This window comes from Roseateles sp. (assembly GCF_039929605.1).
Lineage (GTDB): Bacteria > Pseudomonadota > Gammaproteobacteria > Burkholderiales > Burkholderiaceae_C > Pelomonas.
Window position 1 is genome coordinate 1 of the sequence record NZ_JBDSQX010000124.1, and the last position, 40,776, is coordinate 40,776.

General features: G+C 66.9%; 44 protein-coding genes, 3 pseudogenes and 1 riboswitch. Of the genes and pseudogenes, 28 read left to right on the plus strand and 19 right to left on the minus strand.

The features are described 5' to 3' along the window. Positions 1 to 115: pseudogene (locus ABIS05_RS17105) on the plus strand (IS5/IS1182 family transposase); the annotation flags it as partial. A gap of 151 nt (positions 116 to 266) precedes the next feature. On the opposite strand, the gene ABIS05_RS17110 reads toward ABIS05_RS17105, so the two are convergent. The 5 genes from ABIS05_RS17110 to ABIS05_RS17130 all read right to left on the minus strand — a co-directional run bounded on the left by ABIS05_RS17110 (position 267) and on the right by ABIS05_RS17130 (position 4,305). Beyond that, positions 267 to 1,967, minus strand: a complete 1,701-nt coding sequence (locus ABIS05_RS17110; RefSeq protein ID WP_348010939.1) for a DUF2235 domain-containing protein — start codon at positions 1,965 to 1,967, stop codon at positions 267 to 269. Between the two features lie 58 nt (positions 1,968 to 2,025). Beyond that, positions 2,026 to 2,238, minus strand: a complete 213-nt coding sequence (locus ABIS05_RS17115; protein WP_348010940.1) for a DUF4287 domain-containing protein — start codon at positions 2,236 to 2,238, stop codon at positions 2,026 to 2,028. A 62-nt stretch (positions 2,239 to 2,300) separates the two neighbouring features. Continuing rightward, positions 2,301 to 2,951 carry a CatA-like O-acetyltransferase gene (locus tag ABIS05_RS17120; protein WP_348010941.1) on the minus strand — a complete coding sequence of 217 codons (651 nt, stop codon included), beginning with the start codon at positions 2,949 to 2,951 and terminating at the stop codon, positions 2,301 to 2,303. Between the two features lie 107 nt (positions 2,952 to 3,058). Next, on the minus strand, positions 3,059 to 3,301 hold the full coding sequence (locus tag ABIS05_RS17125; RefSeq protein WP_348010942.1) for a hypothetical protein: 243 nt from the start codon (positions 3,299 to 3,301) through the stop codon (positions 3,059 to 3,061). A 290-nt stretch (positions 3,302 to 3,591) separates the two neighbouring features. Further along, positions 3,592 to 4,305, minus strand: coding sequence for a LuxR C-terminal-related transcriptional regulator (locus ABIS05_RS17130; protein ID WP_348063291.1), 714 nt, complete (start codon positions 4,303 to 4,305; stop codon positions 3,592 to 3,594). A gap of 101 nt (positions 4,306 to 4,406) precedes the next feature. Between ABIS05_RS17130 and ABIS05_RS17135 the strand changes: the two genes are divergently transcribed. Continuing rightward, on the plus strand, positions 4,407 to 4,823 hold the full coding sequence (locus tag ABIS05_RS17135; RefSeq protein ID WP_348010944.1) for a hypothetical protein: 417 nt from the start codon (positions 4,407 to 4,409) through the stop codon (positions 4,821 to 4,823). A gap of 67 nt (positions 4,824 to 4,890) precedes the next feature. Then, complete coding sequence (locus ABIS05_RS17140) at positions 4,891 to 5,445, plus strand: PaaI family thioesterase (protein WP_348010945.1); 555 nt, start codon at positions 4,891 to 4,893, stop codon at positions 5,443 to 5,445. Between the two features lie 126 nt (positions 5,446 to 5,571). Here the strand turns inward: ABIS05_RS17140 and eda are convergent, their stop codons facing one another. Both eda and edd read right to left on the minus strand, forming a co-directional pair. Further along, on the minus strand, positions 5,572 to 6,195 hold the full coding sequence (eda, locus tag ABIS05_RS17145) for a bifunctional 4-hydroxy-2-oxoglutarate aldolase/2-dehydro-3-deoxy-phosphogluconate aldolase (RefSeq protein ID WP_348010946.1): 624 nt from the start codon (positions 6,193 to 6,195) through the stop codon (positions 5,572 to 5,574). Between the two features lie 10 nt (positions 6,196 to 6,205). Further along, positions 6,206 to 8,044 (minus strand): phosphogluconate dehydratase, encoded by a 1,839-nt coding sequence (edd, locus tag ABIS05_RS17150; RefSeq protein WP_348010947.1) that lies wholly within the window; start codon positions 8,042 to 8,044, stop codon positions 6,206 to 6,208. 118 nt (positions 8,045 to 8,162) lie between these two features. On the opposite strand from edd, the gene ABIS05_RS17155 reads away from it, so the two are divergent. Next, positions 8,163 to 8,786, plus strand: a complete 624-nt coding sequence (locus tag ABIS05_RS17155; protein WP_348010948.1) for a gamma-glutamylcyclotransferase — start codon at positions 8,163 to 8,165, stop codon at positions 8,784 to 8,786. A 1-nt stretch (position 8,787) separates the two neighbouring features. On the opposite strand, the gene ABIS05_RS17160 is transcribed toward ABIS05_RS17155, so the two are convergent. Beyond that, a complete protein-coding gene (locus tag ABIS05_RS17160) occupies positions 8,788 to 9,396 on the minus strand; it encodes a nucleotidyltransferase family protein (protein ID WP_348010949.1) in 609 nt (202 codons plus the stop codon). A gap of 104 nt (positions 9,397 to 9,500) precedes the next feature. Between ABIS05_RS17160 and pdxH the strand changes: the two genes are divergently transcribed. Next, the gene (pdxH, locus tag ABIS05_RS17165; protein ID WP_348010950.1) at positions 9,501 to 10,136 is read left to right on the plus strand and encodes a pyridoxamine 5'-phosphate oxidase; all 636 of its coding nucleotides are present in this window, start codon (positions 9,501 to 9,503) and stop codon (positions 10,134 to 10,136) included. Here pdxH and ABIS05_RS17170 read toward each other — a convergent pair. From ABIS05_RS17170 to ABIS05_RS17190, 5 genes are read right to left on the minus strand one after another with little or no spacing between them, the layout of a single operon-like run. Beyond that, positions 10,133 to 10,642, minus strand: coding sequence for a DUF3299 domain-containing protein (locus ABIS05_RS17170; RefSeq protein ID WP_348063293.1), 510 nt, complete (start codon positions 10,640 to 10,642; stop codon positions 10,133 to 10,135). The genes pdxH and ABIS05_RS17170 overlap by 4 nt on opposite strands. Continuing rightward, positions 10,639 to 11,823: an ABC transporter permease gene (locus tag ABIS05_RS17175; RefSeq protein WP_348010952.1), complete on the minus strand. Its 1,185-nt coding sequence runs from the start codon at positions 11,821 to 11,823 to the stop codon at positions 10,639 to 10,641. Before ABIS05_RS17175 ends, ABIS05_RS17170 begins: the two co-directional genes overlap by 4 nt. After that, complete coding sequence (locus tag ABIS05_RS17180; protein WP_348010953.1) at positions 11,820 to 12,464, minus strand: ATP-binding cassette domain-containing protein; 645 nt, start codon at positions 12,462 to 12,464, stop codon at positions 11,820 to 11,822. Before ABIS05_RS17180 ends, ABIS05_RS17175 begins: the two co-directional genes overlap by 4 nt. Then, complete coding sequence (msrA, locus tag ABIS05_RS17185; protein ID WP_348010954.1) at positions 12,464 to 13,000, minus strand: peptide-methionine (S)-S-oxide reductase MsrA; 537 nt, start codon at positions 12,998 to 13,000, stop codon at positions 12,464 to 12,466. The genes ABIS05_RS17180 and msrA overlap by 1 nt, the downstream gene beginning before the upstream one ends. Before the next feature lie 10 nt (positions 13,001 to 13,010). After that, positions 13,011 to 16,514 carry a DUF748 domain-containing protein gene (locus ABIS05_RS17190; protein WP_348010955.1) on the minus strand — a complete coding sequence of 1,168 codons (3,504 nt, stop codon included), beginning with the start codon at positions 16,512 to 16,514 and terminating at the stop codon, positions 13,011 to 13,013. A gap of 36 nt (positions 16,515 to 16,550) precedes the next feature. On the opposite strand from ABIS05_RS17190, the gene ABIS05_RS17195 reads away from it, so the two are divergent. Beyond that, positions 16,551 to 17,342, plus strand: coding sequence for a YdcF family protein (locus tag ABIS05_RS17195; RefSeq protein ID WP_348010956.1), 792 nt, complete (start codon positions 16,551 to 16,553; stop codon positions 17,340 to 17,342). Positions 17,343 to 17,507: 165 nt separating this feature from the next. Here ABIS05_RS17195 and ubiD read toward each other — a convergent pair whose 3' ends face one another. Beyond that, the gene (ubiD, locus tag ABIS05_RS17200; RefSeq protein WP_348010957.1) at positions 17,508 to 19,046 is read right to left on the minus strand and encodes a 4-hydroxy-3-polyprenylbenzoate decarboxylase; all 1,539 of its coding nucleotides are present in this window, start codon (positions 19,044 to 19,046) and stop codon (positions 17,508 to 17,510) included. 220 nt (positions 19,047 to 19,266) lie between these two features. Between ubiD and ABIS05_RS17205 the strand changes: the two genes are divergently transcribed. From ABIS05_RS17205 to tolA, 18 genes and pseudogenes are all read left to right on the plus strand, one after another. Then, positions 19,267 to 20,124 (plus strand): lytic transglycosylase domain-containing protein, encoded by an 858-nt coding sequence (locus ABIS05_RS17205; protein WP_348010958.1) that lies wholly within the window; start codon positions 19,267 to 19,269, stop codon positions 20,122 to 20,124. A gap of 16 nt (positions 20,125 to 20,140) precedes the next feature. Continuing rightward, a riboswitch (ZMP/ZTP riboswitch) is annotated at positions 20,141 to 20,266 on the plus strand. Between the two features lie 59 nt (positions 20,267 to 20,325). After that, on the plus strand, positions 20,326 to 21,579 hold the full coding sequence (gene glyA, locus ABIS05_RS17210) for a serine hydroxymethyltransferase (RefSeq protein WP_348010959.1): 1,254 nt from the start codon (positions 20,326 to 20,328) through the stop codon (positions 21,577 to 21,579). A 12-nt stretch (positions 21,580 to 21,591) separates the two neighbouring features. Beyond that, entirely contained in the window at positions 21,592 to 22,035 is a 444-nt protein-coding gene (gene nrdR, locus ABIS05_RS17215; RefSeq protein WP_348010960.1) for a transcriptional regulator NrdR, read from the plus strand. Between the two features lie 145 nt (positions 22,036 to 22,180). Next, positions 22,181 to 22,732 carry a GspH/FimT family pseudopilin gene (locus ABIS05_RS17220; protein WP_348010961.1) on the plus strand — a complete coding sequence of 184 codons (552 nt, stop codon included), beginning with the start codon at positions 22,181 to 22,183 and terminating at the stop codon, positions 22,730 to 22,732. Then, on the plus strand, positions 22,723 to 23,289 hold the full coding sequence (locus tag ABIS05_RS17225) for a type IV pilin protein (protein WP_348010962.1): 567 nt from the start codon (positions 22,723 to 22,725) through the stop codon (positions 23,287 to 23,289). Before ABIS05_RS17220 ends, ABIS05_RS17225 begins: the two co-directional genes overlap by 10 nt. Positions 23,290 to 23,291: 2 nt before the next feature. Beyond that, positions 23,292 to 23,885 carry a prepilin-type N-terminal cleavage/methylation domain-containing protein gene (locus ABIS05_RS17230; RefSeq protein WP_348010963.1) on the plus strand — a complete coding sequence of 198 codons (594 nt, stop codon included), beginning with the start codon at positions 23,292 to 23,294 and terminating at the stop codon, positions 23,883 to 23,885. Continuing rightward, positions 23,879 to 24,655, plus strand: a complete 777-nt coding sequence (locus tag ABIS05_RS17235) for a prepilin-type N-terminal cleavage/methylation domain-containing protein (RefSeq protein ID WP_348010964.1) — start codon at positions 23,879 to 23,881, stop codon at positions 24,653 to 24,655. Before ABIS05_RS17230 ends, ABIS05_RS17235 begins: the two co-directional genes overlap by 7 nt. Then, positions 24,652 to 25,941 carry a PilX N-terminal domain-containing pilus assembly protein gene (locus tag ABIS05_RS17240; RefSeq protein WP_348010965.1) on the plus strand — a complete coding sequence of 430 codons (1,290 nt, stop codon included), beginning with the start codon at positions 24,652 to 24,654 and terminating at the stop codon, positions 25,939 to 25,941. Before ABIS05_RS17235 ends, ABIS05_RS17240 begins: the two co-directional genes overlap by 4 nt. Before the next feature lie 8 nt (positions 25,942 to 25,949). Further along, a complete protein-coding gene (locus ABIS05_RS17245; protein WP_348010966.1) occupies positions 25,950 to 27,269 on the plus strand; it encodes a prepilin-type N-terminal cleavage/methylation domain-containing protein in 1,320 nt (439 codons plus the stop codon). Positions 27,270 to 27,311: 42 nt separating this feature from the next. Further along, on the plus strand, positions 27,312 to 28,343 hold the full coding sequence (ribD, locus tag ABIS05_RS17250; protein WP_348010967.1) for a bifunctional diaminohydroxyphosphoribosylaminopyrimidine deaminase/5-amino-6-(5-phosphoribosylamino)uracil reductase RibD: 1,032 nt from the start codon (positions 27,312 to 27,314) through the stop codon (positions 28,341 to 28,343). A 24-nt stretch (positions 28,344 to 28,367) separates the two neighbouring features. Continuing rightward, on the plus strand, positions 28,368 to 29,465 hold the full coding sequence (gene ribBA / locus ABIS05_RS17255) for a bifunctional 3,4-dihydroxy-2-butanone-4-phosphate synthase/GTP cyclohydrolase II (RefSeq protein ID WP_348010968.1): 1,098 nt from the start codon (positions 28,368 to 28,370) through the stop codon (positions 29,463 to 29,465). Between the two features lie 22 nt (positions 29,466 to 29,487). Then, positions 29,488 to 29,961, plus strand: a complete 474-nt coding sequence (gene ribH / locus ABIS05_RS17260; RefSeq protein WP_348010969.1) for a 6,7-dimethyl-8-ribityllumazine synthase — start codon at positions 29,488 to 29,490, stop codon at positions 29,959 to 29,961. Next, entirely contained in the window at positions 29,958 to 30,464 is a 507-nt protein-coding gene (gene nusB, locus ABIS05_RS17265; protein ID WP_348010970.1) for a transcription antitermination factor NusB, read from the plus strand. Before ribH ends, nusB begins: the two co-directional genes overlap by 4 nt. After that, positions 30,461 to 31,640, plus strand: a pseudogene (locus ABIS05_RS17270) (pyridoxal phosphate-dependent aminotransferase). Before nusB ends, ABIS05_RS17270 begins: the two are co-directional and overlap by 4 nt. Continuing rightward, on the plus strand, positions 31,637 to 32,035 hold the full coding sequence (gene ybgC, locus ABIS05_RS17275) for a tol-pal system-associated acyl-CoA thioesterase (RefSeq protein ID WP_348010971.1): 399 nt from the start codon (positions 31,637 to 31,639) through the stop codon (positions 32,033 to 32,035). Before ABIS05_RS17270 ends, ybgC begins: the two are co-directional and overlap by 4 nt. Then, positions 32,032 to 32,706: a protein TolQ gene (tolQ, locus tag ABIS05_RS17280; RefSeq protein ID WP_348010972.1), complete on the plus strand. Its 675-nt coding sequence runs from the start codon at positions 32,032 to 32,034 to the stop codon at positions 32,704 to 32,706. The genes ybgC and tolQ overlap by 4 nt, the downstream gene beginning before the upstream one ends. Next, positions 32,706 to 33,143 carry a protein TolR gene (tolR, locus tag ABIS05_RS17285; protein ID WP_348010973.1) on the plus strand — a complete coding sequence of 146 codons (438 nt, stop codon included), beginning with the start codon at positions 32,706 to 32,708 and terminating at the stop codon, positions 33,141 to 33,143. Before tolQ ends, tolR begins: the two co-directional genes overlap by 1 nt. Beyond that, a complete protein-coding gene (tolA, locus tag ABIS05_RS17290; RefSeq protein ID WP_348010974.1) occupies positions 33,140 to 34,003 on the plus strand; it encodes a cell envelope integrity protein TolA in 864 nt (287 codons plus the stop codon). The genes tolR and tolA overlap by 4 nt, the downstream gene beginning before the upstream one ends. Here the strand turns inward: tolA and ABIS05_RS17295 are convergent. The 4 genes from ABIS05_RS17295 to ABIS05_RS17310 are packed head-to-tail and all read right to left on the minus strand — an operon-like array spanning position 33,987 to position 36,262. Then, positions 33,987 to 34,469: a DoxX family protein gene (locus tag ABIS05_RS17295; protein WP_348010975.1), complete on the minus strand. Its 483-nt coding sequence runs from the start codon at positions 34,467 to 34,469 to the stop codon at positions 33,987 to 33,989. The genes tolA and ABIS05_RS17295 overlap by 17 nt on opposite strands. Beyond that, positions 34,466 to 35,161, minus strand: coding sequence for a DNA-binding domain-containing protein (locus tag ABIS05_RS17300; protein WP_348010976.1), 696 nt, complete (start codon positions 35,159 to 35,161; stop codon positions 34,466 to 34,468). Before ABIS05_RS17300 ends, ABIS05_RS17295 begins: the two co-directional genes overlap by 4 nt. After that, positions 35,158 to 35,991: a DUF692 domain-containing protein gene (locus ABIS05_RS17305; RefSeq protein ID WP_348010977.1), complete on the minus strand. Its 834-nt coding sequence runs from the start codon at positions 35,989 to 35,991 to the stop codon at positions 35,158 to 35,160. Before ABIS05_RS17305 ends, ABIS05_RS17300 begins: the two co-directional genes overlap by 4 nt. A 7-nt stretch (positions 35,992 to 35,998) precedes the next feature. Continuing rightward, the gene (locus tag ABIS05_RS17310; protein ID WP_348010978.1) at positions 35,999 to 36,262 is read right to left on the minus strand and encodes a DUF2282 domain-containing protein; all 264 of its coding nucleotides are present in this window, start codon (positions 36,260 to 36,262) and stop codon (positions 35,999 to 36,001) included. A gap of 101 nt (positions 36,263 to 36,363) precedes the next feature. On the opposite strand from ABIS05_RS17310, the gene ABIS05_RS17315 reads away from it, so the two are divergent. Next, a complete protein-coding gene (locus tag ABIS05_RS17315) occupies positions 36,364 to 36,948 on the plus strand; it encodes a sigma-70 family RNA polymerase sigma factor (RefSeq protein ID WP_348010979.1) in 585 nt (194 codons plus the stop codon). Then, on the plus strand, positions 36,945 to 37,139 hold the full coding sequence (locus tag ABIS05_RS17320) for a zf-HC2 domain-containing protein (protein ID WP_348010980.1): 195 nt from the start codon (positions 36,945 to 36,947) through the stop codon (positions 37,137 to 37,139). Before ABIS05_RS17315 ends, ABIS05_RS17320 begins: the two co-directional genes overlap by 4 nt. 1 nt (position 37,140) lies before the next feature. Here ABIS05_RS17320 and pcp read toward each other — a convergent pair whose 3' ends face one another. Further along, the gene (gene pcp, locus ABIS05_RS17325) at positions 37,141 to 37,791 is read right to left on the minus strand and encodes a pyroglutamyl-peptidase I (protein WP_348010981.1); all 651 of its coding nucleotides are present in this window, start codon (positions 37,789 to 37,791) and stop codon (positions 37,141 to 37,143) included. A gap of 101 nt (positions 37,792 to 37,892) precedes the next feature. Between pcp and ABIS05_RS17330 the strand changes: the two genes are divergently transcribed. Both ABIS05_RS17330 and ABIS05_RS17335 read left to right on the plus strand, forming a co-directional pair. Continuing rightward, positions 37,893 to 40,415, plus strand: coding sequence for an ATPase, T2SS/T4P/T4SS family (locus ABIS05_RS17330; RefSeq protein WP_348010982.1), 2,523 nt, complete (start codon positions 37,893 to 37,895; stop codon positions 40,413 to 40,415). Positions 40,416 to 40,519: 104 nt separating this feature from the next. Further along, positions 40,520 to 40,776, plus strand: a pseudogene (locus ABIS05_RS17335) (MSHA biogenesis protein MshE); the annotation flags it as partial.

The window sequence follows — 40,776 nt, forward strand, 5'->3', positions numbered from 1 at the left end:
GCTGCTCGTGCGATACGAGAAACTCGATCGCAGCTTCCTCGCGCTCAACCACATCGCCGCAGCGATCATCGCGTTCCGCAAGGTGCCGCTGACAATAAACATTATTTACGGATAGGCTCTAAGTCCCCGCGATGTAGCGCGCCCTGGTTTGGGATGGCCTGCAAGGCGCAAACCGCAGTCATAGCTGGCTATGGCGAGGATTTGCAACGCTGCAGGCCGCCCAAAGCAGGGATGCGCTGCGCGCGAGGGACTTGTTCAGCGTTGCCTTAGGTCGTCGCCGTCGGTGAATGCCGGCGCATCAGCGACGTCACGACGAGCGCCGCCACACCCGCCAGTCCCACCCACTTGGCCAAACTGGCGCCGAGCAGGAGCAGCCGCAGCGGCCAGACCCAGACCGATTCTTCACCCACGGCCGCCAGCGCCAGCCCCGACAGCAGGTCTTCCAGCACATCGGCGCCCACGGCGAGCGGCAAAGCCCAGCCGGCGAGATTCAACCAGGCCGAGGGCTGCTGGCCAACATGGATGAGGCCGGCATGGCGAGCAAAGGCCCGGCAGACCCAGGGCGCCAGCAGTTGGGCCCAGGTGGCGATCAGCAAGATGTCCAACAGCAGCGCGTTGATGGGGCGCTCGAAGCTCTTCGCGGCAGTCGCCCAGTCGGCGCCGAAAGGCAGGCTCAGCTGCCAGGACTGGAAACGCAGGTTGGCGTCGAAGGCCGCTCCAACTTGCGCCAGCGGCGGTAGCCAACCCTGTGGCGCGAGCAGTGCCCATCCCATCATGGCCAGCAGCAGCGTGAGCAGCAGCAACGTCGCCGCCAGCTTGGCCCAGGACTTGGCGCCGCCGCGCTCGCGCCAGGCCGTGCCGTCAGGAAAGGCGTGCATCCATTGCATGACCGACGGGTGTGTGCCCATGCGCACAGGCACACCGGCCTGGTCGTCCACTGCGGCATGCGCCGTGTCGCGTACCTTCAGGCCTGTCAGTGCCCACAGCGGCGTCGTGTAGGTCTGGCTGTTGATGCGAGCTGCCTCCCGCGCGGACGGCTCGGGGTCGAGCTCGGGCATCACACGGTTCACGTCGGCTTCGGTGACAAGCACCGGATGCTGCGCATTGGCGGGCAGGCTCAAACCGCAGCCGATGGCTTGCGCGACCAGCCACGCGAATGGCGCGCGGGACAACTCGCTGTACGGGTAATGGTTGCCGCCGCCGATATCGCAATGAGAGCCTCGGAACCAGCATTGCTTGACGTCGCCCTGCTGCTCGTTGGCCATCGGGTAGTCGCCGTCGTCCTGTTGATAGGCGCGGGGTAGGAACTGGGCGCGTTGCTCGTCCAGCGCCAGCGCTTGGCGGACATGCCGGAAGCGCTTGAGCGCCAGCGTCGGCTTCGCGGTGATCTTCAGGCCGAAAGGTGGCAGGCCAACGCTGGCGACGGTGTCCCAGACGCCGACGAAATGCACCTCGGGCCACTGCGCCGGCGTGCCGCCCTGGCCGAAGAGGCGCGCGGCTTGTTCGGTGATGGCCTGGCGCGTCGGCGACGGGCTGGAGAAATAGGTGGCAACCAGGCTGGACACCAGCGTGTCCTGGTTGCTGTCGATGATGCCGAACGCATTCACCAGGCCGGCGATTGAGCGTGCCGTGAAGGCGCCACGCGAGAAGCCGAACACGAAGATCTGGTCGCCCGGCTGCCAGTTGGCCATCAGGAAGCGATAGCCCTCGGAGATGTTGTCGAACACGCCGCGGCCAAAGGCCAGGCCGTCGATGCGGTCCCGCACGCGGCGGAACTTGTCCGTCACCGTCGTGGCGGGCAGCTGGCCCGGGTTGCCGACACCGGGGTCGTAGTAGACGAGCCGGTTGGGGTCCGGAAAGAGCCGCAGCAGCTCCGCCATCAGCACCACATGGGTGTCCGAGTGACGACCGCTGAGGTTGTTGTTGGTGCCGTCGCACAGCAGCACCAGTTGGCGTGGCGAATTCATGGCTGGAGCCTGATTTCCGGGTGATTCTCCAGTTTCGCCTGCCGCAGGCGCTAAACGTCTACTTCAGCTTGGGGACGAACCAGGCTACCAACGCGTTTGCATGGCCGTGACCCACGCCGTGCTCGGCCTTGAGGTGGTTGACCAGCTCCATGTGCTTGAGCGCCCCCGCCTTGGCGATGACCTGCTCCCAGTGGGCAATGGGTTGACCGTAGGTCTTCTCGATGGACGGGAAGTACGAGGCCGGGCCTTTGACTTTCTCTTCGCTGGGCATGGCGGTTCAATCGCTGTCTGTCTCGTACGACGATTGCGTTGCGGTGGTTTCGACAACGGCCTTCAGATCGCGGCCAGGTTTGCCTGGAATCGTTCGAAGAAACGGCCCACATGCACGCCGTCGCACAGCGAGTGGTGCACGTCGACGGCCACCGGCATCAGCAGCCGGCCGCTCTCCTCCTTGAACCGCCCGAAGGCCACCTTGGGTCTGTCGTCGCCCACCCCGCGCGCGTGGGTGAAGGCGGTGAAAGCGAGCCAGGGCAGCGCGGTCATGTGCACCAGCATCTCCTCGCGCACGTCACCGGGCTGGTCGGCAGCAAAGAGATCGCCAGTGGCCCGGCGGACGCGCTCGATATTCGGCTTGGCGCGCGCAGCGAACTCCGCCAGCGAGGCCTCCTGCGGCAGCGTCACAAAGCCGAAGCTGCCGTCGTCGCGCAGCACCGTGCTGCTGGCGTGGATGGCGGCGAACTCACGCACGCCGCTGCCGTCGGCCAGCATGGTCTGGCGCATGCCGTCGACGGTGTTGGCCGCCTCCAGTGCGGCATGGTGGTAAGCCAGCCACGGCGTCGCGCCGTGGCTGAGGGCGCGCTCGCGTAGACCCGTCACGTCCACCGGCACGGTGACGCTGAAGGCTGGCTGAGCCATGGTGCGGAAGTGCTGGAGAGCGGCGCGGCGCGGCCAGGCGGCCAGGGGGATGTCACGGTCTTCTTGCATGGGCCTGCATGCTCGCATGCCGGGCAAGAAAAAGCCCAGGTCGCTGTTGCGCCTGGGCTTTGCAAGAAGGGACTTCGGCAAGAAGCAGTTCGGGCCGGGCCGGGCTCTTAACCGGCGGTGCTCGGCTGCCTCATGCCGAAGTCATGCAGCGCGCGTTGAAGTTCTTCAGCGCGATCTTCACCCAGGTCACCGACGAGTCGGTAGGTCGGCGTACTACGGATCTGCCCGATCTGGTTGTAGCCCAGCGTCTTGGCTCGGTCCAAGGTGCGCGAGGACAACGACAGGCAGTCGAGGGGCGCCTGGTCGGCGAGGCTCAACAGCCGGGCGTAGGTTTCGGGGGAGATGGACACGGCAACTTCACGGACGGCAGTTTTGGGGTCACTCAAAGACTGGCTATGCATGCACTTGCAAATACTAGGACGAGAGGGACGATCAACTGCTAACCGCTTATGACGCCATGGGAGCAGAGTCAGTGCAATCAACCGCCAAGCACGGGAAGACCAAGCAATTCGTAAATGATTTCGATGAGTTTCACGGCAGTGTCCTTGAAGAGCGTGGAGGAGTTCGCTGACCCGAACTGTCTCCTTAAGTCGCCATCTTGAAACCTAGCAGGTCTGCCAGGTTGCGTGCCGAGCATGGGTCAAAACAGCCCGGCGGCGACGCACTTCAGCACCGCTTGATACTTTGACGTGACTTGCAATTTTCGCATCACGTTGCCGAGGTGGAAGTTCGCCGTCTTTTCACTCATACCAAGAATGACGCTCACTTCCCACGCCGTTTTTCCCTGAGAAGTCCAACTCAATACATCCAACTCGCGTCGGGTTAGCTTCGGTATCTCGGTTTGGTCAACTTCGGGGCCGAGCAATCTGTCCGCAGCTGTAAGTGCGTGAGCCGCTAGCAGTTGGAGGCCGGCAACCATGTGCATCAGTTGTGCGCCGGGCGCGGGCAGTGCCTCGTCGCGATCCACGCCCAGTAAGAAGCTTTTGTTGCCAGGCAGATGGAGCTTTAGGGCGATGCCTGTCTTGAAGCCGTATTGAGCTTGTACTTCCCAGGCTTCGCCTAACCCCACAGTCGTGTACGTTTTTTGGTCGTAAACGGTGGGGACGGATTGGGTCATCAGAGCTGCCATGACCGGATCACGTCGCGCAACGTCTAGATCTTTTGCAACCTCCAAGTAGCCTTCAGGAGTGTTGCCAATTGACTTGATCCGCACCCGTGGGTCGTGTAGTGCTCCGCGCATCAGCACGCCAGAGATTATGGGAAAGCCCATTGCGTCAGCTGACGCGACCAGCCGGCGCTCGAAGCTCTCGAAGTCTTCGCTCATGCCGACGTCGATCAACTGCTGATAGTTCATTTCAGGAACGCCCATACCTGCCAAGTCTGCCAGCTTGTCCCACCCCCCGCTGTGACCGGAGACTGCTTCCCGTTCGAATTACACGACCGCGAGGTACTCAAATGTCCACTCTGATTCGCCTGCCGGAAGGCAGCGTTTGCTGGCCCGTGAGCGCGTTGTCCAGCGCCGCCCAAGATGTCCGCCACTCCAAGACCCGCGTCGTCCGATCGACCACGGGCGAACGCACCGTCGGCGGCATGACACGTTGGGAGCGTCGCTATGCCGACGTCAGCGCCTGGGTGGAGTGGGACTGGGTGGAAATGGACGAAGGCACCGTCGTGCAGGCCGACCCACTGAATGTGCGGTCCAACGTGCTGCTGCTGGACGAACGTGGCCGCCCGCTGCTGTCGTCGCGGCGGCGCGCGACGCTGGCGACGCTGGTCTATCTGCTGCCGTGGCAGGGGGCGGTCCTGGACGAGCTCCGCCGCACCGCACCGCATCGCCGAGCCGTTATGGAACCGATGCGACTCGCCGCCTGAACCGAGGCGACAGCGCCGTTCGGCGCGTTTGCGGAAAATCGGTGGCTCAACCTTTCGAGCTGCCGCCATGACGACCTCTGCGCCCCCCTCACCAACGCACGACGACATCCTCACCCAGTGGCGTGCCGGGGAGGCCACCGTGCTCGCGCGCCAGCAGCCCGATACCGGCCTGGCCTCGCGCGCCATGCTGGCCGGCAAGACCGGGCTGCAGCAGATGCAGGCCATGCTGGATGGCCTGGCGCCGCGGCCGCCGATCAGCGAGACGCTGGACTTCATGCTGATCTCGATTGCCGACGGCGAATGCGTCTTCCAGGGTCGACCGCAGTTCAAGCACTACAACCCGCTGGGCAGCGTGCATGGCGGCTGGTTCGCGACCTTGCTTGACTCGGCGCTGGGCTGCTCGGTGCACACGACGCTGCCCGTCGGTCGGGGCTACACGACGCTGGAGTTCAAGGTCAACCTCGTGCGGGCGCTGACCGATCAGGTGCCGCTCGTGCGTGCTCGTGGGCACGTCGTGCATCGCGGCCGCCAGGTGACGACGGCTGAGGCCGAACTCGTCGGCCATGACGGCAGGCTGTACGCGCATGCGAGTACGACCTGCCTGCTGTTCGACCAGAAATGACGCCCCTCGTCCAAGGAGCACCTTGGACGGTCCCCCGAGGGAACGGCGATGCATGCGGCATCGGGCCGCATGCACATCGCCAATGCGGGCCGGCTTGGGAGCGGCCCGGCGCTCGCCCCGCAGGCTTCACCCGCGAAGAGCAGCAGCCTCCTGCGCCAGCTTGGTGATGCGCGCCCAGTCCTTGGCGTCGACTGCATCCTGAGGCGTCAGCCACGAACCGCCGCAGACCTTGACGTTGGGCAGTTTGAGGAACTGTGGCGCCGTCTCCAGCGAGATGCCGCCGGTCGGGCAGAAGGCTACGTCCGGGAACGGGCCGCCGAGGGCCTTCAACAGATTGACGCCGCCAACCGCGACGGCGGGGAAGAGCTTCAGAAAGCCGAAGCCGGCGGCGTTGGCCTGCATCACTTCGGAGGCGGTGGACACACCGGGCAGCAGCGGCAGGCCCTCGGCCTTGCAGGCGGCGGCCAGCGCATCCGTGTAGCCGGGGCTGACGCCGAACTGGCAGCCGGCGTTCTTCGCGTTGGTTACGTCCTGCGGGCTGCGCAGCGTGCCGGCGCCGACGATGGCGCCGGGCACCTTGGCCATGAGCTCCATGGCTTGCAGTGCGACAGGGGTGCGCAGCGTCACTTCAAGCACGCGCACACCGCCGGCCACAAGGGCTTCGGCCAAGGGCACTGCGTCTTCCAGGCGCTGGATGACGATGACGGGAATGACGGGGCCGTAGCTGGCCAAGCTCAGGGTTTCAAGCATTTCGTAATTCTCATAGCCAAGTGATGGCGCCCTCTTCGGCGCTGAGGACATTGCGGCGCAAACCTGCGAAGAGTTCGCGGCCCAGACCGTGGGCATTGACGTCGGCTTCCGCCGGGTCGAGCTTGGCAACCTCGCGCGCGGCCCAGTCGGCCTCGCTGACAAGGGCCGACAGCGTGCCCGTCGTGGCGCACATGCGCACGACGTCGCCGTCACGCAGCCGCGCCAGCGGGCCGCCGGCCAGCGCCTCGGGGCTGACATGGATGGCTGCAGGCACCTTGCCCGAAGCGCCGCTCATGCGGCCGTCGGTGACGAGGGCGACCTTGAAGCCCTTGCCCTGCAGCACGGCCAGCGGTGGCGTCAGCTTGTGCAGCTCGGGCATGCCGTTGGCGTGTGGGCCCTGGAAGCGCACGACGACGACGACGTCACGCTCCAGTTCGCCATTCTTGAACGCAGCCAGCATGGCTTCCTGCGTCGTGAAGACGCGGCATGGCGCCTCGACGGTGTGGCGGTCTTCCGGCACGGCCGAGACCTTGATGACGGCGCGGCCGAGGTTGCCGTCCAGCAACTTGAGGCCTCCGCTCACGCTGAAGGGCGCAGCAGCGCCGCGCACGACGCTGTCGTCACTACTCACGGCCGGCAGGGCTTCGCGGACGACCTCGCCGCCCTGCCCCACCGACTGCGGCACGAAGGTGTAGGGGCGCAGGCTGTTGCCACCGACGCTGATGACGTCCTCGTGCATGAGACCGGCGTCCAGCAGCTCGCGGATGACGAAGCCAGGGCCGCCGGCGGCCTGGAACTGGTTCACGTCGGCGCTGCCGTTGGGGTAGACGCGGGACAGCAGCGGCACCACGGCGGAGAGGTCGGAGAAGTCCGTCCAGTTGATCAGGATGCCGGCCGAGCGCGCCACGGCGACCCAGTGGATGAGGTGGTTGGTGGAGCCACCGGTGGCCAGCAGCGCGGCCATCGCGTTGACGATGCAGCGCTCGTCCACCAGCTTGCCGATGGGCTTGGCTTCATGGCCGCCAGCCAACGGGCCGCGGCCGCTGATCTTCAGCGCCGTGCCGACGGCTTCGCGCGTCAGCGCCGTGCGCAGGTCGTCGTGCGGGTGCAAAAAGGCGCTGCCGGGCACGTGCAGGCCCATCGCCTCCAGCAGCATCTGGTTGCTGTTGGCCGTGCCGTAGAAGGTGCAAGTGCCGGCGCCGTGGTAGGCGGCGGACTCGCTTTTCAGCAGCTCGTCGCGGCCGACCTTGCCCTGGGCGTAGAGCTCGCGCACCTTCGCCTTGTCACTGTTGGAGATGCCCGAGCTCATCGGCCCGGCCGGCACGAAGACGCAGGGCAGATGGCCGAAGTGCAGCGCGCCGATCAGCAGGCCCGGCACGATCTTGTCGCAGATGCCCAGCAGCAGGGCCGCGTCGAAGACGTCGTGAGTCAGCGCAATGGCCGTGCCCATGGCGATGGTGTCGCGCGAAAACAGGCTCAGCTCCATGCCGGGCAGGCCCTGCGTGACGCCGTCGCACATGGCGGGCACGCCGCCCGCGACCTGCACGGTGGCACCCAGGCGATGCGCCTCGACGCGGATCTGCTCCGGATAGGTTTCGTAGGGTTGGTGGGCCGAGAGCATGTCGTTGTACGACGTGACGACAGCCAGATGCGGCGCCTTCTCGGCCACGATGCGTAGCTTGTCGTTGGCCGGCAGCGCCGCCACGGCGTGCGCCACGTTGGCGCAGCCCATGCGCTCGAAGCCGCGCTGGCGGTTGCCCAGCTGGGCGATGCGGGCAAGATAGTCACCGCGCAGCTTGGCGCTGCGTTCGCGGATGCGCTGGGTAACTTCGATCAGGGTGGAATTCATTGGGGTCTCCTGGCGCCTCGGTCTCGTAACCGGACCTTGAGAATTTAAGTAACCATATTACTTTGCTAGCGGGGCTCACGGGTTACGGCCTGGGTACCGGCATGAGAATATGAAGGCGATGGCGGCACAGGCAATCCACATTCCCCACGGCCCGGCGCGCAGTGCCCACCTGCTGCAGCGCACGGCGGCCGAATGGCGAGACAGCGGCGACGACCTGCTGCTGTTCGCCTACGGCTCGCTGATCTGGCGGCCGGAGTTCGAGTATGCCCAGGCCCTGCCGGCCAAGGTGCTTGGCTTTCACCGCGTGCTGCGCATGAGTTCGCGCGTGAACCGCGGCTCGCCGCAGGAGCCAGGCCTCGTGCTGGCGCTGATCTCGGGCGGCAGCTGCCGCGGCCTCATCTACCGCATCCCACGCGCTGAAGGCGAAGAGGTGCTGCCCAGGTTGTGGGCCCGCGAGATGCCCAACGGGGTCTACGAGCCGCGCTGGCTGAACTGCGACACCGATCTTGGCCGGCAGCGCGCTCTTGCCTTCACGCTGTCACGCCAGAGCCCCAACTGGACGGGCCCGCTGCATGAGCCCGAGTTGCTGCACATTTTTCAGCACGCGCGTGGCCGTTACGGCACCACGCTGGACTACCTGCTGCGCACCGTCCAGGGTTTGCGCGAGCATGGGATCCGCGACAGGGAATTGGAGCGTCAGGCCCATCTGGCGGCTCAGCACGGGCTGTGCGGGCCGCTTTGAGTCAGCTCAGGAGGCGTGCAAGGTCCTCGGCGGTGTCCACGTCGATGTGCACGCCGGGGTCGTCGACGGTGATCGGCTGGGCCGCATAACGGGCCACGATGCGCCGCGCGCCCTCGTCTCCCTGCAGGGACATCAGCTCGGTGTAAAGCTCCATGCCGAAGCCGACCGGGTGGCCTTGAATGCCACGGTATTGCGCGTAACAAACCGGGTAGCGCTCCAGCCCTGCGGCCACCGCCAAGATGGTGGCAGGCTGCACCAGCGGCATGTCGGCGGGCAGGATGAGCCAGCCGTCCGCATCCCCCGCCGCGCTGACGCCCGCAACGATGGAATGCCCCATGCCTATTGGGTGTGGGCGGCCTTCAAAGTCGTGATCGGACAGCGTCACGACATCGCGAGCCGCGATGAAACGGTGCACCGAGGGTGCCAGCGCCGAGGTCGTCACGACGACCACCGGCAACTGGGTCGCGATGGCATGACGCAGCGTGCGCGCAAGCAAGGTGTCGGCACCGTTCGTGCCGTCCAGTTTTTGTTCCAGCTTGTGTCCCGGGCCGTGGAAGCGAGTGCCGCGTCCTGCGGCAAGCACGACGACAGCGGGGCGTCGTTTGATCATCAGAAGGCCTGCTCAAATTTGCTGCAGTGCGCAAGCATGCCGTTCGGCTCTGCCATCGAGAAACTGGGGCGTTCACTTAAGGGAAGGTCTGCATACTTCGGGAAATGAGCAAGTTGAGTGATTTCCGCAAGAGCTACGAACTGGGCGAACTGGACGAAGCCGAGGCCGCCGATGGCCCGTTGGCGCTGTTCAACCGCTGGATGGAAGAGGCCATCGGCCACGACGTGTCCGAGCCGACCGCCATGACCGTGGCGACGGTGGGCGCCAATGGCCGGCCGTCGACGCGCGTGGTGCTGCTCAAGGGCTGCGACACGCGCGGTTTCGTCTGGTTCACGAACTACGAAAGCCGCAAGGGCGAGGAGTTGGCGGGCAACCCGTATGCCGCGCTGCAGTTCCACTGGGTGGAGATGGAGCGAGTCGTGCGCATCGAAGGCCGCGTCGAGAAGACCTCGGCCGAGGAGTCGGACGACTATTTCAAGAGCCGACCGCTGGATTCCCGCCTGGGCGCCTGGGCGTCGCCGCAGAGCCGCGCCATCAGCTCGCGTGCAGTGCTGGTGGCCAATGCGGCCAAGGCGGCGTTGCAGCACGGGCTCAACCCAGCGCGGCCGCCGCACTGGGGCGGTTACCGCCTGGTGCCGGAGCGTTTCGAGTTCTGGCAGGGCCGCCGCTCGCGGCTGCATGACCGGCTGGTGTTCAGCCGCGATGCCGACCGCTGGGTGCGCGAAAGGCTTGCGCCCTAGTTGACGGCGTTGCCGTCTTCCACGCGGTAATACAGGCCGTAGGGGTCGTCCATCAGCACGGCCAGCTGGCCTTCGACGACGACCGCCTCCAGCGTGTAGCGCACCGGCTTCTTCGTGCGCACCTCGATGAGGCCTTCGGGGCCTGCGGGCACGCAGAAGGAGCACGTCGTGGGCACCGAGGACAGCAGGAAGTGCTGCTGCTTGTCGCCCGCCTCCAGCGGCATCATGAAGCCCTGCACCTTGACCGTCTTGCGGTCCAGCGCCTGCACGGCGGCGGGGAAGGTCGGCACAAGCTTCTTCTTCTCGGCCTTGGCAGTGACCTGGGACAGCAGCTTCCACGACAGGATGTCAGCGCGCTCCTCCAGCGGTTTGAACGGGCTGCGCGGGTCGTGATAGCCGGCGCCCTGGCCGATGGCCGGGGGTGTTTGGGCGAAAGCGGCTGCGGCGGCGAAGCAGAGGAAGAGAACAGGCTTGAACTTCATGATGGCGGGATTGTCGAGGGTCAACGCGGAGCTTGCAGCAGCGTCGTGACATCCAGACGATAGGCCCGCCAGGCCGGCCACGCTGCGGCAAGCAGAGCCAGCCCTGCGGCCAGCAAGGGCACCAGCCATTCGGCTTCGCTGAAACCCAGGTGGCCTAGGCGCAGCGACTGGCGCTCGGCCAGCAGCCGCTCCAATCCGGCGACGAGGCCATGCCCGGCCGCAAGGCCGAGCATCGTCGCCAGGCCGGCCAGCAGCAAGGCCTCCAGCGCGATCAGCGCGGCCACGCGCCGAGCCGGCGCACCCAGCATGCGCAACATCGCCAGATCGCCCTGGCGGGCGCGCACCGCATGCAGCAACGCGACCCAGACGGACAGCCCGGCAGCGGCCAGCAGCACGATGCCGAAGCCACGCAGCACCTCGGTGCCGGTGCCCACCAGCCGCATCAGCCGCGCGGTCTCCAGCGCCGGCGCGGCGGACTGCAGGCCGTCCTGTGCATTGACCCAGCGCGGCAGCATCACTGCCGCGAGCGGGCTGCGGTAGCGCACGAGGGCCAGCGTGATCTCGCGGTGCTCATCGTCGTCGGCGTGGGCAGCATGGTCTTCATGCACCTCCCAGACGGAGGCGAGGTCGGTCAGCACGAGGCGGTCCAGCACGCTGCCCGATTCGGCCAGCACGCCGACGACCTCAAAGGTGTGCTCGCCATGCGCGCCGCCGCCTTCGGCCAATCCATGGCTGCCGGCAAAGCGATCGCCGATCTTGAGCCCGCTGCTGCGCGCCACCTCCGCGCCGAGCACTGCCTGCATCGGCTTGGCCCACAGCGCGCCATGCGCCATCTTGGCGTCGTAAAGATCGATGTAGTCAGGCGTCGTGCCGGCGATGCGGTAGCCGTGGAACGAGTCGCCCAGCGACAGCGGCACCGCCTGGGCGACGAGAGGTTGCTGCTTCAGCAGGTCCAGCGTGGCGAGCGGGATGTTGCCGGTCGGCGCGTCGAGGTGGAAGACGCCGGCCAGCATGATCTGCATCGGGCTGCCCTTGGCGCCGACGACGAGGTCGATGCCGGCGAGGTCGCGCTTTAGCCCGGCCTCGACTTGGGCGCTGGCACGCAGTACGAAGGTGACGGCGGCGAGGCCCAGCGTCAGCAGCAGCAGGTTCAGCGCCGTCGTCAGCGGGCTGGACCACAGGTAGCGCCAGGCCAGCCGAATCACAACACCACCTCGGCCACGTCATCCCGGGCGCTCAGCGCCTCGACGACGCGCGCATCGTGGCTGGCGATGACCAGCGTGCAGCCCTCGCGCTCGGCCGAGTCCAGCAGCAGCGCCAGCATGTGCAGCGTGTGCTCGTCGTCCAGACTGGCGCTGGGCTCGTCGGCCAGCAGCAGCTTGGGGCGGCGCATCAGTGCGCGGGCCAGGGCCACGCGCTGGGCCTGGCCGACGCTGAGCTGGTGCGGCCGGCGCGCGGCCAGCTCGGCAATGTCCAGCGCCGCCATCAGCTCGGCCGCGCGGGCCGGGTCGGCGCTCTGCCCTGCGGCCAGCGCGGGCAACGCGAGGTTCTCCGCCACCGTCAGCGCTTCGCTCAGATGCAGCCGTTGCGGCACGACGCCGAGCGTTGCGCCACGCCAGGCGTCCAGCGCGCGTGGGCTCAGACCTGGCAGCGCGGTGCGGGCCACCTCAAGCTCGCCCTGCTGCACACGCAGAAGCCCCGCCAACAAAGCCAGCAACGTCGACTTGCCTGAGCCCGACGCGCCGCGCAGCAGCAGATGCTGGCCGGCTTGCAGCGCGAAGTCGGCGTAACGGATCGGGGCCGACGCGCTGGCGTAGCGGTGGGCCAGCCCCTCCCAAGCCAGCATCACTTCACCAGGCGCTTGAAGCTGGCCAGGAACTTGTCCACCTTGCCCGCCACGACGAAGGCGCAGTAGCCCTGCTCGGGGTTGCGGGCGTAGTAGTGCTGGTGGTAGGCCTCGGCGGCGTAGTAATCGGTCTCGGACAGCAACTCGGTGACGACGCGGCCGCCATGGTGGTCGTTGGCCTCCTTGAGCACCTCGGCCGCGAGCTGGCGCTGGGCTTCGGTGTGCCAGTAGATGGCAGAGCGGTACTGTGTACCCGCATCGGCGCCCTGGCGGTTCAGCGTCGTCGGGTCGTGGATGGTGAAGAAGACTTCGAGCAGCTCGCGCAGCGAGACCTCGGCGGGGTCGAAGTCCAGGCGCACGACCTCGGCGTAGCCGGTGTTGCCGCTGCAGACGGCTTCGTAGGTCGGCTTGGGGCCTTTGCCGTTGCTGTAGCCGTTCTCGACGTGGTGCACGCCGCGCACGCGCTCGTAGACGGCCTCCAGGCACCAGAAGCAGCCGCCGGCCAGGGTGATGCGTTCGAGATTGCTTGCAGTCATGGGGGACCTTTCAGTGGGCGCCGAGGGAGAGTTCGACGTGGGGGCGCCAGCCGCTCGCGCAAGCCCCGTTGCAGAGTTTGGGCGCGGCCAGGAAGAGCCGGGCATTCGGCGCGCCGCGCGCCAGCAGTGTGTCTCGCACGGCCACGGCACGGGCGACGGCGAGCTGGCGCAACGTCTCGTCGTCGACTTCGTAGCTGGCCATCAGCAGGCCGCGCATCTGGGCGGGCGGCAGGTCCTTGGCGAGACCGATGACGTTGCGTGGCTTGTTGGGCAGCTTGCTGGCTTCGTAGAGACGCTTGAGGGCCGCCTCGGGCGAGAGATTCGCAAGCTCGGCGTTCTCGGCCTTCAGCGCGGCGGCCAGGCGCCGTTCGCGGATGGCGGGCACCTCGGTTTCGGAGTCGGCCCAGCCGGTCAGCGTGAGCTGCACGCCGGGCTTGTCGGCCAGTTGCCTGGCGATGTGGTCGAGCTTGTCGGTGGCGCCCAGCTCGGCGCTGGCGGGCGCAAAAGCGACATCGGCCGCCTCGGGCGAGTCGCTGCCGCTGAAGAGCGAGAACGGCGATGTCAGCGCCTTGCCGATGAGGTTGAGGAAGAGCTTCCAGGCCACGCCACCGACGCTGAACTCGGGGTCGTTCAACGAGCCGCTGACGGGCAGGTTGAGGTCGATGACGCCGTTGCCGTCCTTCAGCAGCGCGGCGGCGAAGCGCACGGGCAAGTTCGTCGCCTCGGGGCTCTCCACGCGGTCGCCGAAGGTGAGCTGGTTCAGGATGATCTGGTTGCTGGCCACGAGTTGGCCGCCCGGCTCGACCTTGTAGTTCAGCTTGGCCGACAGCTTGCCGCGCTCGATGGCATAGCCGACGTATTTGCCCGCGTAGCCGGACAGCGGCGCCAGTTCAATGTCCGTCGCGTTCGCCTGCACGTCCATGGCCAGCGGTGCGCCGGGTTTGAGCTGGCCGTCGATCTCCAACAGGCCGGTGCCGGCCACCTTGCCGCGCACGGTCAGCTGCGCCATGGCCGGACTGGCGGACGAGAAGGCGCCGAGCGAGCCTTGCAGTTCGGTCAGGCGCGCGCTGTAGCCGGGCTTCACGAAGCGGTCGTTGAAGTCCACCGTGCTGCGGTTGACCTGGATGCGCTCCACGGCGAACTCGGGGCGTGGCGTGGATGCGGCCGAGGCAGGCGCGGAAGCAGCCTGGGCTGCATCAGCCGGGCCAAGGTCACGCAGGTTGAAACGGCCCTGCTCGTTAACGATGAGGCGCGCGTAGGCCTCGTCCAGTTGGGCCTCGCGCACGGCCAAGCGTGGCGGCGCGCCGGGTGCCAGGGCCAGCTTCAGGCCGTTGAGTTGCAGCGTCTGCCAGCTCAGCAGGTCCTCGCCGACGACGCGCTGGCCGTCGACGAGGCGGGTCTGCAGCAGCGCCAGCGGGCCGACACGCACGTCGCCCCCGAGCGTGGTCTGCCAGGCACCGCCGGCTTGGCTTGTGGTGTTGAGTTCGGCCTTCAGCCCCAGTTCGGCACGCTGCAGATGCAGGCCCCAAGCGGAGTCGAGATAGGCGTTCAGCAACTGCAGCGGCAGGGCCTGGGCTTGCAGGCTGCCGCTGGCCGACAGCGGCGCCAGGCCGACGCGGCCGTTCCACTGCAGGCTGCCGGCGCTGGCGGCCACGGGCTGATCGTTGGCGCCCAGCGCGGCGAGCTGGGTCGTGAGTTGGGCTTGCACCGGCGCTGTGGCGGGCCAGGTGAGAGTACCGAGCGCTAACCGCAGCGGCTCGACAGCCAGGGCCACGGGTGCGATGCCGGCAGGCACGGCGGCGTCGCGCCAGCGCAGCGCGCCGCGTTCGACCTGCAGCGCGGTGAGTTGCAGCTTCCAGGCCGGGCCGGCAGCCGAGGCGGCGGGTTCGGGCGGCAGCAGCGGCGCGAGGTTGAGGCGGCCGTCGGCCTCGCGGGCGAGCTGGGCGCGCGGCGCATCCAGCTTGAGCGTACCCAGGCGAAGCGAGCGGCCGGCGGGGTCGATGTCCGCCTGGTCGAGCTGAGCACTGACCAGCGTCAGCAGCGGCTTGGCGGCCAGGCTGAGGCGAGCGTCGTTGAGTTGAAGCTCGCGCAGAGTCAGCTGGGCGCGGTCGGCGGCGCCTTCGGCCAGCGGGTCCTTGACGTTGAACGCTGCCTTGCCGGAGACGGCCGCTGTGAGCCTGGCGCCCTTCGGCAATGGCAGCCAGGCGGCCAGGCGTTCGATGGCCAGGCCTTGCAGCTCGGCCTCGGCCTGCAGCGCTTCGGGCGACAGCTTGGCTTGCGCGTTCAGCGTTCCCTCGCCCAGGCGCAGGCTGGCGTCGAGTTGGGTGGGCGCCTTCAGCGGCCAGGCGGCAGCGGCGAGCTTGATCTGGATGGCTTCCAGGTCAAGGTTGCTCACGTTGACGCGGCCATCCTTGACTTCCAGCCCGGCCACGCTGATTTGCCACGGCGCTGGTGCGTTGCCACCCTGCCCTGTCACCGCTGCCGGCAAATGACGCCACCAGATGCTGGGCGAATCGAGCAGGATCTGGCCGAAGCCGAGCTCGCGGCGCAGCGGCTGCGCGTCAGCCAAAGGCAGGCTCAGGTGCTTGAGGTTGAGCAGAGGCTTGCCGTCGGGCTGGGTCAGCGACAGCTCGTGCAGCTGCAGGCCACCGCTGAGCTTGACGCCCGGGGGCTGCTTGGGCCGCTCGGCAAAGTCCAGCGCCAGGTCCGCGTCGAGGCGGCCGCCGGTCAGGCGCAGCGGCAGGCTCTCCGGCACGTAGGCCGCCAGCGGGGCGAGGTCCAGGCCGGCGAGCTTGAAGGACAACCGTGCGCTGGCATCGTCCTCAAAAGGCAGCGCCTCGGCGCGGCTGTCGAAGGCGACGCCGTCGAGCTTGCCGCTAAGTTGGGGCTGCACCTTGACCTTGACGTCGGAGGCCAACGTCGACACAAAAGGCAGGGCCAGGCGCAGCGCCGCCAGCTCGTGCTTGCGCTTGACCGGGCGGTCGTCGAACGACACGCGGCCCTCGCTCAACTCGATGTTGTAGACGGCGAACTCGGGGTCGTCGCCCTCCGGTGCGCCCGGCTTGGCGGCAAAGCGCTGCAGCAGGTCGTCGAGGTCGTAGCGGCCTTCGGCCACGCGGGCGACGCGCAGCTCGGGCCGGGTGAGTTCCAGCGATTCGATGACGGCATGGCCGCGCAGCAGCGAGCGCAGTGACAGGGCGGCGTCCAGCTTGGCGAGCGTCAGCAGCGGCGGCTGGCCGGCGGCGGCGCCATCAATGCGCAGACCGTCGACGACGACGGCGAGACGCCAGGGCTGGAAGTGCGCCTGCTCGATGCTCACCGGGCGGCCCAGCTTCTCGCTGGCCAGCGCCACGCCGCTGCCGGCGATCCAGCCCGGCAAGGCCAGCGTCACGATGATCAGCACGAGCGAGATGACGGCCGACAGCGCGACGAGGGTCCAAATGGCGATTCTGGCGATTCTGGCGATTCTGGCGATTCTGGCGATGCGAACGGGGGAGCGGGGAGTGATCTTCACGGCGGACGCATTATTCATGTCGGCGAAGATGTGACTGTGAGCTTCGCCTTCGACTATTCCGGCTTCAAACCCCTGCTGCTCGCCGCCCTTCTGCCGCCGGCGCCGATGCTGCTGCTGGCCGCCTGGGGCGGCTGGCGCCTCAAGCGCAACCGGCGGGGCGGCGGTTGGATGCTGGGCCTGGCGCTGGCGCTGACCTGGCTGTCGGCAACAGATGTGGCAGGCGAGTTGCTGAGCCGGCTCGCCGGTCAACCCGAGCCGCTGAACCCTGCGCAGGTGGTCGCTCTTCGCGGCCAGAAGGATGGTGCGGTGCTGGTGCTGGGCGGCGGCGTGCGGGGCTACGTCCCTGAGTTCGGCTACGGCCGCCCCAGCCAACTCACCGGGGAGCGCCTGGCCTATGGCGTCTGGCTGGCGCGGCGCAGCGGTTGGCCGCTGGGGTTTTCCGGCGGCATCGGCTGGATGGCGACGGAGTTGCACCAGTCCGAGGCCAGCATCATTGCCCGCGTTGCCGCGCAGGACTACGGCCTGCCGCTGCGCTGGGCCGAAGGCAGTTCGCGGGACACCCGCGAGAACGCCGCCAACACGCTGCCGCTGCTGGCGCAGGCCGGCGTCAAGCAGGTGTTGTTAGTGACGCACGAGGAACACATGCGCCGGGCGCTGCGCGCCTTCGAGGCCCGGGCCGCGCCGCTGGGCATCCGGGTGGTGCCGGCGCCCGTGGGCCTTCGCCCCGATGGCGCCACCAGCTTCGACGATTGGTGCCCGTCGACGGATGGCTTCCAGCGCGTGCGCTACGTCGTTTATGAGACGCTGGCTCTGTGGGCCGGCCGCTGACGCCACCCCAAAAAGTAGAAACCCCGCCGGGCTTGGAGGCCGGGCGGGGTCGGGTGGCGAGGCCACCATGGGGCTCAGAGGCGATTTGCCACTGGGCTCCTGGCGCGCAAGGGATTGCGCCAGAGGTTGTGCCTGAAAAGGCATCCCAACATTAGGCGAGCGCCGTCAGGCCTTCAAGAAGAGTTGCCCGAATAGCGCTTCGGCCCGCGCCGTGATATCGGGCGGCAGCGTGATGCCCCGGCCCCATTCGCGGGTGGTCTCACCGGGCCATTTGTTGGTCGCGTCCAGCCCCATCTTGCCGCCCAGGCCGCTGACGGGCGAGGCGAAGTCGAGATAGTCGATGGGCGTGTTGTCCACCAGGGTGGTGTCGCGCACCGGGTCCATGCGCGTGGTGATGGCCCAGATCACCTCCTGCCAGTTGCGCGTGTCGATGTCGTCGTCCACCACGACGATGAACTTCGTGTACATGAACTGGCGCAAAAAACTCCAGATGCCGAACATCAGCCGCTTGGCATGGCCGGGGTAGGCCTTCTTGATGGAGACGACCGCCATCCGGTAGCTGCAGCCCTCGGGTGGCAGGTAGAAGTCGACGATCTCCGGAAACTGCTTCTGCAGGATGGGCACGAAGACCTCGTTGAGCGCGACGCCCAGGATGGCGGGCTCGTCCGGCGGCTTGCCGGTGTAGGTGGAGTGGTAGATCGGGTTCTTGCGCTGGGTTTGGCGGCTGATCTCGAAGACGGGGAACCAGTCCTGCTCGTTGTAATAGCCGGTGTGGTCGCCAAACGGGCCCTCGAGCGCGTGCAGGTAGCCGCCCTTCTCCTTCAGCGGCACGCCACGCTCGCTGACGCCGGTGAAGCCGGGCGCGGCGGGCGGGATGTGGCCTTCGAGCACGATTTCGGCCGAAGCAGGCGCCTGAAGCGGCTGGTTTTGGCCCACGCCGGTGTTGACCAGCTCGGTGCGCGAGCCCCGCAGCAGGCCGGCGAACTGGTACTCGGACAGGCTGTCCGGCACCGGCGTGACGGCGCCCAGGATGGTGGCCGGGTCGGCGCCTAGGGCCACGGCGATCGGGAACGGCTCGCCCGGGTGGGCCAGCGCGTGGTCGCGGAAGTCCAGCGCCCCACCCCGGTGGGCCAGCCAGCGCATGATGACTTGGCGGGGGCCGATGAGCTGCTGGCGGTAGATGCCGAGGTTCTGGCGCGTGCGTGTCGGCCCCCGGGTGATGACCAGACCCCACGTGATCAGGGGGGCTGCGTCGTCCGGCCAGCAGGTCTGGATGGGCAGGCGGCCGAGGTCGATGTCGCTGCCCTCGAAGACCTCTTCCTGGCAGGGCGCTTTGCGTTGCACTGCGGGCTTCATGTCCCACAGCGCCTTGGCCATCTGCAGCAATTTGCCGGCGTCCTTCAGGCCCTTGGGCGGGTCGGGTTCCTTGAGGCTGGCCAGCACCCGACCGACATCCCTCAAATCGGCCAGAGATTCAGCGCCCATGCCAAGTGCGACGCGGCGCGTTGTCCCGAAAAGATTGGTCAGGGCGGGGGTGGAATGGCCGGCCGGGTTCTCGAACAAAAGCGCCGGTCCGCCGGCGCGCAAGACCCGGTCGCTGAGGGCCGTCATCTCCAGCACAGGCGAGACTTTTTCACGCACGCGCTTGAGCTCGCCCAGGCCTTCCAGGCCGGCGATGAAGTCCCGCAGGTCGCTATATTTCATAACCAAAAGTAGTTTAGAAGAGCTGCAACACCCTTGACGGGTTATCTTCGGCCCGTAAAATTCAGCGCTTCGGGTTTGTACTGAACCCAGCCCGGTCGGTCTTCAGGGCGCGCAAGTGTCAACGGACCAGCGCAGCAACCGGGAAATTATCACCGTCGCCCCACTCAGACCGCCGCACAAAACCGGCAGCCTGTGGTGGGCTTCGACACAAGGGAGTCGCATGACGACACGTCAAGACCTGATGACCCTGGCTGGCCACATGCGGCAGTCGGCGTCGCTGTTCATCCAGGACATCGGCAACGGCCTGCTCGTGGTGAGCCACAACACGCTGGCCCTCGTCGGGCTGGCAGTAGTGTCGGTCATGCTCGTGTTCACGAGTCAAGCAGGCCTGCGCGAGAATTTGGAATCAGCCACGCTGGGTTGGCTGAACGCCCGCCACGAGGCACGCGCGGAGGCCGACGGCAACACGCTGCTGGCCACCGCAGAGCCGGATGCCATCGCCCGCGCCACGGCCATCGACCCGCGCGACCTCAGCCGCCAGCAGGCGGCCGTTGCCCACTGGCTGGCGCGCCGCTACAGCGTGGCGCCTGAACCCATCAGCCGCCTCGTTCAGGAGGCCTGGGCCGTAGGCAATCGCGCCAAGGTCGAACCGACGTTGATCCTCGCCATCATGGCCATCGAATCGCGCTTCAACCCGTTTGCGCAGAGTTCCGTGGGTGCCCAGGGCCTGATGCAGGTCATGACCCGCGTGCACGACGACAAGTACGAGGCCTTTGGTGGCACGCTGGCGGCGTTCGACCCGGTGACGAATCTGCGCGTGGGCGTGCAGGTGCTGAAGGAATGCATCCAGCGCGCTGGCGGTCTGGAGGACGGCCTGCGCTTCTACGTCGGCGGCGCCAATCTGGCCGAGGACACGGGCTACACCGCCCGCGTGATGGCTGAGCACGATCTGCTGAAGTCGGTGGCGTCCGGCCGCTCGGTGCCGGCCAACACCATCCCGAACATCGTCCGCCCGATGCGCGAGGCCGCGTCGGCGCCCACCGGTGGTGATTCCGCGCAGATCGCTCTGTTGCGTTGAGCCGCTGATTTACACTGCCCGCTCACGCGACTGGCGATCAGGGTCACAAGCTGACCTGAGGTGGGCCACCACCGGGGAGCGTGAGGCGGTTGTCCTCTGTCGATATGGCAGCCGCTTTCAGCCGTTCGCCTGGGCAGCCTTGGACGTCACGCCAGCCGTGAGCGCCTTGGATTTACCGCCTGACCTTCGGAAACACCCGCCATGTTTGACCGCAACACCTCCACCCTCGCCTTGGTCGACCCCGAACTCTGGACCGCCGTCCAGAACGAGACCCGCCGCCAGGAAGACCACATCGAGCTCATCGCCAGCGAGAACTACACCTCGCCCGCCGTCATGGAAGCCCAGGGCAGCCAGCTGACGAACAAGTACGCCGAGGGCTATCCCGGCAAGCGCTACTACGGTGGCTGCGAGTACGTCGACGTCGCCGAGCAACTCGCCATCGACCGCGTCAAGCAGCTCTTCGGCGCCGAATTCGCCAACGTGCAGCCCAACTCGGGCTCGCAGGCCAACCAGGGCGTGTTCTTCGCGCTGCTGCAGCCCGGCGACACCATCATGGGCATGAGCCTGGCCGAAGGTGGCCACCTGACCCACGGCATGGCGCTGAACATGAGCGGCAAGTGGTTCAACGTCATCAGCTACGGCCTGGACGCCAATGAAGCCATCGACTACGACGCGATGGAAGCGCTGGCCCGTGAGAAGAAGCCCAAGCTCATTATTGCCGGCGCGTCGGCCTACTCGCTGCGCATCGACTTCGAGCGTTTCGGCAAGATCGCCAAGGAGATCGGCGCCTACTTCATGGTCGACATGGCTCACTACGCCGGCCTGATCGCCGCAGGCGTCTACCCGAACCCGCTGCCCCATGCCGACGTCGTCACGTCCACCACGCACAAGAGCCTGCGCGGCCCGCGCGGCGGCATCATCTTGACGAACGACGAAGCGATCGCCAAGAAGATCAACTCGGCCATCTTCCCCGGCATCCAGGGTGGCCCGCTGATGCACGTCATCGCCGGCAAGGCCGTGGCCTTCAAGGAAGCGCTGACGCCCGAGTTCAAGGTCTACCAGGAGCAAGTCGTCAAGAACGCCAAGGTGCTGGCCGAGACGCTGATCGAGCGCGGCCTGCGCATCGTCTCCGGTGGGACAGAGAGCCACGTCATGCTGGTGGACCTGCGCCCCAAGAACCTGACCGGCAAGGAAGCCGAGGCTATCCTGGGCGCCGCCCACATGACCTGCAACAAGAACGGCATCCCGAACGACCCGCAGAAGCCCATGGTCACCAGCGGCGTCCGCCTGGGCACGCCAGCCATGACGACGCGCGGCTTCAAGGAAGAACAGGTGCGCGCCACCGCCCACCTGATCGCCGACGTGCTGGACAAGCCGCACGACGAGGCCAATTTGGCTGCCGTGCGCGAGAAGGTCGCCGCGCTGACGGCTGCTTTCCCCGTCTATCGCGGTTAAGTAGACGCCGCCGTGCGCTGCCCGTTCTGCTCTCACACCGAAACCCAGGTCGCCGAGACCCGGGAGTCGGACGAGGGCGACGTCGTCCGGCGCCGGCGCCGCTGCCTGTCCTGCGACAAGCGCTTCACGACCTATGAGCGGCCCGACATCGCCATGCCCTCGGTCGTCAAGAAGGACGGGCGGCGCGCCGATTTCAACGCCGGCAAGCTGCGAGCGTCCATGCAACTGGCGTTGCGCAAACGACCGGTCAGCGTCGAGCAGATCGACGCGGCCATCAACCGCATCGAGGAAAAACTGCTCGCCAGCGGTGCCCGCGAGATCGCGTCCACCCGGCTGGGCGAGTTGGTGATGCGCGAGCTCAAGCGCATCGACAAGGTCGCCTACGTCCGCTTTGCGTCGGTCTACCGCAGCTTCGAAGACGTCGACGAGTTCCGCCAGCTGATCCGAGAGATCTGACTGGGGATTTCCCTATCCCCCTTCAGGGGGAGCCCCGGGGGATGCCGCCAGCGCTCTCCCCCTTCGCTCCACCCTAAGGGGGAAAGACGTGCGGGGCCCCGCTTCCTAGAGTTCGTTCATCGACAACGAACCGCAGGTAGCCCCCATGAACCGCACCGCCAACACCCATCGCCGCAGCCTCGGTTTCACCCTTGTCGAGCTGTGCGTCTGCGTCAGCATCGGTGCCACCTTGGTCAGCCAGGCGGTGCCCAACCTGAGCAAGATGCGTCAGGAGCGTGCGCTGCGCGCAACCTCCGAAGCCCTCGCCAGCGACCTGCGTTTCGCACGCAGCGAGGCCGTCCGTACGGGCGAACCGGTCTACTTCCGGATCAGCGGCAAGGGTGCCCAGTCCTGCTACGTGTTGCATACCGGCGCCCGCAACGACTGCGACTGTGCTGGCGGCCAAGCCGTCTGCCACGTGGCGGGCAGCGCCGTCATCAAGGCCGAATGGCTACCAGTCGGCAAGGCGATGCATCTGCGCAGCAATGCGGAGACGATGGAGTTCCAGCATCGCCAGGGTCTGGTGACGCAGACCGGCAGCATCGAGACCTATCTGGACAACGGCGTAGGCATCCGCCAAGTTGTCGCCATCACCGGTCGCGTGCGGAGCTGCTCCACCGGCGCAGTCAAGCTTTCCGGCATCACCAAGTGCGCCTGATCCCTTGTTCGTGGTGGCTGGCGACCGGCGGTCGCCTGCGGGCGATGAGCGGCGTTCCAGTAACCGTTCATCTGCGCGGTGCCACTGAAAATTGCGCTGCCATGAGACTTTTGCCACAACGCCACCTCAAGGGATTCACGCTCATAGAGCTGATGATCGCTGTCGTGGTGGCCGGCATCCTTGCTGCGGTGGCCTATCCGGCCTTCACTTCATTCATCGCGCGCGGGCGTCGGGCTGATGCGATAGCTATGTTGACCAGCATCGTGCAAGCCCAGGAGCGGCATCGCTCCAACAAGAGTTCTTACGCTGAATCGTTCCCGGTCTTGAATATGGGCGAGACCGTTTCTACCAAGTATTACGACTTCAGCATGAGCGGCATTTCTGGAAGCTTCGTCATCGGCTACCAAGTCACCGCGACACCGAAAACGGATGGCGCCCAGGCAAGCGACGCCAGCAAATGCGCCACGCTGAGCGTGAAATTGGATGGTGGGCAACTCAGCTATCTAGCAACCGACTCCAGCGAGCATGACACCTCGACCACCTGCTGGTCGCGTTGAAAATGAAGCGCCTTCACTCCCCTCGTGCACGCTCCGGCATCACGCTGATCGAGATGGTGGTCGGGCTTGCAGTGGTGGGCGTAGTCGTTGCAGCCGCCATCCCCTCGCTGACCGGCATGATCGAAAGGCGCCGCGTCGTCGCAGCAGCAGGTGAAATCGCCAGCATCTTTGCCTATGCGAAGTCAGAGTCGAATGTCGTCGCCGATCCAATGAGCCTCCACATGGAGCCGGTGCCGAGTTCGGTGCGCGAATACAGCAGTTGCCTACGTCTGGGCCAGACTGCCGTGATAGGCGACTGCGCCTGCAATCTCCCCCCCTCCGCGCCCTGCACCATCGGCACGGGCGCGGTGTTGCGAGAGTTCGTGATACCGCGTGACCAGTCCGTTACTTTCGCGCCCACCGAAGCCAGCAGCGCTGGTAGAAAGAAGTACGTCCTCGGCTTCTCGCGCAACAACCGTTACACCGGCACGCAAGACGTCCAGATCGACGTGAAGGGGGCGCGGACCGGCGCAACCCTGCGTGTGGAATACAACAACGCCGGACGGCTGCGTACCTGTTCGCCGGATGGCAGCATGAGCGGGTTCCCCAGATGCTGACCACCGCCATTAACCGCACAACCATGTCCGTTCGACAACGTGGGCTGGGTCTTGTTGAGCTGATGGTGGGCATCACAGTCGGCCTCATCGTCGCGGCCGGTGCGTCCATGGTCGCCGTCAACCAGATCAACGAGCACCGTCGCCTGATGCTGGAAACTCAGATCCAGCAAGACCTGCGAACGACTGCCGACATTCTGCAGCAGGATCTGCGTCGTGCGGGCTTCCGCGGCCGGGCTGAGCTGGGCGTTTGGGCTCCGCCGACCGACGTCGGCACGTTGGGTGAAACGGCAGCCCTTACGGCATCGGTCAACCAGTTCACAGCATTGGTCAAGACTGACAACGCTTCGTTGCGCTCGCTGACCTATCAATATGCCCGCCCTTCGAGCGGCAGTGACTACAGCGAGACCGGCGTACTCCGTGAAGTCGAGCACTTCGGGTTCAAGTGGGACAAGCGCGAAGGCGTGCAGGAGCTTTATCTACTGGTCGGTGCGGTGGGCGGAGAGAACTGGCAGCCGATCACCGACCGTGCCAGTGTGAAGATCAAGGGTTTCGACATCGACATCGATGAGCAGTCCGTCTATGTCGGTGAGTTCTGCGACAAGCCTTGCAACCTGCCACCGGCCACTACAGGCCTCTGCCCCAAGCACGTGGTACGCAAGGTCCGCTTCACCATCGTTGGCGAGGCTGCCCACGACTCCAACGTCAAGCGCACCCTGTCTGGCGTGGAGCGCCTGCGTGCCGATGAGGTTATCGGAGCTTGCCCGGCATGAAGCTGTCCATCTGCTCCTGGCACTCGCGACAACGAGGCGCGGCGACGCTGGTGGTCGTCATGGTGCTTTTCCTGGTCATGGCGCTACTGGCGGCCTATGCCAATCGCAGCCTGCTGTTCGAGCAACGTATCGCGAGCAGCTACTTCCGTGCCAGTGTCGCACAGGAAGTCGCTGAAGCGGGAGTGGAATGGACGTTGGCCCAGCTCAACGGCACGGCGATTGACGCGGCTTGCAAGCCTGTTGATACGGGTGGGCAACGTTTTGCCGACCGCTATTTGCTGATCAACACTGCTGACCGCCGCATCAGTCCCGCAGATACCACCCTTGATTGCGCCCGCGACACTGCCAACGAGGGTTGGTCCTGCCGCTGCCCTGCTACGAGCGCAGCACACACCGCGCAGACTGCCGTGGCAGGAAGTGATTTGGTGCCGAGCTTTAACATCGGGCTCCAGTCCGGGAATCGTGGCGGCACGCTGACGCTGAAGGCTCTCGGATGCACGGATAGCGTCGCAGACCAATGCGATAGCGCCATCAACATGGTCGCTATTAGCAAGAATCAATTGGCCCGAACCAACCTGACGGTAAAGATTGGCCTCGTCGGCGCTGTGCGCAGTCCGCCTGCCGCACCGCTTGTCGTCAGGGGCGACATCGCTTCGACGGGTGCTGGCTTGGGCCTGCACAACGGCGATCCCCGTTCAGCCGGTCAACTGGCGGTCATGGGCGGCAGCTGGACGGGTAAGGTCGATGGTCGACTCGAAAGCGTGCCCGGCACGGCGACCGGCCAGGTCGTCATAGAGACCGACACCACCCTCGCCGACACCAGCCTCACGGCCGAGGGGGTGTTCAAGATGTTCATGGGTACGAACCTCGCCCGCTACCGCAAGCATCCAGCTTTACGAACAGTCACGTGTGCCAGCGATTGCGCAACCGCGCTTGAAACTGCCTACACGGCCGGCCAGCGCATCCTCTGGGTCCAGGGCAACCTGAGGATCGCGAGCAGCAAGGTTTTGGGAAGCGTGAGCGACCCGGTTCTCATCGTGGCCAATGGCGACGTCACGTTGGCTGGCCCCCTGCAGATCAACGGCATGCTGGTGGCTACGGGTGCGCTGGCTTGGAGCAACGACAGCGCCATGCCTTCCGTAGTCAACGGCATGGTGCTGGTTGGCGGTGGCATGGCAACCTCCGGTCGCATGGATGTGATCTACCAGCAGGCTGTGGCCGACCAAATGCGCAACCGCTTGGGCAGCTATGTGCGCATTCCCGGCGGCTGGATCGACATCAACTGATGATGGCCATGAAGTCCTTTCAAACCCAAGCCTCCCGCAGCCGACCGCAGCGTGGCACAACGTTGATCGAAGCTTTGGTGGCGCTGGTGATCATGTCCTTTGGCATGGTGGCGCTGGTGGGGCTCACGGGCAATCTGCGTCGCAGCGGTGACCTGGCCAAGCAACGCAGCGAGGCGATGCGCATGGCCCAGGCGGAGCTCGCAACGCTGCGCGACTTCTCGGTTCTGGACAGGGGCGACGAGGTGGACCCTGCAGCCAATGTTCGCGACTACAAAAACGACATGGTTTCTCCGCCAGACGTCACGGTTCCGTTGGACAACGCCAACACCACGTTCACGGTCACCCGCTCGGTGACACCGCTGGTGAAGGACCTGACCGAACCCCAGGGCAAGACCGTCCGGGTCAAGGTGGAGTGGCCGGATCGAAGCGGTATTCAACAGTCGGTCACGCTCGACAGCGTCATCTCCCGCACCGACCCCGTCTTCTCGATGGCCCTGGGCGTCACGCCGCCCACGAACGGAATCCGTCAGCCGGACAATCGCAATCCGGCAATACCTCGGGCCGCAAAGGACCTGGGCAATGGCACGAGCGCCTTCCGGCCGCGTGTCAATAACGGGGCTATTTGGGTCTTCAACAATGTCACAGGCATCATCACCGGCATTTGCGAGATTTCGATCAACACAGCAGTCTCTGCCCTTACGGCGAGCAGTGTTGAAACATGCAAGAACAACGGCGGTGTCGGCTATCTGGTCAGCGGGACGATCCGCTTTTCCACGGGTAGTACGCCGGACTCAAGAAACCCTGCGGATGCCGCGCAGCGCCTGTCCGTCAGGGTGGTGCGAACACCCAGCCAACTCATGGTGCGGGATTTGCAGGGTGTGGAATCTCTGGCAGCCGGCGGCAATGACTACCCCGCTCTGCCCACCCCGGCCTGCTTCACTGATGACGACTCGGCGAGCCCGCTGACCCAGACGCTGATGAACTATTACTGCCTCGTCTACCCGAACTCCCAGAAAAATTGGTCGGGCCAGGTGCTGCTGGGTAGCCCTCTGGACATTGGCAGCTCGGCTTCTCAGTTCAAGGTCTGCCGCTACAGCGGAGACTACAACGGCAACGGCTACACCGAAGATCCGTACTCCAGCACCGCCAAGCCTGACAGGATTGACAACGAGGAGCATCCAGCGCTTTACCGCCATGTCAGCTACTCGCTGGCGCGGCAGAACTTCCTTGTCATCCGCAGCGGCGACGGGACGGCTTGCCCGCTGAGCCCGGTCAACAACAGTCTGGGCTACTTTATCGACGCTGCGACCTATCAGATCCAGCCCTGATCCCTGATCTCACTTGATCTGATCGCTGGCTAGACTGGGCAGATGCCCGCTCCCGACATCTCCGCAGCACTGCAACAAGCCCTCGCGCTGGCCGCCCAGGCCATCGGCCTGAGTGACCCCAACCCACGGGTCGGCTGCGTCATCCTTGCGGCAGACGGCAGTGAACTGGGAACTGGACACACGCAGGCAGCGGGACAGGCCCATGCCGAGGTCATGGCGCTGCGCGATGCGGCAGCGCGTGGTCATGACGTGCGCGGTGCGACGGCCATCGTCACGTTGGAACCCTGCTCCCACCACGGCCGCACGCCGCCGTGCTGTGACGCGCTGATCAACGCAGGCATCGCCCGGGTCGTCGTCGCGGTCGAAGACCCCAACCCGCTGGTTGCCGGCCAAGGCCTGGCGCGGCTGCGCGCTGCCGGCATCGATGTTGAACTCGCCGACACGGCTGTGGCCGACGCCGCGCGCGAGCTCAACATCGGCTTCTTTTCGCGCATGCAGCGTGGCCGACCCTTCGTGCGGCTGAAATCGGCCGTCTCTCTGGATGGTCGCACCGCCCTGCCCGATGGTCGCAGCCAGTGGATCACGGGCGAGGCAGCCCGCGCCGATGGCCATGCCTGGCGCCGCCGCGCCGGCGCTGTGATCACCGGTATCGGCACCGTGCTGGCCGACGACCCGCGGCTGGATGTGCGCCTCGTGCAGACGGCGAAGCAACCGCTGCGCATCGTGCTCGACCCGCAAGGTCGCCTGCCGAGCACGGCGCGCATCCTGCAGCCGCCCGGTGAAGCCCGCGTCATCGGCCCCGGCCGCGCCGATCTGCCGACGCTGCTGAACGAACTTGGCAAACTGGGCATCAACGAGTTGCACGTCGAGGCCGGCCCGACCTTGTCCGGCGCCTTCCTCGACGCTGATCTGGTGGACGAGTTGCTCATCTACCAAGCGCCGATGCTGATCGGCGAAGGCCGCCCGCTCGCAGCCTTGTCGCCTCTGGCCCGACTTGACGAGGCACGCCGCTGGCGCTTGATTGAAGCCACACCGATAGGCCAGGATCTGCGCCTTCGGCTCCGCCCCGCCTAGGGTCGCCACCTACAATCGCCGGCTATGCCCATCTCCCCCATTCCCGAGCTGGTGGCCGAGTTGGCAGCCGGCCGCATGGTCATCCTGGTTGACGAGGAAGACCGCGAAAACGAGGGTGATCTCGTGCTGGCGGCTGACCTCGTCACGCCGGAGGCCATCAACTTCATGGCCAAGCATGGCCGCGGCCTCATCTGCCTGACGCTGCCGCGCGAGCATTGCGAGCGCCTGCAGCTGCCGCCGATGACGCGCCGCAACGGCACCCAGCATGGCACCGCCTTCACCGTGTCCATCGAGGCGGCCACCGGCGTCACGACCGGCATCTCCGCCGCTGACCGCGCCCGCACCGTGCAAGCCGCCGTCGCGGCCGACGCCAAAGCCAGCGACCTCGTCCAGCCCGGGCACGTCTTCCCGCTGCAGGCCCAGGATGGCGGCGTGCTGATGCGCGCCGGCCATACCGAAGCGGGCTGTGACCTCGCCCGCATGGCGGGCCTGTCGGCCACGTCGGTCATCTGCGAAATCATGAAGGACGACGGCAGCATGGCGCGGCTGCCGGACCTGGAGATCTTTGCCGCCGAACACGGTCTCAAGATCGGCACCATCGCCGACCTCATCGAATACCGCAGCCGCCACGAGAGCCTCGTCACGCGCGTCGCCGAGCGGCGCCTCAACACCGCCCAGGGCGAGTTCGACTGCCAGGTCTTCACCGACCGCACCGGCGGTACCCACCTCGCGCTGAGCCACGGTGCTTGGAGCCCCAGCGACGAAGTCCTCGTGCGCGTGCATGAGCCGCTGTCGGTCATGGACCTGCTCGAAGCCGGCTCCTGCGGTCACTCGTGGGGCCTGCCTGCGGCACTGGCAGCCGTGCAGGCCAGCCCGGCCGGCGTCGTCGTGCTGCTCAACTGCGGTGAAGGTTCCGCTGGCGTCCTGGCCCGCGCCACGGCTGAAAAGACTGCAGCACCCGTCAAAAGCGCGATGGACCTGCGTACCTATGGCGTGGGCGCTCAGATCCTGAAGTCGTTGGGCGTGCATCACATGAAGCTGCTCGGCAGCCCGCGCCGCATGCCCAGCATGACCGGCTACGGGCTGGACGTGACCGGCTTCGTCGCTCCCCCTTCCTGCTGAAACGAGACACAAGAGGCACGCGATGCAAGACTCAAAGCAAGGCCTTCCCGGCTTCGAGGGCGCTCTCGACGGCAGCGAGCTCGTGATCGCCATCGTCCAGGCGCGCTTCAACGACGCCATCACATCGGCGCTCGCCAGTGCCTGCCTTGCAGAGCTGTCGGTGCTTGGCGTGCCGGCCGAGGCCGTCCGCCACGTGACGGTGCCGGGCGCACTCGAAGTGCCGCTGGCCCTGCAGGCCCTGGCTGAGACCAACGACTACGACGCCCTCATCGCGTTGGGCTGCATCATTCGCGGCGAGACCTATCACTTCGAGCTGGTCGCCAACGAGAGCGGCGCCGCCGTGACCCGCGTCGGGCTGGATCACGGCGTTCCGATTGCCAACGCCATCCTGACCGTCGAAAACGAAGCGCAGGCCTGGGCCCGCGCCGAGCCCAAGGGACGCGACGCCGCGCGCGTCGCCGTCGAGATGGCCAATCTGCTGAAAGAGATCGAGTGAACGAAGCCCCAAAGAGCACCGCCAATGCCGCCACAAAGACGGCAGCCAAGCCTGCCGGCAAGAAGGCGCCTGCCAAGTCGGCTCGCCGCCGTTCGCGCGAGGCCGCGCTGCAGGGCCTGTACCAATGGCTGCTGACAGGCGATGAAATCGGCGCCATCGTCGCCCTGGGCCGCGAGCAGGAAGGCTATGCCAAGCTCGACCTGAAGCATTACGACGCGCTGCTGGCCGGTTGCGTCAACGAAGCCGTTGACCTCGACGCCATCCTGTCCCGCCATGTCGACCGCAAGACCACGGAGCTTTCGCCCATCGAGCACGGCATCCTGATGATCGGCGCCTACGAGCTCAAGCACTGCCTCGATATCCCCTACCGGGTCGCCATCAACGAAGCCGTCGAGCTGGCCAAGTCCTTCGGCGGCACCGACGGCCACAAGTACGTCAACGGCGTGCTGGACCGTGCGGCCGGCGACCTGCGCCCGGCCGAGGTGGCAGCCAAGCGCGGATGAAACTCGCCGCGCGGCTTGACCGCATCGAGCCCTTCTACGTGATGGAGCTGGCCAAGGCTGCGGCCCAGCTCGCGGCCGGCCCGCTGTGCGACCCGGCACGAGGCGGCCGGCGCATGATCCGCCTCAATGTCGGCGAGCCCGACTTCGGCGCCGCGCCGGCCGTGCGTGAAGCTGTCTCACGTATCGCCCAAGGCCCCACGCCCTACACCGACGCTCTCGGCCTGCCTCAGCTCCGCGAAGCCATCTCGCGTTGGTACACCCAGCGCTTCAGCCTCGCCATTGCGCCGGAGCGCATCGCCATCACGGCGGGCGCTTCGGCCGGCTTGCAACTCGCCTGCCTCGCCCTCTTCGAGCGCGGCGACGAGGTGTTGATGCCCGACCCCTGCTACCCCTGCAACCGCCACTTCGTGACGGCTGCGGACGCCACGCCGCGCCTGCTGCCCACCGGCGCAGCGGAGCGCTTCCAGCTGGGTGCGAGCCAGGTGCGCGAGGCCTGGACGCCCGCACACACGCGGCGTGCTGCTGGCCTCGCCGAGCAACCCGACCGGCACGTCCATCGCACCCGAGGTGCTGGCGGACATCGCCGGCTTCGTACGCGAGCGCGGCGGCGTCACGGTGGTGGACGAGATCTACCTGCCGCTGAGCTACGACGAGCATTTCAGCCACAGCGCTTTGGCGCTCGGCGACGACATCGTCTCGGTCAACAGCTTCTCCAAATACTTCGGCATGACCGGCTGGCGGCTGGGCTGGCTGGTGTTACCCCCTGCCCTCGTGCCGGCCATCGAGCGGCTGGCGCAGAACCTCTACATCTGCCCGTCCACGCTGGCGCAGATGGCCGCCCTCGCCTGCTTCGAGCCCGCCTCCATCGCCGAGTTCGAACGCCGCCGCACCGTGCTGAAAGACCGCCGCGACTACATCGTGCCCGCACTGAACGAGCTGGGCCTGACCGTGCCCGTCGCACCCGACGGCGCCTTCTACGCGTGGATGGACATCTCCCGCCACCATGCCGACAGCTGGGCCTTCGCCCATGAGCTGCTGCAGAGCGCCCAGGTCGCGCTGACACCCGGCCGCGACTTCGGCCTGGCCGACCCGCAGCGCTGGATGCGCCTGTCGTTCGCGTCGTCGATGGAGGACCTGCAGGAAGCCGTGCGGCGCCTGCGCGGGGTGCTCGCATGAGCTTCCAGTTCCCCATCCGCGTGTATTGGGAAGACACCGACGCCGGCGGCATCGTCTTCTACGCCAACTACCTGAAGTTCTTCGAGCGTGCTCGCACCGAGTGGCTGCGCGCGGCCGGCGTCGAGCAGCATCAGCTGCGCGAGGACACCGGCCTCATGTTCGTTGTCGCCGCCACCAGCCTTCGTTATGCCGCCCCAGCAAAGCTCGACGACCTGCTGACCATCACCGTCGACCCCGAACCCGCCGGCCGCGCCAGCCTCGTCGTGCGCCAACGCGCACTGCGGGGCGACACGCTGCTGTGCGAAGGCGAAATCCGCATCGGCTGCGTGCGCGCCGGCGACCTGAAACCCCAACGCCTGCCCGACACCGTCGTTGCAGCGATCACCTCCGCATGAACCAAGACCTCTCCATCGTCTCCCTGATCCTGCACGCCAGCTTTGCCGTGCAGCTCGTCATCGCGGGCCTGCTGCTCGTGTCGCTTGCGAGCTGGAGCGTCATCTTCGGCAAGCTCATCGGCCTGGGCCAGATCAAGCGCCGCAACGACGCCTTCGAGGCCGAGTTCTGGAGCGGCAAGAACCTCAACGAGCTCTTCCAGTCGGTCAGCAACCGCACCGACGGCGCGCCGCTGGAGCGCATCTTCGCGTCGGGCATGCGTGAGTTCATGAAGCTGCGCGAGAAGCGCGTGACCGACGCCAGCGCCCTCCTCGACGCCGCCCGCCGCGCCATGCGCGCCAGCTTCCACCGTGAGCTGGACGCGATGGAGAGCAACCTCTCCTTCCTCGCCTCGGTGGGTTCGGTGTCGCCCTATGTGGGCCTGTTCGGCACCATCTGGGGAATCATGCATGCCTTCGTGGGCCTGTCCAACCTGACGCAGGTGACGCTGGCCACCGTTGCGCCCGGCATCGCTGAAGCGCTGGTCGCCACGGCCATCGGTCTGTTCGCGGCAATCCCCGCCGTGCTGGCCTACAACCGCTTCGCCCGCCAGATCGACCGCGCCGCCATCACGCTGGAGACCTTCATCGAGGAGTTCTCCAACATCCTGCAACGCAACTCGACGCAATCCTGATGGCGGGCATCTCCTCCCGAGGCGGCCGGCGGCGCCGCACGATGAACGAGATCAACATGGTCCCGTTCATCGATGTGATGCTGGTGCTGCTCATCATCTTCATGGTCAGCGCGCCGCTGATCACGACGGGCATGGTCGACCTGCCCAGCGTGGGCAAGAGCCGCCAGCAGCCCGAGCACGTCATCCAGATCATCGTCGGCACCGACGAGCGGCTGAAGATCAAGGTCGACCAGCTGGAGCCGGAATCCATTCCCGCCAACCGCCTGGCTGAGCGCGTCAAGAAGGCGCAGGGCCAGAACGGCAACAACCCGGTCGTCATCTCTGCCGACAAGAACGTCAAGTACGAGGCCGTCGTGCAGGTCATGGACACGCTGCAGCGCGCCGGCATCCAGCGCGTCGGCCTGGCCGTGAAGAGCGGAGCTTCCGCCGCCCGATGACCGCTGCGACGTTGCGCCCTCCCGAGGCCGCCGGCATTGGCCGCGGCCTGGCCTTTGCGCTGGTGGCGCATGGCCTGCTGCTCCTCGCGTTGAGTTCCGGCCTGCACTGGAACAGCGACTCGTCGCCGGCCTTCGAGGCCGAGTTGTGGTCGTCTGTGCCGCAGATTGCCGCGCCGCGCGAGGAAGCGCCGGTCGAGCCCGAACCCGAAGCGCCCAAGCCCGACCTGAAGGCCCAGCAACGCGCCGCCGAGGAAGCCGCCGAAGAGCAGCGCGAGGCCGACATCGCCATCGCCAAGGACAAGAAGCGCAAGGAAGAGAAGGCGCGCGACGAGGCGGCCAAACTCGAACGCCTGGAACGTGACCGGGCGGCGAAAGACAAGGAAGCCAAGGACAAGGCCGCGAAAGACAAGGCGACCAAGGACGAGCAGGACCGCAAGAAGGACAAGACGGCCAACGACGCCAAAGCGGCGAAGGAAGCCAAGGCTGCCGATGCCCGCCGCGAAGCCCAGCGCCAGGAGAACCTGCGCCGCATCCAGGGCATGGCGGGCGGCACGCCCAACTCCACCGGCACCGCCGCTCAAAGTGGCGCGCCATCGGCCGGCTGGGTGGGCCGCGTCAAGGGCAAGATCCGGCCGCTGATCATCTTTTCAGACGACAGCGCGGCCAACCCGACCGCGGAAGTTCAGGTCGCGCTCGCCCCCGATGGCCGCATCCTCGGCAGCAAGGTCATCAAGGCCAGCGGCGATGCCGACTGGGACCGAGCCGTGCTGCGCGCCGTCGAGAAGGCCGAGATGCTGCCGCGCGATACCGATGGGCGGGTGCCGTCGGTCATCATCCTGAACTTCAGGCCACGCGAATAAATCGGTCCACGGACCAGCGGCCGGCGCCCCACAGCGCGATGACGATGGCCAGCACACCCCACAAGGTGTGCTGCGCCTGAGCAGCCGGCGAGAAGTCGTCCGCCATCAGCGACAGCGCCGCCATCAGGTTCACGACGAAGAGGCCGGCGCCGGCAAAGCGCGTGGCCAGGCCCAGCACCAGCAGCACGGGCAGCGCCAGTTCGCCGGCCGTGCCCATGTAGGCGGCGAGCGCGGGCGGCAGCAGCGGCACCTGGTAGATGTCGTTGAACAGGGCGAGCGTGGACGACCAGTCGCGCAGCTTGGTCAGCCCCGACAGGAAGAAGACCTGCGCCACGTAGAGCCGGGCCGCCAGCAGCGCCAGCGACTGCAGGTGGCTGACGAGCGTGTCTAGCGGCGCGGGCAGACGGGTGGGCTGCAGGCCGGGGTCGGTGATGGAGCGCAGGGCGGTGGAGAGCAGTGCTTTCATGGTGTCTTGGTCCGGAGGTGTTCAGGATGGGGTGTTGACCTGACCCCTTGCAGCCAGGCATGTTGCAGCGCGGCTTGCAGCCAGGTGGAGAAGTCAAAGTCGGCGTGGGCGCCCGAACCTTTCACGAGCGCGTCGGCAAGATTCACTTCGCCGAGCAGCGCCCGCATGAAGGCCGCCTCGCCGGGCGACAAGGCCTGCGATCTGGCCGCCCAGCCCTCGCGCCAGACGAGCATCGGCCCGTCGCTTTGGACGATCAGGGCGACGCCGGGACGCAGTTGCAGCCACAGCTGCTCGGGCGGCGTCGTGCCCAACAATGCCAGCGACGGGGCGTCCAGCTCCGCATTCGCTGCTCGCTCGGCCCGGTGAGAGGCCCAGTCCAGCCGCGCCAGGTCGGGCAGGCCGGAGGCCTCGCCGGCCCGTTCGATCAGAAAGTTTTCAAGCGCGCCGCCCCACTGCGCAAGGTCGCCGCGTTCGGGCGGGTGGGCGCGCCAGAAGGTCCAGGCCAGCGAGGCGAACTCATCCTCGCCAAGCGCCTCTCGCAGCCGCGCGAAGGGCACGGCCAGCGCTTGCGCAGACAAGGCCCGCAAGTTGGTTCGGTAGGCCGCGAGACCGCGCTCGGCGCCGGTCAGGCCCGGGGGTGCGCCGCCACGGCCCAGCAACGCATCGACGAGCGCCTGCTGATCCGTCTTCATGATTGCACCGCCCTTGCCCGCCCGGCCTCGGCCAGCAGCACGCCCAGCTCGGGCACGGCCGTGTCCCATTCGATCAGCGTCGGCACCGGGCCGAGGCGACGAACAGCGTGCTCGTAGACCCGCCACACCTCGTCGCGAACGCGGCTGCCGTGGTCGTCGATGACGAGGCCGTCCGCCAGTTCGCAATGCCCGGCCAGGTGGATCTCGCCGACGCTGCCGGGCTGGATCGCGTCGATCCAGCGCATGGCCTCACGCGCCGCCTCGCCCGCGTCGAAGCCGGCGTTGCGCGCATTGACGAAGAGGTTGTTCACGTCCAGCAGCAGGCCGCAGCCGCTGCGCCGTGTCAGCTCGTTGAAGAATTCGGGCTCGGCCAGCGTGTCGCCGGCCCAGCCGACGTAGGCGCTGATGTTTTCGACCAGCATCTGGCGGCCGAGGCGCTGCTGCACCTGGCCGACATGACTCGCCATCAAGGCTAACGACTCGTCGTTGAAGGGAATGGGCAGCAGGTCGGCGGCATGCAGACCTGATCCAACACGGGCGAAGCAGGCATGGTCCGACACCCAGCGCGGCTGCACGCGCTCGACGAGGCGGGCCAGGCGCTCGAGATGCCAGCCGTCCAGACCGGCCGCCGAGCCGAGGGCCAGGCCGACGCCGTGCAGGCTAAGGTCATAGGCCTCGCGGCCCGCCTCCAGCACCGCTAGCGTGATGCCGCCGTCGGCGAAGAAATTCTCTGAGTGGACCTCGATGAAGCCGAGCGCGGGGCGCTCGGCCAGCAAGGTCTCGTAGTGGGGCTGGCGCCAGCCTATGCCGACGCAGGGTACTGACGCCATGCCGCGCTTACTTCTTGGCCGGCGCCTTGGTCGCGCCGCCTTCCTTCTCGCACGTGCCCTTGGCGACGTACTTCCATTCGTTGGCGTCCTTGTCGGCCTTGGACTGGCCGGCGCAGGAGTGGCTGCCGTTGGTGGTGGCGCAGTCGTTCTGGCCAGCTTTGGCGATGCCGTAGCACTTCTCCTTGGCGGCATCAGCGGCCTGGGCCTGGGCGACGAGGCCAAGGGACAGGGCGGCGGCCAGGGCGGAGGACACGAGGGCTTGGTTCTTCATGAGACAGGTCTCCAAAAGGTTGGGAGGTGAAAGGCGGCCGATCATCCGGCGGCGAGATTGAAGTCGCAAGACACTGGCTACTCCTTACACTGCGCGCCGCCATGACCGCTACTCCCGACTATTGCCGCCAGATCGAGGCCCTGCGCCCCGTGCTGCTGAAATATGCGCGCCTGCAGTTGCGCAACCCGGCCTGGGCGGAGGACGCCGTGTCGGAGACGCTGCTCGCCGCGCTTGAAAAGCCGCAGGCCTTCGCGGGCAACAGCCAGCTCAAGACCTGGCTCATCGGCATCCTCAAGCACAAGCTCATCGACCAGATCCGCAAGAACAGCCGCGAGCTGTCGACGACCTCTGCCAGCGAAGACGGCGAGGACCTCGACGACCTGTTGTTCGCTGCGGACGGCCACTGGCGCGAGACCCAGCATGACTGGGGCAACCCCGAGGACGTGCTGCGGCAGGTGGACTTCATGAAGGTGCTGGAGGCTTGCGTGGAGAAGCTGCCCGGCCAGCAGGGGCGGCTCTTCATGATGCGCGAGTGGCTGGAGCTGGAGTCCGACGAGATCTGTAAGGAGCTCTCCATCACGCCGACGAACCTGTGGGTCATGCTGCATCGGGCTCGGCTGAGGCTGCGGGAATGCCTGCAGACGAGCTGGTTCGGCGGTGTGGCTGCCGCTGGAGGGGCGCGTTGATCAAGCTGAACATCACCTGCCGCGAGGCCACGGAAATCGTCCTGAAGGCCGAGGACCGCGCGATGCCGCTGGCCGAGCGGCTGTCGCTGCGCCTGCACTACCGCATCTGCGGCAACTGCCGCCGCTTTGCCCGCCAGGTGGAGTTGATGCGCACGGCCAGCGCGCGTTGGCGCAAGTACACGGAAGACTGAGTCAACTCGTCGGCGCGCCCTCGTCCGGCCTTGCCGGCACGCTGCCCTCGCCTGCCAGCGCCAGCGCCACCGCCAGCCGGATCGCGTCGATCTGCGCCGCCAGACCCATGCTGGGCACCGACGGTTGTGCGCGCGCCGCCTGCTCGGGCAGGGCCGGCAGGTGGATGAAGCCGCTGCGCACGGCCCGGCCGGCTAGTTGGTGCTGCAGCTCGAAGAACACTTGATTGCAAACAAAGGCGCCGGCCGACAGCGACAGCCCGGCCGGGTGGCCGGCCGCACGCAAGGCGTCGCGCATGGCCTTGATGGGCAGCGTCGAGAAGTAGGCGGCCGGCGCCTCGGCGCGCACTGGCACGTCCTGCGGGCGCTGGCCGGCGTTGTCGGCGATGCGCGCATCGATGAGGTTGACGGCCACGCGCTCGATGGAAATCTCGCTGCGGCCGCTGGCCTGGCCCAGCGCGATGACGAGGCCGGGCTGCAGTGCGGCAAGCGCCCGTGCAAGTTCGAGCGGCGCCTCGCCAAAGCTCGTCGGCAGGCAGCGAGCGTGCACGGTCGCGTCGCCGATGACCTGGTTGTGCAGCGAGCGCGCCACCTCCCAGGCGGGGTTGATCGTCTCGCCACCGAAAGGCTCGAAGCCGGTGATCAGGATGTTCATAAGTTGATTGTCCGGATTGCCGCTGCGGCGGGGTGCTTTTTGCGGCGCAGCGATGCGTCTTTCGGCCTCCATAATGGCCCGCAACCGCAGCACGAGCATCCATGACAGACCCGTCCGAGCCCCTGCCCTGGCCGCAAGTCGAAGCCGACGCCTCCACCGCGCACGCCTCTGGCTTCCTTTGGCCCACGCCGCCTTACGCGGCCTATCCCCAGCCCCAGGTGCAAAAAGGCGCCGAGGCCTGCGAGATCCTCGGCCTGAACAACAGCCGCAGTCTGGGCCAGTTGCTGGCGGTGGACGCCAGTGATCGCATCGTGCGCATCACCGTGCCGCCAGCGCGCAACAGCATGCCGCTGAAATTCAGCCAGTTCCGCGCCGTCAAGCTGATGCGCGCCATCGCCGTGCCGCCGCGCGACGAGAACGATCAGAACGCGTCGCTCAGCCTGGACCAGCGCCCGCGCAGCGACTTCCGCATCGTCTTCAACGGCGGCGACGAGCTCAAGGGCGTCACCATCGGCCACCAGCACGACAAGCTCGGCCTCTTCCTGTTCCCACCGCTGTCCGAAAGCGACGACTCGGTGCGCCGCGTCTTCATCCCGCGTGAGGTGCTGGCGCATTTCGAGATCGGCGAACGCATCGGCGATCTGCTGCTGAAGGACCAGCTCGTCACGCAGGAGCAGCTTGCGGCGGCCGCCGTCGAGCAGACCGGCCTGCGCCAGCGGCGCGTCGGCGACATCCTTGTCGAGCAGCACATCGTCAGCGCCGAGCAGCTGCTGCAGGCCATCGAGCAGCAGGCCAAGATGCCGATGGTGCGCATCGGCGAGGCGCTGCTGGCGCTGGAGTTCGTCACGCCCGAGCAGCTCGAAGTGGCGCTGGTGCAGCAGCGCGACGACCGCTCCGTGCCGCTCGGCGAGCTGCTGGTGCGCAAGAACGTCATCAGCCGCGCGCAGTTGCAGTCGGCACTGGCGCGCAAGATGGGCTACCCCGTCGTCGACGTGGAACGCTTCGCCATCGAGCCCGACGCCGTGCGCAAGCTGCCTTACGCTGTGGCCAAGCGGCTGGAGATGCTGCCGCTGGTGCTGCGCGACGGCCGCCTCGTCGTGGCGATGGAGGACCCGACGCGGCGCGAGGCCCTCGACGAGGTGGAGTTCATCACCCAGCTCAAGGTCGTGCCCACGCTGACCCGGCTGGGCACGCTGCAGTTCGCCATCCCGACCACCTTTGAGCGCTTCGGCGCCGAAGCCCTGCCGCGCGCCAATATCGACAGCCTGCCCGACTTCCAGCCCGACTTCTCGCTGGACAGCTCCAACAAGCTCATCGAGAGCCTGGAGCGCGACAGCAGCGAGCGCTCGTCCAAGGAAGACGAGTCGCCCATCGAGCAGAGCGACAACAGCCTCGTGCGCCTCATCAACACGATGATCATCGAGGCGCACAACCAGGGCGTGTCCGACATCCACATCGAGACCTACCCGGGCCGCGAGAAGCTCAAGATCCGCTTCCGCCGCGACGGCGTGCTGCAGCCCTACCTGGAGCTGCCGCCCAACTACCGTAACGCCATGATCGCGCGCATCAAGATCATGTGCGATCTCGACATCTCCGAGCGCCGCAAGCCACAGGACGGCAAGATCAACTTCGCGCGTTTCTCGGCCCAGCACCGGCTGGAGCTGCGCGTGGCCACCATCCCGACCAACAATGGGCTGGAAGACGTCGTCATGCGCATCCTGGCCAGCAGCCGGCCCATGCCGCTGGACCGCATCGGCCTCACGCCCGCCAACCTCGCCGCGCTGCGGACCGCCGTGGCCCGGCCTTACGGCATGGTGCTGTGCGTCGGCCCGACCGGCTCCGGCAAGACGACGACGCTGCACTCGGCGCTCAGCCACATCAACACCGCCGACCGCAAGATCTGGACGGCCGAGGATCCGATCGAAATCACCCAGGCCGGCCTGCGCCAGGTGCAGGTCAACCCCAAGATCGACTGGACCTTTGCCAAGGCCTTGCGCGCCTTCCTGCGCGCCGACCCCGACGTCATCATGGTCGGCGAGATCCGCGACCAGGAGACGGCCGAGATCGCCGTCGAGGCCTCGCTGACCGGCCACCTCGTGCTGTCCACGCTGCACACCAACAGCGCCGCCGAGACCATCACGCGGCTGCTCGACATGGGCATGGACCCCTTCAACTTTGCCGACTCACTGCTGGCCGTGCTGGCCCAGCGCCTCGTGCGGCGCTGCTGCACGGCCTGCCAGACGAGCGAGCCGCTGACCGAGGCGGAACTGAGCGAGCTGCTGGATGACTATCTGCACGCTTTCCCCGCCGATGCGCGCCCGAACCGGCTCGCGCTGACGTCGGACTGGATCAAGAATCACGGTCAGAGCGGCCGACTGATGAAGTTCACGAACGCCGGCTGTGCCACCTGCGGCCACAGCGGCTACAAGGGCCGCGCCGGGCTGCATGAGCTGTTGACCGTGTCGCGCGATATCCGCCACATGATCCAGACCGGCGCGCGTGCCGAGGAGCTGTTCAACGCCGCGTTGGCCGAGGGCATGCGCTCGCTGCGACAGGATGGCATCGTCAAGGTGCTGCAGGGGCTCACCACCATCGCCGAAGTCCACGCAACCAGCAACGCATGAACACATTGAACAAAGCCACAGAGGCACAGAGACACAGAGGAGGCGGGATGACGCCCTCTCTGTGTCTCTGTGCCTCTGTGGCTTTGTTTGTTTTTTGAACCCTCATGGTCGACACCCCCGATACCGCCGCCGCGCCTCGCCCCAAGCTCCGTCTCGGCGATGTCCTGGTCGAGCAGCAGCTGATCTCGGCGGAGCAGTTGGGCCAGGCACTTGAACTGCAGCGCGCCACCGGCAAGAAGCTGGGCCGCATCCTCATCGAGGCCAACCTCATCACCGAGGAGGCCCTCGCCCATGTGCTGGCGCGCCAGCTGCGCGCGCCCTTCGTCAACCTCAAGACCTTCCCGCTCAAGACCGACCTCGT

Bases quoted from the DNA above. Each gene is read 5' to 3' on its own strand.
- ABIS05_RS17110 (WP_348010939.1), bottom strand. From the start codon at position 1,967: ATGAATTCGCCACGCCAACTGGTGCTGCTGTGCGACGGCACCAACAAC.
- ABIS05_RS17115 (WP_348010940.1), bottom strand. From the start codon at position 2,238: ATGCCCAGCGAAGAGAAAGTCAAAGGCCCGGCCTCGTACTTCCCGTCC.
- ABIS05_RS17120 (WP_348010941.1), bottom strand. From the start codon at position 2,951: ATGCAAGAAGACCGTGACATCCCCCTGGCCGCCTGGCCGCGCCGCGCC.
- ABIS05_RS17130 (WP_348063291.1), bottom strand. From the start codon at position 4,305: ATGAACTATCAGCAGTTGATCGACGTCGGCATGAGCGAAGACTTCGAG.
- ABIS05_RS17135 (WP_348010944.1), top strand. From the start codon at position 4,407: ATGTCCACTCTGATTCGCCTGCCGGAAGGCAGCGTTTGCTGGCCCGTG.
- ABIS05_RS17140 (WP_348010945.1), top strand. From the start codon at position 4,891: ATGACGACCTCTGCGCCCCCCTCACCAACGCACGACGACATCCTCACC.
- eda (WP_348010946.1), bottom strand. From the start codon at position 6,195: ATGCTTGAAACCCTGAGCTTGGCCAGCTACGGCCCCGTCATTCCCGTC.
- edd (WP_348010947.1), bottom strand. From the start codon at position 8,044: ATGAATTCCACCCTGATCGAAGTTACCCAGCGCATCCGCGAACGCAGC.
- ABIS05_RS17155 (WP_348010948.1), top strand. From the start codon at position 8,163: ATGGCGGCACAGGCAATCCACATTCCCCACGGCCCGGCGCGCAGTGCC.
- ABIS05_RS17160 (WP_348010949.1), bottom strand. From the start codon at position 9,396: ATGATCAAACGACGCCCCGCTGTCGTCGTGCTTGCCGCAGGACGCGGC.
- pdxH (WP_348010950.1), top strand. From the start codon at position 9,501: ATGAGCAAGTTGAGTGATTTCCGCAAGAGCTACGAACTGGGCGAACTG.
- ABIS05_RS17180 (WP_348010953.1), bottom strand. From the start codon at position 12,464: ATGCTGGCTTGGGAGGGGCTGGCCCACCGCTACGCCAGCGCGTCGGCC.
- msrA (WP_348010954.1), bottom strand. From the start codon at position 13,000: ATGACTGCAAGCAATCTCGAACGCATCACCCTGGCCGGCGGCTGCTTC.
- ubiD (WP_348010957.1), bottom strand. From the start codon at position 19,046: ATGAAATATAGCGACCTGCGGGACTTCATCGCCGGCCTGGAAGGCCTG.
- ABIS05_RS17205 (WP_348010958.1), top strand. From the start codon at position 19,267: ATGACGACACGTCAAGACCTGATGACCCTGGCTGGCCACATGCGGCAG.
- glyA (WP_348010959.1), top strand. From the start codon at position 20,326: ATGTTTGACCGCAACACCTCCACCCTCGCCTTGGTCGACCCCGAACTC.
- ABIS05_RS17220 (WP_348010961.1), top strand. From the start codon at position 22,181: ATGAACCGCACCGCCAACACCCATCGCCGCAGCCTCGGTTTCACCCTT.
- ABIS05_RS17230 (WP_348010963.1), top strand. From the start codon at position 23,292: ATGAAGCGCCTTCACTCCCCTCGTGCACGCTCCGGCATCACGCTGATC.
- ABIS05_RS17235 (WP_348010964.1), top strand. From the start codon at position 23,879: ATGCTGACCACCGCCATTAACCGCACAACCATGTCCGTTCGACAACGT.
- ABIS05_RS17240 (WP_348010965.1), top strand. From the start codon at position 24,652: ATGAAGCTGTCCATCTGCTCCTGGCACTCGCGACAACGAGGCGCGGCG.
- ABIS05_RS17245 (WP_348010966.1), top strand. From the start codon at position 25,950: ATGAAGTCCTTTCAAACCCAAGCCTCCCGCAGCCGACCGCAGCGTGGC.
- ribD (WP_348010967.1), top strand. From the start codon at position 27,312: ATGCCCGCTCCCGACATCTCCGCAGCACTGCAACAAGCCCTCGCGCTG.
- ribBA (WP_348010968.1), top strand. From the start codon at position 28,368: ATGCCCATCTCCCCCATTCCCGAGCTGGTGGCCGAGTTGGCAGCCGGC.
- ribH (WP_348010969.1), top strand. From the start codon at position 29,488: ATGCAAGACTCAAAGCAAGGCCTTCCCGGCTTCGAGGGCGCTCTCGAC.
- ybgC (WP_348010971.1), top strand. From the start codon at position 31,637: ATGAGCTTCCAGTTCCCCATCCGCGTGTATTGGGAAGACACCGACGCC.
- tolQ (WP_348010972.1), top strand. From the start codon at position 32,032: ATGAACCAAGACCTCTCCATCGTCTCCCTGATCCTGCACGCCAGCTTT.
- tolR (WP_348010973.1), top strand. From the start codon at position 32,706: ATGGCGGGCATCTCCTCCCGAGGCGGCCGGCGGCGCCGCACGATGAAC.
- tolA (WP_348010974.1), top strand. From the start codon at position 33,140: ATGACCGCTGCGACGTTGCGCCCTCCCGAGGCCGCCGGCATTGGCCGC.
- ABIS05_RS17295 (WP_348010975.1), bottom strand. From the start codon at position 34,469: ATGAAAGCACTGCTCTCCACCGCCCTGCGCTCCATCACCGACCCCGGC.
- ABIS05_RS17300 (WP_348010976.1), bottom strand. From the start codon at position 35,161: ATGAAGACGGATCAGCAGGCGCTCGTCGATGCGTTGCTGGGCCGTGGC.
- ABIS05_RS17305 (WP_348010977.1), bottom strand. From the start codon at position 35,991: ATGGCGTCAGTACCCTGCGTCGGCATAGGCTGGCGCCAGCCCCACTAC.
- ABIS05_RS17310 (WP_348010978.1), bottom strand. From the start codon at position 36,262: ATGAAGAACCAAGCCCTCGTGTCCTCCGCCCTGGCCGCCGCCCTGTCC.
- ABIS05_RS17315 (WP_348010979.1), top strand. From the start codon at position 36,364: ATGACCGCTACTCCCGACTATTGCCGCCAGATCGAGGCCCTGCGCCCC.
- pcp (WP_348010981.1), bottom strand. From the start codon at position 37,791: ATGAACATCCTGATCACCGGCTTCGAGCCTTTCGGTGGCGAGACGATC.
- ABIS05_RS17330 (WP_348010982.1), top strand. From the start codon at position 37,893: ATGACAGACCCGTCCGAGCCCCTGCCCTGGCCGCAAGTCGAAGCCGAC.